Below are 57,671 nucleotides of genomic sequence, written 5' to 3'. Positions count from 1 at the left end.
GTGCGACCCCGAGGTCACCCGACCAGTTTGCTCAGTTCTTCGAGCCACGGCATCGCCACGTAGATCGTAGGAAGTACGAGGATCACCACAGCCGCCGCGTAGGCTGCCGCGGCGATGCGCACGTCGCTGCCCGGGCCGCTCAACCGTTGCACGCGGATGAGGGTGTGTGGACCTCCAGCCGCCATGGCACCCCGCGGTGCGGTGGACCCTGCGCACGCGACCAGTGCTCGAGCCAGCGGGGTAGGTCCGGTGACCTTGACCGCTGTGTCGTCGGCCAGCAGCTCGACCAACAGCTGGACGCTGCCCAGCGCGGACTTACTACGAACGATTCGGGGGAACGCTTCGTTGACCGCGGTGAATGCTTCGAGTACCAGATCGTGGCGGGACCGAAGGTGTGACCTTTCGTGGCTGAGAATTGCGGTCACTTCGGCCTCGCAGAGGCTGGCGAGCGTTCCACGGCTCAGGACGACCCTCTGACGCAGACCTGGTAGGCAATACGCGATCGGCTCGGCGGCGTCGAGTACTCGGATGTCCGCATCGCGCAGACTGCGAAAAGGATTCTCGTTCAGGTTGTTTCGGTCGAGCAGATCGACGAGCATGCGGTGCCGAGACCGTCTCCGACGAGTTCTGACCGCTACCTGGACGACGGAGAACATCAACTTGGCACCGATGCCGAGGGTGATTGCGAGTACGACGACATACAGGATCCAGAGGGGCAAACCGAGCGCGTCGATTTCGTCGGTGGGTGCGGTGGTGGGCCGACCGTCAGGGCCGGGAACGAGAAGCAGACCGCCGATGGCGAGTCCTGAGCTGAATGCCGAGAGCGCGGCAGCCAGCGCGATTGCCTGCCACAGAACAAGCGCTGCGCGCGGGGACCGATACGGCCAACTGGCGCGAGCGAGCACGGCTGGTATAGGCCCCGCCAATATCAGCGCGAGTACCGCGAATACCAACGCAGTCGTCGAGTTCATGTCCTCACTTACTACGCCGAGCGTCAGTCCGTCGGACGGCCATCTCCAGCCGAAGGGGACTCTCTCTTCGATTGTGCCACTTCCAGAGCGGCGAGCGCCTCACGGAGTGCGGCGGCTTCGTCGGCACCCACCTGTCCGACGAAATGGACGAGTGCGGCAGCGCGGCCACCGGACGCGGGGGCCTGTGACAACGCGTCGACCATCAGGCTCGCAACCAGCTCGTCTCGTCCGTGGAGGGGCGCGTACCGATGAGCGCGGTCGTCGCGCTGCTGGACGACCAACTTCTTCTTCGCCAGTCGCTGCAACACCGTCATCACCGTCGTGTACGCGAGCTCGCGATGTGTCGCGAGTGCTTCGTGCACCTGTCGAACGGTCTGGGGATCCGTCGACTCCCACAGATGGTCCATCACTGCGCGCTCTAGTTCACCAAGACCAGCCATTCCTAACACTCTACGGCTACTCCGACGCTGATGCGTACTACCCGTGGTAGTACCGGTTGTCCCGACAGTGTGGGTTCGGTCATAGTGTCGGCGTCTCGAATCGACGGGTATCGACCGAGGGCACATCGGGGCGAATATCCTTCTCACGTGATCGTGCCGCCCCGCGGCCCGACTCTTCGAGAAGTGAGCGGAGACGCAAGCGTGGAGTGGTTCGATTCGCTGTCGTTGATCGACGGCCCGGTACCGGTGATCGTGTCCGTTCTCGGCGCGCTCGGCGGCGTGTGGTTGGTTGTGTCGTCGTCGCGGCGATATTCGAGGCGTGCGCTGCCGATCGCGGTTACGGTCGCGATCGTTGCCACTGCTGTCGGTTATGTGGTGGTCGAGAAGGTGTGGCGACCGTTTCCGGATCCGATAGCCACGTCGATCTACGTCTGGATCGGCGTGGGTCTCGCCGCACTGTTCGCGGTGGTGTTCCGGTTGCTCGCAGCGCGCGGGGTGCTGGGGAAACTGACGACGGTGATCGCAGCGGTCCTCGTCGTCGCGGCTGCAGCGCTGCACGTCAACCTGGAGTTCGATGCATATCCCACCGTGGGCAATGCCCTCGGTGTCGAGTCCGCTACCCGAATTCAGTTCTCGGATGTGCCGGCCGCAGTGGCACAGACAGTCAGTGGCACGCCCTTGGATTCGGTGTGGACCGCGCCTGCTGATCTGGCGACCGCAGGACGAGTCACGTCGGCAACCGTTCCCGCTACCGCGTCCAACTTTTCGGCCCGAGATGCTCAGATCTATCTCCCGCCCGCGTACTTTGCCGATCCTCGCCCGTTGCTGCCGGTCCTGGTGTTGCTCGCCGGTCAGCCGGGTGCGCCCGAGGACTGGCTCAACGGCGGGAAGCTCGCAGAGACCATGGACAACTTCGCCCGTGACCATGCAGGTCTCGCGCCCGTCGTGGTAGTTGCGGACGGCACCGGGTCATCCATCGCCAACCCTCTCTGCGTCGATTCGCCGCTGGGGAACGTGGACACGTATCTGTCCCGGGACGTTCCCGATTGGATCGACGCCACCCTGCAGGTGGACCGAAATCGCGCACACTGGGCGATCGGTGGGTTGTCCTACGGTGGCACGTGCTCCATTCAGATGGCGACCAATCACCCGGACGCCTATCCCACCTTCCTCGACCTGTCGGGTCAACGAGAGCCCACCCTCGGGGATCGGGATCGCACTGTGCAGCAGGCCTTCGGCGGCAATGCTGCGGCATTCACCGCGATCAACCCGCTGGACCTGCTCGAATCGCGTCGGTACCCCGACTCGGCCGGTATTTTCGTCGTGGGCGCGGACGACAAGGATTACAAACCGGGTCAACAGGAGATGTACGACGCGGCGAAGGCCGCTGGAATGGATGTGCAGTACGTGGAAGTACCTGGCGGACACAGCTTCGCAGTCTGGTCGGAAGGCCTGCGTCGTGAACTCCCATGGCTGGCAACGAGAACAGGGCTGACTTCGTGAACGTGACCGAGCCGGAGCTCCCCGCGACAGCCACCTCGTCTTCTGCAGAGGCCACGGCAGGCGACGTCGCCGGACCTTCGTGGATATCGAAGCGCACCACGGCGTTGAAGTCCGGATCGTCCGCAGTGATGCGCCAGATTCGCAGATTGTGGTCGCTCATCGTGTTCGGAGCGGTCGGGGCCCCGGTCAGCTTTACGTTGCTTGCGATCGTGTGGTCGACCGGCATCGCTGCTGCCGTGTTCGACGATCGCGGCGAATACGACAAGTACTTTGCCGTGGGCATCATGCCGTTCGAGCGCTGGCACCTGTGGACGCCGCTGACCTCGGGGCTGACGGCACCGAACATCGCCGGCTGTGTGGTGGCGACTGTTGCAGTCCTGCTCGCCGCTGCGCCCATCGAGCGCCGGATCGGGTCCCGTCGCTTCGCCATCGCCGCGTTCGTCACCCAGGTGGCCGGTTCGCTGTTCGGTCTCGGTCTTGCGGCTCTGGCCAAGACCTTCGACGCCGATTGGGGTTTCCGATTGCACGTCGGCACCGCTGTCGGCCCGACGACCTGGATCTTCGGCGTGGTGCTGGTGGCCACCTCGCGCATGGATACGTTGTGGCGGAGACGGATTCGCGTGGGCGTGCTGGCCCTGCTGGTGACGCTGGCCCTGTTCGGTGGGCACCTGCAGGATGTGATTCGACTGGCCGCCGCGGTCATCGGCCTGATCGTGGGTCCGTGGATCGTCGGCCGTTCGGCGCGTGGGCCTCGATTGGCGGGAACGCAACGTGAAGGCCGCGTGCTGGTTGCGCTCATCGTCGCTGCGAGTGCGTTGGGTCCCGTGCTGGCTGCCCTGAGCCCCAACGCTGTAGGTCCGTTCGCGGTTCTTCGTGATGTTGTTCGAGGAGTTCCGTACACGGCGGCCGAGGTACGTGAGATATGCGCGGATGCGACTACCGATCCGGTGGAATGCCGTCGCGGTCTGCTCGATCTCAGGCTCGGCGGCGTCGGTCCGACGATTCTGAGCATCATGCCCTCCCTGTTCCTGCTGGTGATCAGCGACGGCCTTCGGCGTGGCAGGCGTTTCGCTTGGGCGCTGGCTATGGTCTCCCAGCTGATCCTGCTCGCACTGTCGGTGGCCAACTTCGCAATTCGGTTCCTCGAGGCCGGCGACGACCAGTCGCTGTTCTACGGGCTCGAGTCGCCGACCGCGTATCGCACCGCGGTGCCGTTCCTGCTCCCACTGATCGTGCTTGTGGTTCTCCTGGTGACCCGCAAGTTCTTCGACGTATCGGCACCCTCGGGCACCTACCGGCGGTGGGCGGCCTCGGTGATCGGAGTCGGGGTGGGACTCGGCGCGGTCTACGCGATCGGTGGGTACCTCGCGCGCGGCGGCTTTGCCGATTCGCCGTCGTTCGGCGGTTTGCTGGCAGACTTTCCGCAGCGCCTGATTCCGCCGGTCTACCTGCAATGGCTCGAACCCGCTCTGCTGCCGCAGAGCATTCCGACCACCTTGCTGTTCGAGTGGACCGGCGTGGTGTTCTGGTCGGTGGTCTGTGTTTTCGCTGCGAGCACCTTCCTGACCCCGGTGTACGGGACGGAAACAGACGCGACCGAACGTGCGCGCGGACTGCTCATGGCGAGCAGCGGTTCGGCGCTGTCGTGGATGACGACCTGGCGCGGAAACAAGTACTGGTTCGGTCCCGACGGTCGCAGTTACGTCGCCTACCGCGTCATCTCGGGTGTAGCTCTGACCACCGGCGATCCAGTAGGTCCGCGAGAGTCGTTGCGGAACCACGTCGTCGACTTCGCCGAATTCGCGTCCGAGAACGGCTGGATACCGTGTTTCTACTCCGTCACTCCCGACGTTCGTCGCATCACCGATTCCCTCGGCTGGGGCGGAATTCAAGTGGGCGAGGAGACGGTGCTGGACCTGGACGGAATTGCCTTCACCGGCAAGCGTTTCCAAGACGTCCGGACGGCGCTGAACCGGGCCAAGAAGGCGGGTGTCGTAGCCGAATGGATTCGTTTCCCGTCTGCACCACTGGCCATCACAGATCAGATCACCGCGATTTCCGAGGAATGGGTTGCAGACAAGGGTATGCCCGAGATGGGGTTCACTCTGGGCGGTCTCGAAGAAGTCGACGACGAGAATGTGCGGTGCCTGATCGCGGTCGACGAGCATCGGACCGTGCACGGCGTGACCTCGTGGATGCCGGTGTACGAAGACGGCGTCATAGTCGGATGGACGCTCGACTTCATGCGTCGTCGATCCGAAGGCTTCCGGCCGACGATGGAATTTCTCATCGCTTCGGCTGCTCTGCTGCTCGAGCAGGAGGGTGCCAGATTCCTCAGCTTGTCGGGCGCACCGCTGGCAAAGGTCGACGAGAAGCAACCCGAACATGTTTCCAGCGCCGAGCAGTCGACTCTGTCGGGACTGCTCGAACGGTTGCTCGACGTGCTCGGACGCACACTCGAACCGGTCTACGGATTCCGATCCCTACTTGCGTTCAAATCCAAGTTCCAGCCTCGCTACGAACCGATGCACATGACGTTCGCGGATCCGGCTGCTCTGCCCAGTATCGGTAACGCGATCGGTAGGGCCTACTTGCCTGACGTGTCGATCGGTCAGGGGTTCAAGCTGGTGCGCACCATGATCGAGCGGTGACGGCTGTCGAGCGGAGGTGGATCTGCCTGCGGGGAGTGGCAGTCCTAGGACCTGACGGGCCCCCCGACCGACCCGTAGACGTGCCGGGTCCCGATCGGGACGATGAGGGGTCGATCGGACATCGGGTCTTCGATCACGGCGGCCTCCAGGCCGAACACGTCGAGCAACAACTGCTCCGAGATGACGTCCTGAGGTCGGCCGGAAGTGACGATCTGCCCCTGCTTCATGACGATCAACCGATCGCTGTAGCGAAGGGCCAGATTGAGATCGTGCAGCACCATCACGATCGTCCGGCCGAGCTCTGCGTGCAGGCGATCGACGAGATCGAGGACCTCGATGGAGTGTGCGAGATCGAGGTACGTCGTCGGCTCGTCCAGCAACAGGATGTCCGTGCCCTGGGCCAACGCCATGGAGATCCATGCTCTCTGGCGCTGACCGCCCGAGAGTTCGTCGACGGGTCGGTCGGCGAGATCGCCTACTCCGGTCAACTCGAGTGCGTTCGCCACCTCGGCCTCGTCGTCGGAGCTCCACTGCCTGATCCACGATTGGTGCGGATGACGACCTCGTGAGACGAGATCTGCGACGGTCAGTCCTTCGGGGGCGGTCGGTGCCTGCGGCAACATTCCGAGAGTTCGGGCAACCTCTTTGGTCTTCATCGAGGAAATCGCCCGGCCGTCGAGCATCACGCTGCCGGCCTTGGGCTTGAGCAAGCGACCGAGCGAACGCAGGAGTGTCGACTTCCCGCAGCCGTTGGGTCCAATGACCGTGGTGATGACTCCGGTGTGAATTTCGAGGTCGAGATGCTCGACGATGGTGCGATCGCCGTAACCGAGGCTGAGGTCCTGCGCAATCAGACGCGAGGGGTGGCTGGTGGTCATACGGAAGCCTTTCGATTACTGCGCACGAGAAGGTACAGAAGGAACGGTCCGCCGAGGGCCGATGTGACGATGCCGACCGGAAGTTCGACCGGCAGAATCGTTCGAGCGATCAGATCGCTCGCTACGACGAGCAATCCACCGAGTAGTGCCGACGCAATGATGGGCGGGCCAGGCGTTCGCAGGATTCGGAGTGCGATCTGCGGCGCTGCCAGCGCAACGAATCCGATGGGTCCGGCCGCGGCGGTCGCGATGGCGGCGAGAGCGACAGCAGCCAAGAGCATCATGGCCTGGCTGTGTTGCAGGCGTACTCCGAGCGAGCGGGCGTTGTCGTCCCCCAGGCGGAGCGCCCCCAGGGTGAACGTCGCGATGACGGTGCCGCCGCCGACGAGTACGACGGCAGCCGCGACCGGCCAGACCGACGCCCAGTTGGCACCGTTGAGCGAGCCGTTGAGCCACACCTGAGCGCGCGAGACGTCGTTGATGTCGGCGCTGATCAGCAGCCATCCGATGACGGCAGTGAGCATGGCGTTGACCGCGATTCCCACCAGGATGAGCCGGAAACCGTCCACACCTTTTCGCCAGGCGAGGGTGTAGATCGCGATTGCGGTGAGCACACCGCCGATCAGAGCCGCGAGCGGCAGGCCCAGAGTAGCGAGCAGACCGCTGAAGCTGCCGCCTCCGCCGAGCACGATCAATGCGACGGCTGCGGCACTGGAACCGGCGGTGATACCGAGGATGTCGGGGCTGGCGAGCGCGTTGCGGGAAATCGACTGGGTGATGGCCCCGGAGATCCCGAGCGCGGCTCCGACGAGGAGGCCGGTGAGAGATCGAGGCAGCCGCAGATCCATGACGATGAACCGCTCGATCCGCGAGCCGCCCCCGAGGAGTACGTCGAGAACCTGCGCGATCGACAGAGGAAAGTCACCACGTCCGATGTTGATACACATGACCAGCACGAGGGCTGCCGCCAGCAGGACGGTGGCGATGACCATCAGCGGTCGTCGGACCAGAGAGATCGGGCCGAGTCGAAACGCGGGACGGGCGCGAACGAGGGCCTTGTCGGACGACGGCGGTGTGGCGTGCAGGTCGGTGATCACAGGCCGACCAACTTCCGGCGCCGAACGAGAGCGATGAAGAACGGCGCACCGATCAGGGCCAGAACGATGCCCACCTGGAGCTCACCCGGGCGTACGACGACCCGTCCGATCACGTCGGCGATCATGAGCATCACACCGCCCATGAGTCCTGCATAAGGGACGAGCCAACGGTAGTCGGGGCCGGTCACCGCACGGGCGATGTGCGGTACGACGAGGCCCACGAAGGCGATCGGCCCACATGCTGCGGTTGCTGCGCCGGTCAGCAGCGTAATGGCCAGAATCCCGACGGTACGGGTGACTGCAATATTGGTTCCCAGTGACCGTGCGACGTCCTCACCGAGGCTCATGACGTTCAGGCCTGGAGTGCTTGCAACCGCGATGAGGACGCCGATCACGAGAAACGGCAAGACCTGCCACAACACGTCGAGGCCGCGTCCGGCGACGGATCCGACCACCCAGAAGCGGTAGCCGTCCAGACTGGTCTGATCGAGCAGGACCACGGCATTGGTCATCGCCGAAAGGAAGAATGCGACGCCGGCACCGGCCAACGCGAGATTGACCGGGCTCGATCTGCCCGACCCGATCGACGACAATCCGAACACGACGACGCTTGCCACCGCCGAACCGGCGAACGCGAACCACAGGTACTGGCTCGGCGAGGTGAACCGGAACAGGTAGATGGCCATCACGACGAAGAACGCCGCTCCCGAATTGAGGCCGAGCAGGCTGGCGTCGGCCAACGGGTTGCGGGTGTGGCCTTGAATGAGAGCGCCCGCGATGCCGAGCGCAATTCCGACGACCAGTGCGAGGACAGTGCGGGGAACGCGCAGCGTGCGCACGATGATGTCGGTGTCGGTGCCCGTCGAATTCAGCAGAGCGTGAGCTATCTCGGCGAAGGTCAGGGGCCGAGCGCCGATGGCGATGCTGGCGAGAATCCCGGCCACGAGAGCGGCGACGAGTACGGCCAGACCCAGTAACCTTCGCCGCCGAATGGCAGCGACCGAACCGTCCTTGGGAATGGGTTCGAATCCTTCTGCGGCAGCGAACTTCTCGCGCACCACCTCCGAAGACGCAGAGCCGATCATGAACTGACGACGCAGCGCTCGACGGGCACCGATCGGGCCGTGCGTGGCGGTGTCTCGCAGCGTCAGCCCAAGCCATCGCCTGCCGGTGCTCTGGCCCTCGTTGCCGTCGCGGTACCCGCGGTTCCAGACGAAAAGAGCAAGCGCGACGCATGCCGCGATCGCGCCGAACACGAAGCGGTCCGCTTGGCCGCCGCCGTTGTCGTCGCGCAGTGCGTCGACTATCGACCATCCGACGAACAACGGGACCACAACGATCAGAGCGTCGATCGTGCCCGCTGCGATACATGCGCTCCGGGGCGGCGGGCCGTCGAGCACGTTCTCGGTCCCGTACTGCTCATCGGGAGACCGGCGAGTGCCGTCGGGGCCGAGTAGCGGAGCTGTGGTCACAGTGGTCGTGACTCCTCGCTGTATCGAAGGGACTTGTTTAGGTTACGGAACCCTTGCCTTTCATGCGCGGCGAGGTAAGGGTAGCGGTACCTGATTCCTCAACTAATCTGGTTAGGCTAACCTATATAACAAGTCGGGGTGCGATGCATCCACCGCCACGAACTTCAAGGAGCGATCAGGTGTCAGTTGCAACGGCGGCATTCTCGAGCTGGGCCGATGTTCGTCGATTCTCGAATCGATCCGATGGGACGGCCCAGTTGGCCGAGTCGAGTGAGACCCTTCGCGCGCTCAATCCCGACTACCCGCGGATGTATGCCGTGGCTGCCATGGCCAACGAAGGTAAGCGCCGGTGGTGGCAACTGGCTGTCGGTCTCACGGACGGACGTGTCGAACGGATGTACAATCGGTCGCTCGAGGATCTGGATGCGCCGGAGGCCGCCGCGGTGCAGGTGGCCACGGCCTTGATCCACGCTGTGATCGGGCGAGTATCTGCGCTGCTGGTGTTGGAGGCCCGGGCGTGGGATCCCGGCATCGACAACATGTGGATCCACATGGACAGCGACGGTGGAATCGACTGGGCGGGTGTCGCATCGCCGATCCTGAGACTACTGCCGGAAGATCCCTCGGCGGGCCAGCCCGGCACGGTCACCCTTCCGTGCGAAGAAGCCCTGTTCGTCTGGACGGCGCACCGGTGCACGACGTCCTTGCGTGCGGTGCTCAGCGCGATATCCGAGCGCGCCCCGCTCGATGTGCGCGTCTTCTGGGCTCTGGTCGGAGACGCGATTCTCGGCGCTTCGACACACGTTCCCATCCTGGCGGCAGCCAGCGCGTCGGAAGGGGCTCGTCGGGGACAGATGCTGCTGGACGCGATGGTCGATGCCGGCGCTCCGGTCCGGTCGCGCGTCGGGGTTCCCGGGCGGGCGAGACTCCGAGCGTTGTGACGCTCTTGCATCACAACTAAGGTTTGCCTATGCTGACTACGTACCAACGGATCGCGCCGGAGTCCTGAGGGCTGCAGTGACTCCCGGTCCTTGCCACGGTGGGCCTCTCGTTCGTCACGAACGGGAGGCCCACCGATTTTCGTGGGTCGACCGTCGTGTAATTCTGATGGAAAGTCGGCTGCACATTCGGCCGAGATGTTTCGACGCAACCGGAGGCAGTGCAATGACGGACTCGAACGGCACTACGGAAGAGACGCCTTTCGACGCCTTGACGCCGGAACAGTTGACCGAGCTGTGTCACCGCGGATTCGACGGAGTCGTCGGTCTGAAGTACCTCGAGGTGTCCGGCGACGACGTGCGCGCGGAGTGGACGGTGACACCGCAGCTCCACCAACCCGCCGGGATCATGCACGGCGGCGTCCTGTGCGCGGTGGTCGAATCGGTGGCCAGCATCGCCGGCTCGGCCTGGTTCGGCTCACGAGGACACGTGGTCGGCGTCAACAACAACACCGATTTCCTGCGCGCCACACGATCGGGAACCTTGACCGCACACGGACATCCGATTCATCGTGGACGCACCCAGCAGCTGTGGCAGGTGGACATCTCCGACGAGACCGGTCGCTTGGTAGCTCAGGGCAAAGTCCGGTTGGCAAATATCGAAAACACTGCACATCTGGGACAGTGATGCCCATGACGGGCCACAATCAGAATCCGGATTCACCGGTCACCGCGCTGACCTCCGACGCTGTCGATCGTCTCGAGTCACTCTTCGTACCCATCGACGAGGACTTGGCGCATCACTATCCCGGGGACCGAATCGGCGGGCAGCCTTCCCACACCGTGTACGTCTCGGCGGCGGATGCCTCGGCGAATGTGCCCGCCGAATGGGGCACTGCAGCGTCGACGATTCTGGACGCGCACCCCGAGGCATTTGCCGAACTCGACACTGCGAACGTTCTTCCCGTGGTTCGTGAGCGATTGAGCACGGCCCCCATCCAGGACCTGCGAATCGATTTCGAGGACGGCTACGGATGGCGTTCCGACGTCGTCGAGGACCGGCATGCAACCGCAGCGGGTGCAGCGTTGGCGGCGCTGGCGAAAGATTCCGACGGTCCTACCTGGTTGGGTATTCGCTCCAAAGGGCTTGCAGCACACGAGCGTAGGCGTGGAATTCGCACCCTCGAACTCGTTCTCGACGGGGCCGGGGGAGTGCCCGACGGTTTTGTGTTCACTGTGCCCAAGCTGCGTGCTGTCGGCCAGGTGGATGCGGTGGTCGCGTTGTGCGAGGAGGTCGAGCGTGCGCACGGCCTACCCGATCGCGCCCTGCGTTTCGAGTTGCAGATCGAGAGTCCCCAGGCGGTGATCGGGGCGGACGGTACGGCGACTCTCGCGCGGGCGATCACCCGTGCGGACGGTCGTTGCACGTCGTTGCATTACGGAACCTACGACTACAGCGCCGCATGTGGGATCACCTCTGCGCAGCAGTCGCTGGCACATCCGGTGGCGGACCACGCGAAGAACGTCATGCTGGTGGCAGCCGCGCAGACCGGAGTGTGGGTGTGTGACGGCTCGACCCAGGTTGTTCCTACCGGCAGTCCGGAACAGGTTGCGGCGTCGGCGCGTCGGCATTTCGAGCTGGTGACGAGGTCTCTCGAACGCGGCTTCTACCAGGGGTGGGACATGCATCCCGGGCATCTGGTGACGCGATGGCTGGCCACCTTCGGTTTCTTCCGCCACGCTATGCCGGTCGCGGCTGCTCGACTCGGGGGTTACCTCGATCGTCAGGGCGGTGAGGTCATGGACGAGCCCGCCACCGCGCAGGCCTTGGCCGGCGTGCTGGTGCGTGGCCTCGACGCCGGTGCGTTCGGCCTAGCCGACGTGCAGGAAATCGCTTCGGGAATCGACCGAGACGTTCTGCGGGGACTGCTCGATCGGTCGGTGACCGTGCCCCTCGGGTGAGGCGCAGTGGCGCACTCCGCTGCCGGGTCGCCGCGCGCGTGTCAGAATTGCCGAGCACCATCACCGATCGGGACGGAGAACTCCAATGCGGTTGTCTCCGCACGAGCAGGATCGACTGCTCGTCAGCTATGCGGCCGAGCTCGCTCGGCGTCGTCGGGCTCGCGGACTGAAGCTCAATCATCCCGAAGCGATCGCGATGATCACCGATCACCTTCTCGAGGGTGCCCGGGACGGCCGAACCGTTGCGGACCTGATGTCCTCGGGGCGCGAAGTCCTCAGCGCCGACGATGTGCTCGGTGGGGTTCCCGAGTTGCTTCCCGAGGTGATGGTCGAAGCTACTTTTCCCGACGGTACGAAGCTGATCACGGTGCACGAGCCGATCTCACCCAAGCGAGGTGACGGTCACCTGATTCCCGGCGAGATCATCACCGTCGCAGGGGACATCGAGATCAACGAGGGTGCCGAGGTGATCACCATGACCGTCGTGAACGGTGGAGATCGGCCGGTTCAGGTGGGCTCTCACGTGCACTTCCCACAGTCCAACGCCGCCCTGCAGTTCGATCGTGAAGGTGCACACGGCCACCGCCTCGACATTCCGGCGGGCACAGCGGTGCGTTTCGAGCCCGGCATCGAACAGACAGTTCGGCTCGTGCCTCTCGGTGGCACGCGCGAGGTCCACGGTTTGAGCATGACACCTCCCGGAAAGTTGGACAGCTGATGGCGCGTCTGAGCCGTAGTCGATACGCACAGTTGTTCGGCCCCACCACGGGTGATCGAATTCGATTGGCAGACACCGATCTGCTGATCGAGGTCACCGAGGACCGCAGCGGCGGACCGGGCAACGCGGGGGAGGAAGCGGTCTTCGGCGGGGGCAAGGTGATCCGCGAATCGATGGGTCAATCGCGTGCCACCCGCGCGGACGGAGCTCCCGACACGGTGATCACCGGGGTCGTGGTCGTCGACTACTGGGGAATCATCAAGGCCGACCTCGGTATTCGCGACGGGCGCATCGTGGCACTGGGCAAGGCCGGCAATCCCGACACCATGAACGGGGTTCATCCCGATCTCGTGATCGGCCCCTCGACCGAGATCATCGCAGGCAACGGAAAGATCGTCACTGCCGGCGGCATCGACTGTCACGTCCATCTGATCTGTCCGCAGATCAAGGAAGAAGCTCTCGGCGGAGGTATCACCACCGTGATCGCCGGTGGCACCGGACCGGCCGAGGGGAGCAAGGCCACCACGGTCACCCCGGGTGCGTGGCACCTGTCCCGGATGCTCGAGTCTCTCGACGACTGGCCGATGAACATCGTGCTCCTCGGAAAAGGCAACACCGTCAACCCTGATTCCATGTGGGAGCAATTGCGTGCCGGCGCATCAGGATTCAAGTTGCACGAGGACTGGGGTTCGACCCCCGCTGCGATCGACGCGTGTCTGCGAGTGTGTGACGACGCCGGTGTGCAGGCCGCGCTCCACTCGGACACGCTGAACGAGGCCGGCTTCGTCGAGACCACTCTCGCTGCGATCGACGGCCGCGGAATTCACGCGTATCACACCGAAGGCGCGGGCGGCGGGCATGCACCCGACATCATCACCGTGGCATCGCAAGGGCACGTGCTGCCCAGTTCGACCAACCCGACGCGTCCCCACACCGTCAACACCCTCGACGAACATCTCGACATGCTGATGGTGTGCCATCACCTCAGTCCGTCGATTCCCGAGGATCTGGCCTTCGCCGAGAGCCGTATTCGGCCGTCGACCATTGCGGCCGAGGATCTGCTGCACGACATGGGAGCGATCTCGATGATCGGCAGCGATGCGCAGGCAATGGGCCGGATCGGCGAAGTCGTTCTGCGTACCTGGCAGACAGCGCACGTGATGAAGTCTCGGCGGGGCTTCCTGTCCGGAGACAACGGGGCCGACAACAACCGCGTCATGCGGTACGTCGCCAAGTACACGATCTGCCCGGCCGTGGCCCACGGGCTGGACGATGAGATCGGTTCGATCGAGCCGGGAAAACTGGCCGATCTGGTGCTGTGGGACCCGGCGTTCTTCGGCGTCCGTCCGCACATGGTCATCAAGGGCGGAATGATCGCCTGGGCGGCAATGGGCGATGCCAACGCGTCCATTCCGACTCCGCAACCCGAGCTTCCGCGTCCGATGTTCGGGGCCTCGCCCAAAGCAGCTGCAGCCACCTCGCTGCACTTCGTCGCTCCTCAGGCAATCGAAGATGGACTCGCCGGCCGCCTGAACTGCGATCGCCGGCTCGTGCCGGTCAAGAACGTCCGCAGCATCAGGAAGTCCGACATGGCTCTCAACGACGCCATGCCCGACATCCAGGTGGATCCGGACACGTTCACGGTGCGCATCGACGGCGACGTGTGGAAAGAACAGCCGGCAACCGAACTGCCGATGGCGCAGCGATACTTTCTCTTCTGATGACGGCTGCTCGTCTGCAGGTGACAACGCTTCTCTCGCTTGCCGATTCACGTTTGCCCACCGGTGGACACGTGCATTCCGGTGGAGTGGAGGAGGCGATCGCCTCGGGTTTCGTCCGAGACATCGCGACACTCGAGGCTTTCTTGCGACGTCGTATCAGGACCTCCGGTGCCACCATGGCGTCGGTGGCCGCAGCGATCGTCCACGGCTCGCTCGGCACGGCGGGCGCCGACGCCGAGTGCGACGCTCGGACGCCGTCCCCGGCGGCCAGGTCCGCATCACGCGCACAGGGTCGCGGTCTGCTTCGATTGGCCAAATCGGCGTGGCCGCATCATGATTGGACATCGATCGGCCGTAAGCCGCACCTCCCCGTGGCTGCAGGCCATGTGGGGCTCGCGTGCGGGCTGTCGGTTGCCGACACAGCGGCCGTGCAGGTGTACATCACCATGACCGGTTCGGCGATCGCGGCGCAGCGTCTGCTGGCGCTCGATCCGGCCGAGGTTGCCGCATGCACCATCCGCCTGGGCGACTTCTGTGACGATGTGACCGCCTCGGTGTGCGAGTACCTACCCGAGCTGATGGAGTTGTCGGATCCGTTGCTGGACATGTTCGCCGAAGCCCACGCCGTCCGTGATCGGCCGTTGTTCGTATCCTGAAATTCCGATCCACTGTTTCGACCGACTGTTCTCGAACGACGAAGGAGATGTCATGCCCCCGCACCTGATCGACGGTGAGCCCCACGACCACGGACTGGATCGCCCCAAACGCGCGCGGGAGGCAGGGGAGGCGCTGCGAGTGGGAATCGGTGGACCGGTCGGTTCCGGGAAGACCGCTCTGGTGGCTGCCCTGTGTCGCCAGCTGCGCGACGAGCTGTCTCTTGCCGTTCTGACCAACGACATCTACACCACCGAGGACGCGGACTTCCTGCGTCGGCATGCGGTGCTGCCGGACGAGCGCATCACGGCCGTGCAGACAGGTGGGTGCCCGCACACCGCAATTCGTGACGACATCACCGCCAATCTCGACGCCATCGACGACCTGATCGAGAACAATCCGCCTCTGGACCTCATTCTGGTGGAGTCGGGCGGAGACAATCTCACCGCGACGTTCTCATCCGGTCTGATCGATGTACAGATCTTCGTCGTCGACGTCGCGGGCGGCGACAAGGTGCCGCGCAAGGGTGGTCCCGGTGTCACGTTCTCCGATCTGTTGGTCGTCAACAAGACAGATCTGGCCCCGTACGTCGGGGCCGATCTGAGTGTGATGGAACGCGATGCGGCACAGGTGCGCGAAGGCCGACCGACTGCGTTGATCTCGCTGACCGACGACCCGGCCGCGACAACAGTGCTCGCGTGGATTCGCGAGCAGCTGAAGATCGTGGCCGACGCCGACGCACATGCCCACACGCACTGAGCGTCGATGCACACCGAGCTCTGCATCGATGCGAGCCTGCATCGCAGCCCACGCATCACCTCGGTGGGCGGACTTGCCGGCCGGCAGACGGGGCCGGACACGGTTCACCTGATCGGAACCGCCGCAACGCCACTCGGTGGTGACACCATCACCGTCAGAATCTCCGTGGCGGCCGGTGCACACCTGGAGGTCCGCAGCGTCGCGGCGTCACTGGCGATGCCCGGTGGGCGGCAGCGTCATTCGTCGGCTCAATGGCACGTCGAGGTCGGTGCGGGTGCGTCTCTGATCTTCGATCCGGAGCCGATGGTCGTCGTGTCGGACGCATCGCATTCGGTGGTCAATACTATTGCGCTGCAGTCGGATTCGACGCTGTGGTTGCGCGAGCGGACACAGATCGGGCGTTTCGAGGAGGCGTCGGGTCGGTGGACCAGCACGATGCGCTGCGACGTCGGAGACAGTCCGTTGTTGCGCCACCGAGTGGAGCTGGGCGACGGATCGATCTCGCACGACGCGTTGTCGGCTCCGATGTCGATGTCCAGTACGTTGCAATACCCTGACGATCGGGCGTCCGAGGTCGATCTGCGCGGCGGAAGCGTTCGCCTGGCTCTGGCCGGAGGCGGCTCACTGACCACTTCGGTGGGGCACCGCCTACCGCCCAGTGATTCGAGTACGTGAGAGCGGCACGCTGAACGAGCAATCGCATCGGCCGACGGTGTCGGTCGGCCGATGCGATGTTCGATAACTGGGTCAGAGGTCGATCAGCCCGCTGCCTTCTCGCGTTCCTGCTCCGTCTCGGCGGTGTCCGTCTCGACGGCACCCGCGCGTTCGAGGGAGTTGAGTTGCTCGATGGCCAACCTCGCGAACACCTGCTGCTCGGTCGACGCCATCTGAGCGCGACCGCGGCCGAGGAAGGTCACGAACCAGGAGATGACGGTGGTGATTCGACTGCGGTAGCCCACGAGGTAGTAGAGGTGCAGCGCAAGCCACATCAGCCACGCGATAAATCCACCGAACTCGAGCTTCCCGACCTTGGCCACCGCGTTGAAGCGCGAGACCGTTGCCATCGAACCCTTGTCGAAGTACTTGAACGGGGCCCGCTGGGCGGGATCGTCCTGGCCCTTGACCGACGCCTTGATCAGTTTGGCCGCGTAAGTCGCTCCCTGAATGGCGCCCTGCGCCATGCCCGGCACATCCTTGACTGACATCAGGTCGCCGATCACGAACACGTTCGGATGGCCCTTGACGGTGAGATCCGGTTCGACCAGCACGCGTCCGGCGCGATCGGTTTCCGATCCGGATTGGTCGGCGAGCTGCTTGCCGAGGGGACTGCCCTGCACGCCTGCAGACCAGACCTTGCACTGCGACTCGATGCGACGCGTCGTGCCGTCCTTCTCCTTGACGGTCAAGCCGTCGTTGTCGACGTCGGTGACCATCGCGTTGAGCTGGATTTCGACGCCGAGCTTCTCGAGCCGTTCGGCAGCCTTGCGGCCGAGCTTCTCGCCCATCGGCGGCAGTACGGCGGGCGCGGCATCGAGCAGGATGACGCGGGCGTCGCGAGGATCGATGTTGCGGAAGGCACCGTCCAGCGTCCGGTCCGCAAGCTCTGCGATCTGCCCGGCCAACTCGACGCCGGTAGGGCCTGCCCCGACGACGACGAAGGTCATGAGGCGGTCCTTCTCCTCTTGATCGTCGGAGAGTTCCGCCTGCTCGAACGCACCGAGGATGCGTCCGCGCAGCTCGAGTGCGTCGTCGATGGTCTTCATGCCGGGCGCGAACTCGGCGAAGTGATCGTTGCCGAAGTAGGACTGCTGCGCTCCGGCCGCGACGATCAGGCTGTCGAACGGAGTGACGGTGATGCGCTCGAGCAGCTTGGACGTCACCGTCTTGGCCTCGAGGTCGATGTTCAACACGTCGCCCAGCAACACCTCGGCGTTCTTCTGCTTGCGGAGAATGACGCGGGTGGTCGGAGCGATCTCGCCGACGGACAGAATGCCCGTCGCGACCTGGTAGAGGAGCGGCTGAAAGAGGTGGTGCGTCGTCTTGGCGACGAGGGTGATGTCGACGTCGGCCTTCTTGAGCGCCTTGACGCCGAACAGACCTCCGAACCCGGAACCGATGACGACGACACGATGACGCTTCGATTCGACCGGTTGGATGCTCATTACCTGCTCCCTAGACGTTGAGATGTAGCCCCAACGGTAGCCGCCATCGTCCGCGGCGTCTCGGCGAGGTGGCTGTACCGGTACAGAGCCGGGAGCGCAGCAGAAACTAGCGGCTGCCCACCGCGCGCTTCGCCAGTTCCACGGTCGCAGCCCGCGATTCTCCGGCAGAGTCGATCGGAGTCGCGTAGCCGACTCTGGTGTAGGCGACTCCGCGCGGCGTGAGCACCTTCAGATCGAGTCCGTACCGGTCGGCGGCGGTGCATTCGGCGGAGGTGGCGTCGGGATACCCGCCCAGTTCGCGGGCCATTGCCATCAGAGACGTCGAGTGGTCGGCGTTGAGGTGCTCGATCGCGTACGCGGACGTGGGGGATACCGGATCGGGTGCGGCCTCGGCGTAGTCCTCCGCAGTTGCCGAATCCATGCGCCCGTATCCGCCGACCCACCGGACCCGATGCACCCGCATGACCCAAAGCGTGAAGTCGCTGTAGTCGAGGTAGTACTTCGCCGCGGGCACTCCCGCGAGATGCGCCTCGCGGGCCGCCGCCAGCTCGTCTCCCTCGGGCCGTTCGACCACGCCGGCGAGAGTAATTCGGCCCGACGCCAACGGATCGGTTTGCGATTGCGGCGCCACGATCGACAGGCTCGCGCGCTGATCCCCGGCGAGGTTGCGCCCGTGCTCGGCCATCCGCGAGACACACAGAACCGGAGCGCCGCCGTGCAATCCGTACGTGACGAACGATGCCCAGGGATCGCCGTCAGTGGTCAGGCTCGCAAGCGTTGCAATGTTGGTGGATGCGGCGATCGTGCGCGCCTCCTCGGCCGCCGAGGGACGACGGTCGGTGACCACGGGAGCCAGGGGAGGGGGAACGGACGGAGCGTCACCGGGGTCGCCGTGATCGAGAGCCATGCGCGAGAGTCTACGTTCGACCCCGGATCGTTCGGTGCGGTCCGTAGCTGTCAGCTCTGGACGTATGCTGCCAGGTGTTGCGCGGTGAGGGTAGAGCCGTCCGCCACCAGATCCGACGGCGTTCCCTCGAACACGACGAGTCCGCCATCGTGGCCGGCACCTGGTCCCAGATCGATGATCCAGTCGGCGTGTGCCATCACGGCCTGGTGATGCTCGATCACGATCACCGATTTGCCGGAGTCGACCAGCCTGTCGAGTAGCCCGAGCAGCTTGTCGACATCGGCGAGATGCAGTCCGGTGGTGGGTTCGTCGAGGACGTAGACCCCGCCCTTGCCTGCCATGTGCGTGGCGAGCTTGAGGCGCTGGCGTTCGCCGCCCGAGAGCGTCGTCAGCGGCTGTCCAATCTTTAGATAGCCGAGCCCGACGTCGTTCAAGCGCTGCAGAATCTTGTGCGCTGGGAGCAGTTTGGCTGCGCCGTCGGAGAAGAACTCCTCGGCCTCCGCGACCGACATGGACAACACCTCGTCGATGTTGCGACCGCCGAAGTGGTACTCGAGTACCGAAGCTTGGAACCGCTTGCCCTCGCACACCTCGCACGTCGTGGCCACCCCGGCCATCATCGCGAGGTCGCTGTAGATGACGCCTGCTCCGTTGCACGTCGGACAGGCACCCTCGGAGTTGGAGCTGAACAGCGCCGGCTTGACGGCATTCTCCTTGGCGAAGGCTTTCCGTATCGGTTCCAGCAAGCCGGTGTACGTCGCGGGGTTGCTTCGTCGTGAACCACGGATCGCACCCTGGTCCACCGACACCACATCGTCCGTGCCAGACAGAGACCCGTGAATCAGCGAGCTCTTGCCCGAGCCTGCGACGCCGGTGACGACGACCAGCACACCGAGTGGAACGTCGACGTCGACGTCACGCAGATTGTGTGAGTTCGCGCCGCGAATTTCGAGCACTTCCGAGAACTCACGCACCGATTGCTTGAGTGACGCTCGATCGTCGAAATGGTGCCCGGTGACAGTGTCGCTGTGTCGGAGTTCGTCGACGGTACCCTCGAAGCACACGTGCCCGCCTGCACTGCCGGCCCCGGGACCCAGATCTACGACGTGATCTGCGATGGAGATCGTCTCGGGCTTGTGCTCGACGACCAGCACCGTATTTCCCTTGTCTCGCAACTGCAGCAGTAGGTTGTTCATACGTTCGATGTCGTGAGGGTGCAAGCCGGTCGTGGGCTCGTCGAACACGTACGTGACGTCGGTCAGTGAGGAGCCGAGGTGGCGAATCATCTTGGTGCGCTGAGCTTCTCCGCCCGACAATGTTCCCGAGGGGCGATCCAGGCTCAGGTAGCCCAGGCCGATCTCCACGAACGAGTCAAGAGTCTCGCTCAGCGTCGTCAAGAGCGGTGCCACCGACGGTTCCTTCAGGCCTGCGACCCAGGTGGCCAGATCGCTGATCTGCATCGAACAGGCATCGGCTATGTTTATGCCCTTGATCTTCGAGGATCGAGCTCCCTCGTTGAGTCGGGTGCCGTCGCAATCGGGACACGTGGTGAACGTGATCGCGCGTTCGACGAAGGCGCGTATGTGCGGCTGCATTGCGTCGACGTCTTTGGACAGGAACGACTTCTGAATCTGAGGTACGAGTCCCGAGTACGTGAGGTTGATGCCCTCGACCTTGATCTTGGTGGGTTCGCGGTAGAGCAGATCGTCGAGTTCCTTTTTCGTGTACTTCGCGATGGGCTTGTCCGGGTCGAAGTACCCGCAGCCGCGGAAGATGCGGCCGTACCACCCTTCCATGCTGTAGCCGGGGATCGTGATCGCGCTCTCGTTGAGGGACTTACTCGCGTCGTACAGGGCAGTGAGATCGAAGTCGCTGACCGAGCCCCGTCCCTCGCAGCGTGGGCACATGCCGCCGGTGACCGAGAAGGACTTCTTCTCGGTGGTCTGACGGCCACCCTTGTCCACTTTGTAGGCACCCGCTCCGGAGACCGATGCCACGTTGAACGAAAAGGCCTGTGCCGAGCCGATATACGGCTTGCCGATGCGGCTGAACAGAATCCTGAGCATGGCATTGGCGTCGGTGGCGGTACCGACGGTGGAGTGAGGATTGGCACCCATTCGCTGCTGATCGACGATGATGGCGGTAGTGAGCCCGTCCATGACGTCGACGTCGGGTCGAGCAAGTGTCGGCATGAATCCCTGGACGAAGGCGCTGTATGTCTCGTTGATCATCCGCTGTGATTCCGCGGCGATGGTGCTGAAGACCAGTGAACTCTTGCCCGAACCCGACACACCGGTGAACACGGTGAGGCGTCGCTTGGGTAGATCGACACTGATGTCCTGGAGATTGTTCTGTCGCGCGCCCTGCACACGAATCAGATCGTGGCTGTCGGCAGCGTGCGTTTCGGAGACCTGCGTGACCTTCTTCGTCGCCATGAGCAGTCAGGCTAGTCGTACCGGGACGCCCACGCTTCTCGATTCCTGATCGATTCCGGTGCCGCACAGCGCTTCGTCCAATCGCCTCAGCTCCGTTGCAGATGACTCGAGGAGTGGACGACGGACGGCTGCGTTGGGCAGTACACCGATCCTGACCAGTGCCGCCTTGGCCATGATGGCACCCTGGGTAGTGCGCATGACGGCGTCGGTCAGCGGCAACAGAGACCGCTGTATCGCATTCGCCAGATCCAGGTCGCCGGTTCGGACGGCATCGATCATCCGCGCGTACCGGGCGGCCACGACGTTTCCGGTGACGCTCACCAAACCCGTTGCGCCACAGCAGAGATAGGGCAGGGCAAGCTCGTCGATTCCGCAGTAGTAGGCAAGATCCGTCGACGCCATGACGGTCATGGCTTCGTAGAGATCACCCTTTGCGTCTTTGACGGCTCCGATTGCGGGGTGCCGGGACAGTTCGATCAACGTCGCCTGCTCGATCGCGACACCTGTGCGCGCCGGAACGTCGTACACCATGACGGGAAGCCCACCGGCCTCCGCGATGTCGACGATGTGTGTCGCGATTCCTGCCTGGGTGGGGCGCGAATAATGGGGTGCGCTGATCAGAAGTGCGTCGGCCCCGGCCGCCGCAGCGGACCGAGCCATGTCCGTCCCTGCTGCAGTGTCGTTGGTACCGACTCCGGCGATCACCCGAAGAGCGTGGTTCGAGTGCGCCCGTGCCGACGTGATCAGCGCCGATATTTCGTGGGACGTCAGAGTCGGCGCTTCTCCGGTGGTGCCGGCGACGACGACTCCGTCGCAACCGTTGGACGCCAGATGCGTGAGCAGGTGATCGACACCGTTTCGGTCGACTTCTCCGGAGGAGTGCATCGGGGTCGCCATGGCGACGAGATTGGTACCGAAGATCGACGAGGAAGAAGGCGCGGTGGTGGTCACCAGGTGAGTGTGGCCCGTCCGACACCTACGGTCCAGCGATGGATTATCGGCACTATTGCGTAGTGTTGCTTCATGATCGATGTGAGTGCACTTCACGCTCTGCGGGCAGTAGCTGCATTCGGCACTCTTGCCAGAGCGGCCGACGAACTCGGGTACACCTCGTCGGCGATTTCCCAGCAGATAAAACGACTCGAACGGCAGATCGGGACATCGGTTCTGGCGCAGGCCGGCCGAGGCGTCGTACTCACCCCCGCCGGCCGAGCGGTGGTCGATTCCGCAGACGATGTATTCGAGGCTTTGGAGCGCTGCGTCGAATCGGCACGCTCCGCGGATGAGGGCGTCGCCCGTGGAGTCGTTCGCCTCGTCGGATTCTCGACTGCCCTTCGCGGTCTGGTGGCACCTGCGCTGAGCAACCTGTACCGGCGGTATCCCGACCTGAGCGTCCGCATCAGCGAGGAAGATCCCGATCGCGCCCTGCACAGCGTCCACGCCGGTGCCGCGGATTTGGCACTGGTGCACGACGCCGATGGTGTACCAGCGGCCGCACCGCCCTCGATTGTCCGGCGACCGATCCACACCGATCACGGCGATGTGATCATGAAGCGGAGCCACCCACTTGCAGGGCTCGGGCGTGCACCGACCCATGCCGACCTCGCCCGCTACCCGTGGGTGACCAGCCCAGCGGGAACCGTGTGTCATCAATGGTTTCGTCGGTTGTTCGCCGAGACGCCCACCGAGGTCGATGTCCGCCATCTCGTCGACGACTTCTCCACCCAGCTGGCACTGGTCGAAGGGGACGATGTTCTTGCGCTCGTTCCTCGTCTCGCCCGTCCGGTCCTCACTGCCGGTCTCGTTGCTGTTCCACCTGCACGCATTCCCACGCGTGAGGTGCACGCCGCTTGGAGGAGCAGCGCGGATGCGAGCCCGGCAATTCACGCGGTGCTCGACGTGCTGCACTCGGCCTCGGGCCATTAGGTCAGAACGACCAGCTGTCCCGTTGCCCGCGTCATTGCCACATACCGGTCGACGGCACCAGCGATTCCGGACCCGAACGACTCCGGGTCGACGAGAACCACCAGGTCGAATTCCAGTCCCTTCGTCAGTTGCGGCGACAGTGAGCGTATGCGTTCCGATCCCGAGAATGCAGGATCGCCTATGACACAGCCGATTCCGTTCGCGTTCGACTCCATCCACCTTTCCAGGATCGACAACAGATCTGCTGAGTTGCCGTACTCGACAGGCACTCCGCTGCTGCGAATCGATACCGGGACGTTGGCGTCCGGCAACACCGCTCGGATCACCGGCTCGGCCACCGCCATCACTTCGAGCGGCGTGCGATAGTTGACGCTCAGGGTGGCAATGTCGATCCGGTCGATCCCCACTCGTCCGAGCCGTTCGAGCCAGGATTCGGAGAATCCCCGACGCGACTGCGCACGGTCTCCGACAACCGTGACACTTCCCGAGGGACTGCGTCGCCTGACCATCTGCCATTGCGCGTCGGTCAGCTCTTGGGCTTCGTCGACGACGATATGCGCGAACGGACCGGCCAGTGGGTCGATGGGGACGTCCTCGAACCCGGCTCGATCGACGAGCGCATCGCGAATCCCGTCTTGGCGGAGCTGTGCAGCCATCATCTCGTCGTCGTCGGCGGCCATGAGTTCGTCGACGACGCGATCCATCCGCGTCCTCTCGAGTGCCGAGGCCGCGTCTCGGCGCTGCGTGCGACGCGCGTACTCGGGATCTCCGAGCCGCATGCGCGCGGCATCGAGCAATGGTAGATCGGCAAGTGTCCATCGTGTCGGATCGGTTCGTTGCAGCGCACGCACCTGCTCGCCACTGAGCCAGGGTGCACATCGACGGAGATATGCCGGCACGCTCCACAAGTCGGCCACCAGGTCGGCAGCATCAATTATTGTCCAGGATCTTTCGAGAGTCCGACGTAGATACTTGTTGCGCTGCAAAGACTGTCGTATTTCGTGGGTGGACTCCTCACCGCTGTATCGCTCCGCGAGAATGGTGAGGAGCAGGTCCCAGATCTGTTCACGGGCCTCGTTGTGCGGAGTATCGGCGTCGGCTGCCCCGAAGGCTTCGATCCAATCGTCCGGGGTGAGTTTCAGATCGGCCCATTCTGTTTCCACAATCATGGTCCGGGTGGGCGGTTGCTCGTAGAATGCGACGGCTGCCTCTATTGCGTCGACCATACCGAGGGTGGACTTGAGTTGCACCACAACGGGATCGGCCTCCTCTGCTGCGTTCGTTCCTTCCGTAACGAGGTCGCGGAGGGTGCAGGTGTGTACCCCGTCTTCACCGAGACTCGGCAGGACGTCGGAGACATAGGCGAGGTACGGCTCGTGCGGGCCGACGAACAACACTCCGCCCCGGTTGTGGCCGATACGGGAATCCGAGTAGAGGAGATAGGCGGTACGGTGAAGAGCAACAACCGTTTTGCCGGTTCCCGGCCCACCGTCGACGACGAGAGCTCCGTGCGCATCGGCTCGAATGATCGCGTCTTGATCTGCTTGCACGGTGCCGAGCACGTCTCGCATCCGTGCCGACCTATCGGCACCCAAGGTGGCGATGAATGCCGACTGATCGTCGAGCGCCGCATCGGTTTCGAGCTCCGTCGAGTCGAACACCTCGTCCCAGTAATCGGTGATGAGGCCGTTCGTCCATCGGTAGCGTCGGCGACTCGCGAGCCCCATGGGGTTCGCGTGGGTCGCACCGAAAAATGGCTCGGCAGCGGGGGAGCGCCAGTCCACCAGAAGTTGCTCACCCGAGTTCCCCAACAGTCCGAGGCGCCCGATGTACACCGGCTCGTCGGAGCCGGAGGGGACCACTCGTCCCAGGCACAGGTCGATGCCGTACCGACGGAGGGAACGCAGTCGTCCGTTCAATCTGTGGATCTCGAAGTCACGCTCCATCACCTCTTGTCCCATCCGGCCCGACGACTTCTGGATGGTGTTCAGGCGATCCGCCGTGTCGGTTCGAGACGTCTCGATACTCGAACGGATTGCCGAAAAGTGTTGCTGGTCATGACCGATCAATTCTGGATCGCGCTTGCGGGCAAGAGCTTTTGGCAAGTCGAAGACGGGTGGGTATTCAGGTTTCACAGGACTCCGATCGGCTGATTCGCTACTACAGCGAGCCATTCTGAGCCCTGTACGGGGTCTTGCCGCAAGACCGGGGGTGCGCTATAAATTGAAAGGGGAAGAGGTAATCGTCGCCTTCCCAATCCATCGCCTCAAGAATCGGCGAGCAGCAGATCTGCGATTGCGCCGGCGTCGACCGGTCGTCCCAACAGGAAACCTTGTGCGAAATCGCATCCCGCGGCGGCCAACGCCTCGAGTTGGTCTTCGGTCTCGACCCCTTCTCCGACGACGGTTACATCGAATGCCCGGGCGAGCGCGACGATAGCCGAGATGATGGCGCAGGCGCGGGGGGCCGGCAGTCGGGCGATGTACGACCGGTCGATCTTGAAACTCTCGAACATGGGATAGCGGTCGAGATACGACATGGAGCTGTGTCCCTTCCCCATGTCGTCGAGCAGCAGAGTGACACCCATCGAGTGCAGCGTGGAGACGGTGTCGGCGACGCGTTCGGTGTCTGCGACCCAGACGGTTTCGGTGACTTCCAAGCCGAGGGCGAAAGCGGGAAGTCCCGTGTCTGCCAGGACAGATGCAACCTCTTTCGGGAAGTTTGGATCGCGCAGTTGGAGTGCGCTGACATTGACGCGAACGACGATGTCCGAGAACGCTCGCCACCGTGCCGCAGCCGCGCATGCGGTTCGGAGTGCCCAGGTGCCCAATGGTGTTGCAAGGCCGGTTCTCTCGGCGACACCGACGAATTCGCTGGGTTCGATCGGTCCGAGGAGGTGGTGATTCCAGCGGGCGAGTGCCTCGACCGCAACGATCTTCCGAGTCGCGATCTCCACCAGCGGTTGAAAGGCCAGCGTGAGTTCGTTCGCTTTCAGGGCTGCCCTGAGATCTATCGAGAGCGATCTGATGCGATCGGCGTCGTACAGATCGGTTGGATCGAAGACGGCATGGCCGCCGGTACCGCTGTCTTTTGCGCGGTACATGGCAAGGTCCGCCCGGTGAATGAGCTCCTGTCGCGTCGAATCTCGGTCGGAGACAGCTATGCCGATACTCGCGCTGAGCGGGATCGGAACGTCGACGGCAGAAAACGGCACCGCGATCGACGTAGAGATGTGCCGCGCGAGTTCTTCCGCATGCTCGACGCTGTCCACGCCCTCACAGACGATCAGGAATTCGTCTCCGCCCAGGCGGGCGACGGTGTCGGCTTCGCGGATTGCCGAGGCCAGTCGGTCGACGAATGCGACCAGCGCGCGGTCGCCTGCGTCGTGGCCCAGGCTGTCGTTGATGATCTTGAAGTCGTCGATATCGAGCAACAACAGCGCGACGGTGCCGACCTGTCGACGGGCGCGGGCAAGCGCAGCGTCGATGACGTCGTAGGCCAGCGTGCGGTTCGGTAGACCGGTGAGGTCGTCGTGGGTACTGCGTCGTCTCAGCTGGTGTTCCAGATCGATTCTTCGAACCGCCGCGGACACGATCCCGGCGACGGAACCGAGAAACGACACTTCCTCGTCGCGGTAGAGGCGGTCCTCCACGCTGTGGATCGAGAGCACTCCCCACGCGTCGCCGGTGACGTCGAAGATCGGAACTGCCACTCCGCTGCGGAGTCCGAAAGCAGCCATCGTCTCGGTACGAAAACGAGTCTCCATTGTGCGGTCGTTGCACACAGCGGGCTCGGAGCTCGCCAGGACGTATCCCATCAACGAACCGTCTCCGGCTGGAACGTCACGCCGTTTGCCGAGTACACCGCTTGCGGCGTCCATGGTCAGATAAGGATCGTCGGGTTGTTCGAGATGGGCGATTGCCGAATTTCCGACACCGATCAGGGTTGCTGCGGTGTCGGTGGCGGCAGTGAGCAGTGTCGGTAGGTCGGCGATGACGGCGAATCTGCTGAGCTCGGCCAGAGCCTTCTGCTCGCGGGCATGCCGACCCGCGACGAGTGCATCAGCGGCCATCCGAGCGTTGCGCTGTTCGACGGTGTGACGATGGCGAATGGTGGAAGCAATCAAGTTGGGCCCGCCGTCGTCGGAATCGATCGAATAGGCGGTAACCATCACCGGAATTTCTGCACCGCTCACCTGATGGCGTAATTCGCAGTAGCCCTCCCATTTGCCGTCGGCGCGCAGACCGGCACCGATATCTGCCGCGAGATCGAGCCCACCCGGGGTGAGGAGTTCGAGCGTTCTCAATTCCATTACAGCGGAAAGGCTCGTCGATCCGATCAGTTCCAAGCCGGCAGGATTGATGTACAGGATCTTTCCCGAGAAGTCGGACAGGGAAACGAAGTCCGGAAATCGATCGAGAAACGACCGAAGGCTCACCGGATCGCCCGTGAGATCGTTCACCGGTCCTCCGATCCACCTGCTCGTCATCCAAGCGGCACAGGGCCAATGCTATTCGGCGGGCGCAGTCCGTGTGCACGATTGCCACGACGATGAGTGTCGACCGTTCCCCGACCGAGGTGTTTGATCGGCCAACCTGGTCTGTGCATCTTCGTGACGTCGTCGACGTAATGGTCGACGTTGTCTGAATTCGATGCGAGCTCGTCCAGGAGACCGTCGGGCGCAGGGGAGTAGTGGTCGAGAGGTTATTCTTGCCGCCGCGTACACGGCTCCGGAGTTTCGGCCGCGTTGCGGGGCGCGATGGGAACAGTTCAGACTGAAGCAATCATGGCGAACGACGACTTGCGCGCGAAGCCGCGCACAGCGAGGACGAGACGGATTGCACCGCTCGAGGCAGCAGTCGAACTGACGTCCAGCGGTGTGCCTGTATCCGAGCGAGACTTCTTCATCGAAGAGTTCCGCGGCGTCACCATCGTGGTCGCATTACCCGTCGTGAGCGCCGCTGGTCTGGACGCGGTCAGCCGCACAGTGGGTGAGTTCGGCTCAGGGGATACGCGATTCATATTCGTCGTTCCGTCCGAATACATGTCGGAAGCCACTACTGCGGTCGGTGGTCTGTCCATGGACGGTTCGACGGCGTGGACCGGCGAGGAAGTGGCCCGTCTGTGGCTCGCTATCGCTGACTCGGAATGCGTCGTGATTGGGACCGAGGCTTCCGATGTCGCACGCACAGCCGGGGCGGTCGCGGCAAGCGTCCGGGCATCGAAGATGGTGCTGACCGACCCGGGCGGCGGCTGGGGGACTCCGCCTCGTAGCTTCGCGGATATCGACGTGCACCGCGAGCGTCTGTCCCGTCATTTGGCTCAACGCGGCCTGGACGATTTTCCGCACGCCGCGCAGGTAGCTCTCGCAGGCGGTGCCTACAGCGTGAACCTCTGCCGTGCAGAGGATCTCGAGTTCGAGCTGTTCACCTTCGACGGCCGAGGTACCGTCCTGACCCAGGGGCGATATCTTCACTTGGCCTCGCTTCAGGTGGACGATTTTCCAGCAATCGAGGCACTGGTCGCGCAGGGAGTTAGAGAAGGGGTTCTCAAGCGCCGTAGCCGGATCGAGATTGCGAGGATGGCTGCCGGTGGGCTCGGTGCCCGGGTCCTACGCACCGGACATCTGGCCGGCATCGTCGGACTCGAGGTCGACCGATACGACGGAACGGGATTCGGCGAGGTGTCGGGCTTGATCACGGTCGCAGAGTTTTCGGGTCTCGGCGCTGGAGGCCTGCTGATCGACGGTTTGATGGATCTGTGTCGGGAGCGGGGCATCGCGAACCTGTTCGCAGTCACCGTCAGCGGCGAGGCTGCGGATTTCTTCGCCAGACGGGGATTCGACGAGGTAGGGCGCCAGGATGTGCCTGCTGCGAAGTGGAATCATTACGACGCCGATCGGCTGGAGTCCGCTCGGTGCTTCCTGCGGTCTGTCCCGGCAATTCCGGCGAGTGTTTCCCAGAACACGTGACGGCGAGCGTCCGGCATGGAGACCGGTGTTGACCTTCCCCCTGGGGGAGGCATCACCGTGGTGTCATGACCACAGAATGGGATGGACTCCCGGACAACGTGAAGAAATTCATGGCCGCACTCGACGCCCGACAAGGCGCTCCAGCGCTGTCCGTGTTCACCGCACATGCCGTGGTGACCGACGAGGGCCACGACCACTCGGGCCGGGACGAGATCGAGGCCTGGCTGACCGCCTCGGTCAGTGAGAGCGAATACACCTACACAACCGAGTTCACCGGAGCGACCACGAGGGGCACGACTGTCGTCGTCACTCAGCACTTGGAAGGCAATTTCCCCGGGGGAGTCGCCGATCTGCACTACCGCTTCACGATGGACGGTGCGCTGATCGAAAAGTTGGTAATCGAACCATGAGCCAGCGATGGTTCATCACCGGGGGAATACCGGGCGGCTTCGGCCTGAGTGACATTCGGTCGAACGAAACGCTTTCTCGTAGATCCGATTCCGCTCTCTGACCGAGCCCGCCGAAACGAAAATACCGAACTCGTAGTGCAGTCGTGCTCAGCGGATTTCGCCTCTTGACCCCGCTTGCCGAGGCACGCCGTCCTATAGTTGAACGGCCTTACTGATCCGCAATTGCGATTGGACGCTCACATCGTTCGCGAGACAGGTCGTTGTTGCGAAGACGATCGGCGTTGATCGCTGCGATAATCAGAGCAACTGCTGCGGCAGCAACGCACAACCAGCTGAGCCAGGCCAGACCGCCCATGGAGAGGGTCACGCCCGCACCCCCGAATACGACCGCGCCCGCGACAAGACGTGCGACGTGACGCGCTTCCGGCTGCCGGACGACGCTTGCGGCGAGAACGAGCGCGGTGACGGTGAGGGCGAAGCCAACGACGACGTAGACCTGCGGCCGGTCGCTTCGGGTTGTCAGAAAGATCAGTTCGTCCGGGTTCTCCATCTGGAAGAGAGTCACTGCTACGCCCGCCGCGGCAGCGATCCCACAGACCGTGCACGCGTTACGAATCGCTCGCCCGCTTCGCAGCCACGCAGCTACGACGGCGAAGGGTGTCGCCCACACGGCCAACGCGAGGTCAACTGGCCACAGCTCAGACGGTGCCATCGAGGCCGCAGGCTCGAACACACTGCGGTCCGGAAGAATCCATGCCCCGATCAGCGTCAGCCAGGCGGCAGGGAGGGTCCATGCGACAGCGGACACCCAAGACAGCGCTCTTCGTTTGCCGACCATGGCCGCAACCGCCGACACACCGACCCAGATCGCGATGTAGAACACGATCACCGTTTGTGCTGTATCCACTCGTCTTCACAACCCTCGCTACGCAATCATTCGTTCTGCAGCGGAACATATCCGAAGAGGCCGCCGGCAGAATCTACATCTACATCGAACGGGCATGAGTCGTCGTACGCAACGTCAGCGCCAGAGTGCAGCAGAACCGCGCCACCTGCACCCATCACGATGATCTCAGTTCAGTTGCCGGACGGGTTGTCCAAACATGTGTACGCATGAAGTCAGAGCGATGGGAAAGCTCGTATCGGTTCGCATTGCACAGGAGGGAGCCCCCACGGCGCATTACTTGACATAATGTTGATTATCGGCAAAACATCGACCTGCAGTTCGCTGAACTCAGGTCTCGATGTTGTCGATTCGGCTGCAGCCCTTCGTTGTCCAGCTTTCGCAGCGATGTGACGCGGCTCGGTGGTGTCGGCGTACTTGCGAAGCTTGCCCGCGGATCCGGCAAGCGGTGCTCTCGACAGACTGAGTCCGTCGGACGCGCTGAGATCGGCACAGATCGAATACCTCTGTTCGCCCCACACCCCCAGCTCCTTGCAGGTATTGGTTTCGTCACTGTGACGAAACGGGTACCTTCAACGGGTCCCGATGTAAACCGTCGCTTCGGTCGAATGCGCTGGCTACCGCACACCGACTCTGGTTAGCATTCGTCGATGGACGCCTTTGCTGAGACATCCCGTCGTCGGGGCTCGAACCGCCGAGTTGCCGCCGTGCTGATCGCCCTCTTCGCGGCTCTCGGCCTTGTCGGTTGCTCCAACGGCTCGTCCGCTGACGCCGGTTTCGAAAGTCTGACATCGGGCCAGCGTGTCTACGACCGAACGGGTTTCTCCCTGGACCCGGCGCAGATCGCGGACCTTCAACGTCAGTTGGAGAACTTGAAATTCGAAACCGGTGCGGACGTGATTGCGTACGTCCGTGAACTCGACGCGGATTCCGATGACACGTTGGATCAGGTCGAAGACCTGCAGCAGACTTGGGTGTCCGCTACAGGGGTCGATCAGGACACTGCGGGCGCGATCCTGATAAACCGGGAGCCCGGAAAGGTCGACGAGGCTCGCGCAGGCGTCTTCGTCGGCAGCACGTACGACGACGGCAACGTCCCTCGTGACGAACAAGAGGCCATCGTCGAGGACGCGCTGATTCCGCCACTGCGAGACGGAGACGTCGCGGGCAGCCTGACCGCAGGCATAGACCGCTTGAGGTCCGACATTCGCAACGGTCCGCCAGTGACCGCCATGGACAGGTTCGCCGGCGGTCCCGGCTCCACATGGCTGCCGTGGGCCGGTTCGGTGATCGCACTTCTCGGGCTGCTCCTGGTGGCCACCGTATTCCGCGGCCGCGCGAAACCGACCGATTCCCAACAACTTCCGACCACGGTTCGACCGGACCAGGCCACCGATGCCGCCTACGCGACCGCCCTTGTACACCGCAGCGCGCAGCCCAGCGGCGTACCGGGGACGGTGCTGGCGCTTGCCGCCACCGATGCGCTCACCTTCGAGCAAGACAAGAAACCGGGAAAGTTCGACAAGGGAACAGTCAAGATCAGACTTCTCGATCGAACCCGTGCCCGCGGAGACGTCCAGAACGCGGTCTGGTCGATGCTCGCCGAACGTGCCGAGAACGATGTCGTGACCGGCAACGAGTTGAAAAAGATCGCGCGGGGCCCCGGCGCGACGAAAGACATCGTGGACGTAAGACTGCGGTCCAGTGGATTCGTCGCGGACGGCACTGGTCGACGCCGGTCCGCCTTGGCCGGTCTGGGGGTAATCGGCGGAGCCGGCGCGATCGGAGGAATCGCCGTTGCGACGTCGGGTGCCCCGATCATGTGGGTCGCGGTGGTGGCATCTGCACTTCTGTTCGTTGCGGGACTGTCGGCGGCGATCGCGTACTCCCGGTTCTCGGTCGCGGGCCTCGATGCCTCTCGCCCCTGGGAGGCGTACCGCGACGGATTGAAGCAGGCCGCCAAGGACGACGACGAGTCGGTCGACTTGAACGCAGCCTTGCCCGACATCGTTGCCCTCGGCTTGGCTCCGATTTTTCGGAAACGACTCGAGGCCGCAACCGACCCGAGGAGTGACGCGCCACTGCGAGCCTTCACATCACCCGCGAGTGCCGACTACGCGGCGAGCGGCCCAGTGGTCCTCCCCTGGGCCTCGTTCTCCGGAGTGTTCGTGTCCAGCGGTAGCGGATCCGTTGCTTCGGGCGGAGGCGCAGGTGGAGGAGGCGGAGCCGCAGGCAGTACCTGATCGATCGGTCGATGTCCCAACCTCGTGGGGATCGATCACGATTCTGCAGCGCGCGAGCGAGGAAGAGAACATCGGGAAAGTCCGATCCTGCTGCTGTTTTCCGGTTACGGTGCACGGAGGCGCACAATCTCCATCAGGGGTTCTCATGATCGCGGTACGCGCACTCTTCGCTGAGGCAGTTCATCCGTCCGAATCTCGACGGGACAATCCGGTCGTGCTCGACCTCGATGCCGGGCGAGTCAAAATCGCGCAATTCTTCATCGGTACCGCCACTGTCGTCATCGGGCTGATCGGACTCCTCAGTGCGCCCAGCGAGGAATACGACGGGATCGGTGTCGTCATCGTGGTGCTCGTCAGCCTCACGACTTTTCCCGTGTCACTCCGGTGGTTCATCGGTGGGTGGCCGACGCCGAAAGCACTCGTTGCCTATGTGGTGTATGCCGACGTATCGATCGGTGCCTGCCTGTTGCTCAAGCAAGATCTGCTCACCGCCATCGGCGGCACCGTGCTGTTCGCAGTGGTGACCATGTTCGCCGTCATCGCTGTGCGGCCGCTTGTGTATTGGATGCACATGGCCGCAACCGTCCTCGTTCTCGCGATCGTGTGCGTGCGGGCCGCCCTGAACGATGCCGCCAGCGTGTGGGTCGTGGCTGCTCACTCACTCACCATGCTGCTCATGTTCGCGGCACCGATGATCCTGGTGATCTACGTCAGTGAATTGCGCTCCCGTGCACAGGAATCGTTGGTCGACCCGCTGACCGGCCTGCGTAATCGTCGTGGGCTTTTCGCCGCGGTCGAAGCGATTTTCCTGAGTTCGCAGAAGGATCGAGCTGCCGAGATGAGTGTTGTCGTGCTCGACGTGGACGGTATGAAGCACGTGAACGACACGTTCGGTCACCACACCGGCGACGCTGTTCTGGTGGATCTGGCGCAACATTTGCGTGCCGTCACCGCAAATGAATGGGTGGTCGCCAGACTCGGCGGCGACGAGTTCGCCTGTGTTTCGGTGGCGGAGCCGGGGACCATGGAGCCGCGCATCGAGGCCCTGATGGCTGCATTGTCCGGTAGGCGAGTGATTTCGGGGCTCACGGTCAGCGTGGGCTCGGCAAGCACCGAAACGCAGATCGGAGGTTCGGAACAGGCCGTACTGCATCTGCTGCAAACTGCCGACGCCGAGATGTACCGCGCGAAGAGCGCCAGAAGACAGACCGACTACCGAGGCACTGCGCCGGGCTGACGACTTCCCTGTGCCTTATCGGCATCGGCTCATCCGGTGTTGTCCGGCATGCGGGGCTCGTCGGTCTCGGAGTCGATGTGATCACCGATGAATTCGGGAGTCGCGTTCCCGACTTGATCCGCCAGTTCCAAGCCTGCACCGGCGTAGACGTTGAATGCGATGTCCACACCGTGTTCCCTGGCCCATTGCACCTCGTCGTCGTAGCGCGCCACGGCAGCAACAGTGCCGCTGAATCCGGACTCTCGCAGACATGCCAGCGCCGTGACGTTGGCACCGTGACGCGGCATCGCCAGCACGGCGATACGCACAGACTGGGATCGTCGAAGCTGATTCCAGAAATCGAGATCCGTGGCATCACCTTCGATGACTCGGTACCCACGGTTGGCGAGCCGCTCGATCCGAGGGCCGTCGTAGTCGACTCCGACGACGCGGAGCCGATAGTGGTCGGTGAGGCGTTCATATGCGGCGAATCCCACCCGTCCCATGCCGATCACCACCACCTCTGCGTCACTGGCGTCACCCGGACGTTCTTCCGGATGCAGTTCGTGTTCGTTCTGCGCCGGCAGACGCGCCGCGATCTTCTCGACCATCAGATGGCCTCGACCGTTGACCAAAGACGACACCACGAAGCTCAGGGCGACGGCAATCGACATTTCCACCAGCCAGGACGGTGCGAGCAGGTCCGAGGCAACACCGACCGAGACGACGATCAGTCCGAACTCGGAATAGTTCATCAGGCTCAGCCCGGCCAATACGGACGTGCGGTACCGCAGTTTCAACATCGTGAACAGGCCCAGATAGAGCATGCTCTTGAGCGGTAAGAGCAGCACCATCAACAGGGCGATGCCGAGGCTGGGCAGGTCCGGCAGACCGGAGAGGCCGATGGACACGAAGAACCCCACCAGCAGCAACTCCTTGACGTGGAAAAGCGATCTCGACAACTCGGAGGACGCCGGATGAGAGGCCAGCAGAATCCCGATGATCAGCGCCCCGAGATCGCCTTTGAGTCCGAGCTCGGAGAACAGAACGTACCCGGGTACCAACGCCATCACGATGCCGAACAACGACTGCATCTCGCCGTGTCCCAAACCGCTCCAGATCCTGCGAAGGATTCGGGTGAGCGGCCACAGCAGCACCAAGCCCAGCGACCAGATCGACGGTAGCTTCCCACTGGTGAGCGTCAGAAAGACGACGGCAACGATGTCTTGCATCACCAGAATGCCGATTGCCACGCGGCCGTACAGCGCGTGCGACTCCCCCCGTTCCTCCAACACCTTGACCACGAAGACGGTGCTCGAGAACGACATCGCGAAGGCGAGCAGAGCAATCGTCGTCAGAGACTGCCCCGACAACATCGACATCCCGGCGACTGTGGCCAACCACAACACACCGGTCCCGACCGCCACGCTGACCACCATGTGCGCCGAGGTGGCCAACCACACCTCACGTCGAAACAGAATCCGCACGTCGAGCTTCAGACCGATAGCGAACAGCAGCAGTGTGACGCCCAGGTCGGCCACAAGCTCCAGTTGAGGCACATCGCCGACGTCGAGGGCGTTGATGACGAAGCCCGCCGCCAGGAAGCCGACCAGTGGAGGTAGACGGACAGCCATGGCGAGTCCGCCCAGGCCGAAAGCGATGACGAGGTAGATCGCGGCAACTGTCATGCACAGTCTCTCTGCTGATGGGTCGCAACCGGATCTCCAACGGATCGACGACATCGGCATATGCAGTCGGAGTGACCCCAGTATCCCGGCATTCCGGTTGATTCACAGCGCACGCTGTTCCGACGACAACGGCGATCGACGAAGGAGCTCCTTCGCCGATCGCCGTTGCTGCGATCGAATATTCGTCTTCTCTCGGTCGGAACGCCTCAGAGCTCGAACTCTGCCGGGTCGATTCCCACCGCAAAACAAGCATTGCGGACGGCAGCCTTCTCGTGATCGTCGAAATGGCCGTCTGCGCCGCCGATGATGATGCCGATCTGAATGACGGCCCTTGCCTGGTCGGGCTTGGACTTCAGCTTGCCGATAGTGGCAGTCGCTTCGACTTTCCCGAAATCGAAGTCACCCTGCAGCTTGTCGCAGTACCAGTCGAACTTCTGTCGAAGTTCGTCGGATTCGAAGACCCGCAAGGCCTCGTTGCCGGCGATCAGGGCGGCCGTCTTCTGACGCTCGGCAGGATCGATGGTGCCGTCGGCAGCTGCGATGAGCGCGCACATGGCCATGCTGCCGTTCGCGAATTCCTTGTTCTTGAACTGGCTCGTCTTGGTTTGCAGCTGCCCGTTCAGTTCCTGTGCCTTGGACTTGAGTTGATCCCAGAACGCCATGGAGCTCCTCTTCGTGTTCTTTCATCCGCGCAGATGCACGAACCCCGTCCATTGTCCACGGCGTCGGCAAACGAGTATGGAACCCCAGCTCGACAGGGTTGTCCTCCTCAGCGCAGCCGCTCAGCATCGCGCGCCTTGGTCAACAATTCGACGCACAAGCGGTGCAACTCCGCGGTGTTTGCACCTTCCGTCACCGCGGTGCTGACGTCCTCGGCGGCGCAGCGGACCTCGAACGCTCGATCGGCCGCCGCCGACGCCTCGTCGGCCGTCAAGATGATGGCATCGTCGGGAATCGAGGTTTCCTTCATCGCAGTGCGCTGCTCGTAGGCCCGCTGGCGACACGACTGACGGCAGTACCGTCGCTTGCGTCCTGTTCCTGAGTCGGCGACAGGGCGTCCGCACCACGTGCACGTCTGGTCACGGCGAGTTCTGACGGACATGGTCGCTCAGCCTACTGGGGCCGGAAGGTAAGATGCATTCACCAGCTGCGCCGATGGCATCGCACCGGGGCTCATGGGCCCGGGGAACGAACCGACGCGCGGCGACGTTGTAGATCAGTGGGTAGACGGTTGTAGCGCTGTGTCGACGGATGACACGGACTCGCGTACCTACTATCGATGGAGAGGACTTCACCATGGCAGATCGTGTACTTCGAGGTAGCCGACTCGGAGCCGTGAGCTACGAGACCGATCGTGATCACGACCTGGCACCTCGCCGCGTTGCACGCTACCGATGCGACAACGGTGAGGAGTTCGACGTCCCCTTCGCCGACGACGCAGAGATCCCCGGTACGTGGGCCTGCCGCAACGGCCTCGAAGGGTCGCTGATCGAGGGAACCGCGCCGGAGGCCAAGAAGGTCAAGCCGCCGCGTACGCATTGGGACATGCTGCTCGAGCGTCGCTCGGTGGACGAGCTGGAAGAACTCCTCAAAGAGCGTTTGGATTTGCTGAAGGTCAAGCGCCGCGGCGCATGAGGTTCGCCGCATGCACCGCCTGATTGGAAACAATCCGGCGGTGCAGTTTTTTTTATGCTATTCCGACTCGACGTACGTTTCGGTCGAGGAAAGTGTGTTTATCGTCGCGCTCTCGCGTGTTCCAATACTGTTGAGTGGCGGTGAAACCGCGCGAGGTGTCATGATCGAGCATCGATTGCCGCGCAGGTCGTCGATAGCCGATGTCTTCCGTAACAATGGTCGGTGCATTCCGATATGCACCACCACAGGAGTCGAAAAAAGCAGGGGGCAGTAACTCGTGAGCCAGGATTTTGATCAACGCTCCAACGATGCTCTGAGCGCAGCAGTCTCCGAGGCGACATTCGAAGGTCATCGCGCAACAGGCGAACAGAAGCTTGCCGAGCTGAGGCGTGAGTTGGACGGAATAGACGAAGTCCTGCGCGCCGCAATTCGAGACCGCATCGATGTGTGTGTCCGAGTTGCACACGTGAAGCGAGAACATGACATTCCCATGATGCAACCCGGCCGTGTCGGGTTGGTGACCGAACGTGCTCGAGACTTCGCATCCGCAAACGGCCTGTCCCCCGACTTCCTCGAAGAGCTGTACCGATCGATGATTGCCGAAGCATGTCGCGTCGAGGACTTGATCATCGATTCTCCGGTGGCCGGTTCAGGCCTCGAGAGTGAACGGTAGAGCAGTTCGATGACCATCAACACTCTTATCGTGGACAATTACGATTCGTTCACCTACAACCTGTACAGCCTTCTGGCCGAGGTCAACGGACGCCCTCCGACAGTGGTCAAGAACGACGTCGAGTGGTCGTCTCTGGACTTCGGTGCCTACGACAACGTGGTCATCTCCCCCGGCCCCGGACGCCCGGATCTCGAGCAGGACTTCGGTATCAGCAGTCGGGTGATCCGTGAATCGGGCCTTCCGATTCTCGGTGTGTGCCTCGGGCACCAGGGGTTGTGCCATCTGTTCGGTGGCAGAGTCGACCTCGCACCGACGCCGATGCACGGCAGAATCACCGATATCAGTCACACCGGTGTCGACCTGTTCGCCGGAATCCCGTCTCCCTACTCGGTGGTTCGCTACCACTCGCTGGTCGTGACACAGACGCCTGCGGACTTCGAGGAAGTCGCGTGGACACCCGACGGTCTGGTGATGGCAGTTCGGCATCGCAGCAAGCCGATGTGGGGTGTGCAATTCCATCCCGAATCCATCAGCACCGAGTACGGACGCGAGCTGCTCGCCAACTTCAGAGACCTGACGTTGGCGCAGTCCAGCGCATCGAGTGCCGAAGGTACCCAGCATTCGATGTTCACTATCGAAACCCGATCTCTCGACGAAGTTTTCGATCCCGAGCAGGTTTTCGCGACGCTCTACGCCAACGGTAAGAAAAGTTTCTGGCTGGACGGCAGCGCTGCGCTCGAGCCCGAATGCAGGTTCACCGTCATGGGCGACTGCTCGGGTCCACACGCGGAGTACATCACCTACTCTGTCGCCGAGACCACGGTGACCGTGCAGGGTGCCGACGGTACGACGGAGCTCGTTCACTCCACATTCTTCGACTACATCGACGATCGATTGCGTGAACGTGCCACTCCCCCTCGCCATGACCTTCCGTTTGCTTTCGGACTCGGCTACGTCGGATATCTCGGCTACGAGCTGAAGGCCGACACCGGCGGACAGTTGGTACACACGTCCGCCACCCCGGACGCCTCGATGGTCTTCGCCGATCGCGCGTTGGTCTTCGACCACGAGGCCGGCACCCTCTATCTGATGGGTCTGGCCACCACCCCCGGTGACCCCGTGTTGGCGCAGTGGTTCGACTCGGTGACAGCCACACTGCGTGGATTGTCCGGGCAATCCGCCGAGGCGGCCCGTTCCCACACGGGCTCGTCCGGCACACCTCTGCTCGGTGCAGAGCACTCACTCGAACCGCGACTGCGTCACGATCGCGCCCGTTACCTCGATTTGATTTCCCAGTGCCTCGCCGAAATCCGCTCCGGTGAAACCTACGAGGTCTGCCTGACGAATACCGCTACGGTGGCCGGCACCATCGACCCCGCGGCAACCTATTCGTACATGCGGGAAATCAACCCGACCCCGTACAGTGCCTTCTTGAATTTCCCCGAGGTCTCGGTCTTGAGCGCGTCCCCCGAACGTTTCCTACGTATCGACGCAGACCGCATCGTGGAATCCAAGCCGATCAAGGGAACTCGTCCGCGCGGAGCGACTTCCGAAGAGGACAACGCGCTCAAAGCCGACCTTGTCGCAAACGAGAAGGACAAGGCCGAGAACCTCATGATCGTCGATCTGGTCCGCAACGACCTGGCTCAGGTCTGCATCCCGGGTTCGGTGCACGTTCCGAAGTTGTTCGACGTCGAAACCTACGCTCCCGTACACCAATTGGTGTCGACGGTCCGTGGTCGCCTGCGCGACGATGCGTCGGCTGCCGACTGTATCCGCGCAGCGTTTCCGGGTGGATCCATGACCGGCGCCCCGAAAATCCGCACCATGGCGATCATCGACAAGCTCGAAGACGGTCCGCGCGGTGTGTATTCGGGTGCTATCGGCTACTTCTCGATCACCGGTACTGCGGACTTCTCGATCGTCATCCGCACGATTGTCGCCACCGAACACGAAGTAACCTACGGGGTAGGCGGTGCGATCGTCGCACTCTCCGATCCCGATGAGGAGTTCGAGGAAACGATGGTCAAGGCCGTGTCCATGCGCCGAGCGCTGACCGGCCGAACGTAAAACGGTGGGTAGGGCGCACGCGCCCTACCCACCGTTTCGTTCGCGTCTGTCGACGCTTGTCGCGCCTTACGGAGTGGTGAAGTACTCGAATACCGCGGGCTGGGCCTGCGGGTTGGCGTTGTTGATTCCGATTACCGTTCCGGCTACGGTTCCGATCACAGTTCCGATGATGCAACCGGAAATGAAGTTCGGGAAGATGGATACGCAGCCGATGGCGAAGCCGAGGCCCGCACCGATAGCTGTGCCGACGCCGCCGCCGTTGTTCCAGCCGATGGCCAGCTGGTTGACCATGTTGTCGAATGCCTGCTGCTTGGTCCGAGGACCCGCGACGTCGGCGACGGGGACAGTCTGCGGAGTCAAGGACAATTCGCGACCCTCGGCACCGATCAGGGGTGCGATCGAGTAGACCGTGCCGTTGATGGTGTATTCCAGCGGAACCGTTGCGAGTGTGGCACCGGACTGATCGATGATCGACACTGTCTCGCTCGTCGCATCGACCCGGAACAGGCCGGCGTCGAGGATGGTCTTGACGGTTCCATCCGGGTTGACCGACGTCTGGTAGTTCACCGTGTCCGACGACGGGTCTGCTACGGCCTGGCCCGCTCCGGTGGCTACTGCGGCGGTCAACGCCACCGCGACCGTAGCTGTTCTGATCAGTTTCACTTCTGTCCCCTGGTTGTAGTGACGAGCATTCGACCGCATTCGTATCGAACGCCGATGGTATTCGTACAGGTGCTCTCGATGTGAAGAACACGCCAAAACGTTATTCAGGTGTATTACCCAGATGAGAATCGACGATCGGCCCGATTACATCGGCCGCATCGGCATTTGTCATCTCGTTGTGGAAAACCTCGACATCGTGGATGACGATATCTCCTGTGACGTACGGTCGCCATTCCTGCGGTGACCGAACAATTCCGTCACTCGCACCCTTCGTTGCGGAAAAGAACAGAACATCTCCGTCGAAGACATCCGGAACGAACTCGGCCATGATTTTCGTCGAATTCTCGAACCCAGCGTTGATCCTTCGCAGATGATCGGCGGTCACGCCGGTCGTCTGACCCAAGGACTCGTCGAGCAGTTCTACACCCCGCTCGTAGGTCAACGGCTCGGCCGACGGCTGCGCCGACAGGTCGAGACCCAGTCCACCGAGCAGATTCTCGACGCTCAACGCGCCGTCGACGTTGTCCTCGTCGTGGCCGTCGACATAGCTGTCCAGCAGAGCGAGAGTGCGTACTTCGCTACCGGTGCTGCGCAATTCCACAGCGATCGCGTGAGCGAGCGAGCCGCCGAGCGACCAACCGAGCAGGTGGTACGGCCCGACCGGCTGGACAGTGCGGATCTCGTCGGCGTACCGGTGCGCGAGGTCGCGAATGGAACCGAACGTCGTACCTTCCACAATGCTCGGCAGCTGCAAGCCGTACACGGGGCGGTCGTCGGTCAGCTTTGCGACGATACCGGCATATCCCCACGAGAGCCCGATTCCCGGATGGACGCAGAACAGCGGTGCCTTCGACCCGGCTCCACGCAGCGGAATCATCACACCGAACACCGAATCCAGATCGGCACCCGCGGCATCGGCGTCGGACGCAACCCGTGCGGCCAGCCCGGCCGGTGTCGGGTCGACGAACAACGCTTGCAGCGGCACTCGTACTCCGATGGCATCTTCGATGGCAGGAACGATCTTCGTGGCCACCAGCGAGGTTCCGCCGAGCTCGAAGAAGTTGTCGTCCATACCGACTCGCTCGACTCCGAGAACCTGAGCAAAGGCATCGGCGATGGCCGCCTCCACGTCGGTACTCGGTGCCCTGTACGGCGTTGTCGAGACCGTCAGCTCCGGTATCGGCAGTGCGCGACGGTCGAGCTTGCCCACCGGGGTGAGCGGAATGTCGTCGAGTTCGATGATTGCCGACGGAACCATGTGACGCGGAAGCACTTTCGCGACTCGATCCCGAAGCGCTTCGGTGTCGACCGCCTCTCCGTCTGCCGCCAGGACATAGGACACGAGCACCGTGTCCCCGGACGCAGCGGTGTGTCCGATCGTGGCGGCAAATCCGACCTGTTCGTTCTCGGTGAGGGCGGAGTCGATCTCGCCGAGCTCGATACGGAAGCCGCGCACCTTGACCTGGAAGTCACTGCGTCCGACGAATTCGACCGCACCTGTGCTCCCCCAGCGTACGACGTCACCGGTCCGGTACATCCGTTCGCCCGGGGTGCCGAACGGGTCGGCTACGAACCGCTCGGCCGTGAGGCCGAACCGTCGCAAGTACCCACGTGCGGTGCCGGGGCCGGCGATGTACAGCTCTCCCGACACTCCCACCGGGACCGGGCGCAGGCGTGCGTCGAGCACCATGAACCGGAATCCGGTGCCCGGGCTGCCGACGTCCACCGTGCCGCCGGGGACCAACGGCCCACCGACGCTCGCCTGAATCGTGGTCTCGGTCGGACCGTAGCCGTTGAACATCGTGCGGCCGGGTGCCCACCTCGCCACCAGTTCCGGAGTGCAGGCCTCGCCGCCGACGGCAAGGACACGTACGGTGCCGAGCCGAGACTCGTCGATCGAGGACAACGCCGCCGGCGTCAGGAATGCGTGCGTGACGTGTTCGGACTCCAGCAGGTCGGCAAGTTCGCTGCCGCCGAACGTGCCGGGCGGCACGATCACGACCGTGGCACCGACGCCGAACGCCATCGTCAGCTCGTACACCGACGCGTCGAAACTCGGTGAGGCGATGTGAGATACCCGCGAGTCACGCGTGGGGCGGAATCGATCGATCACCTCGGCCTGCAGGTTGGTCAGGCCTCGATGCCGCACCGCGACGCCCTTGGGGCGACCCGTCGAACCCGAGGTGTAGATCAGGTACGCCGGATGGTCGAGGTGCAACGTCGCCGTGCGCTCCGAGTCGGTGACGGCGTCCACGGGATAACGAGACAGCTCCGAGGACGTTTCGGGATCGTCCAAGACGAGCCACGGCACGGTGTCGGGTAGCGAATCCCTGCTGTCGACATCGGTCAATCCCATTGCAGCGCGGGAATCTTCGAGCATGTGCGCGATGCGATCGGACGGGTAGCTCGGGTCGACCGGCAAGAACGCTGCGCCGGTCTTGGCAACCGCCCATACCGACAGAACCGATTCGATCGACCGAGGCAGTGCCAGGGCGACGAACGTCTCGGGCCCGACGCCGTAGTCGATGAGCATCCGAGCAATTCGGTTCGACCAGCTGTCGAGGTCGGCGTAGGACAGGCTCACACCCCGGTACGTGACCGCGACGGCATACGGGTCGAGGGCCACCGACGCGGCGAGCATCTCCGGCCATGTCCGCAGCGCGACGTCGGCGGGCCCGCGTGCCGGTGCCAGGGCCTGCTTCTCGTCGGCACCGAGAATGTCGATGTCACCCACCGCTGTGAGTAGGTTGCTTCCGACGGCGTCGAGTACGCGAACCAGTCGCGCTGCGATGGCGTCGACGGTGGCCGCATCGAACAACGAGGTGGCGTAATCGAACGCTGCCTCGAAGCCGGCCGGTCGCCCGTCGTCCCCGAAATTCTCGGACACCAGGAGTTGCAGGTCCTGTTTGGCCACGGGTACGTCGAAGTCGAAGCCTTCCACCCGCAGCTCGGGGAGCTCGAGTGACGCCTTCTCGTTGTTCTGGAACGACAATGCCACCTGTGACAGCGGTGCGTACGCCGTCGACCGCGTGGGGTTGAGTACCTCCACGATGCGCTCGAAGGGCATCTCGGTGTGATCGAAGGCATCGAGATCCTGTGTCTTCACCTGCATGAGCAGGTCGACGAACGGGGTGGCGTCGACAACCCGGCTGCGCAACACCAACGTGTTGACGAACATACCGACGAGGTCGTCCAGTCCTGCGTCACCGCGTCCTGCCACCGGAGTGGTGATCGCGATGTCATCGGTGCCGCTCAGTCGTGCCAGCACCACGGCGAACGCGGCGTGCAACACCATGAACATACTGACGTTCTGTTCGCGGGTCATCTCGACGAGTGCCCGATGTATCTCGGCGTCGATGGTGAATCGCACCCGGCCACCCCGGAAATCCTGAGTGGTGGGCCGAGGGCGATCGGTGGGCAGAGGCAGCAGATCCGGCAGGCCTGCGAGCGCTGTGGTCCAGTACTTCAGCTGGGCCGCGGCCACGCTCGACTCGTCCTTCTCGTCGCCGAGCAGCGAACGCTGCCAGAGCGTGTAATCGGCGTACTGCACCGGTAGCGGCCGCCAATCCGGTGCGCGTCCCGCACTGCGAGCCGAGTACGCGAGTACGACGTCCCGTGCCAGCGGTGCCATCGATGCGCCGTCGGCTGCAATGTGGTGCACCACCATGGCGAGAACGAAGACCTGATCTTCCGCCGCCGCGCCGGTCGTGTCGAGCACCTGGAACAGCTCGACATGCACCGGGATCTCGGTGGTGACGTCGAACCCGCGACCCGCCAACAGAGCCACGCGATCGGTCAGTACCCCGGCATCGATTCGTTCGGGTTCGACCGTCGGTGCGACATCGCCGGCCGGATGCACCAGCTGCACCGGGAACTGCGGACCCTCGGGGAAGGTCGTACGCAGCGACTCGTGGCGTTCGAGAACGTCGACGACCGCGGCTGCCAGTGCTGCGGTGTCCAGCTGTCCGGTGAGCTTGACGACCAACGGCACGTTGTATGCCGCCGAGGAGGTGTCGAACCGGTTGATGAACCACATACGTTGCTGAGCGAGCGAGAGCGGGATGTGCTCGGGCCGCGGAGCCGCAACGAGGGCCGGCCGCTGTGTCCGGGTGTCTGCGGTACCGACCGCTTTCGCCAGACCCGACACCGTCGGCGTTTCGAAGATCGTGCGAACGCCGATGGCAGTACCGAATTCTGCGTTGACGCGCGCGATCACACGAGTAGCGCTGAGCGAGTCGCCCCCCAGCTCGAAGAAGCTGTCATCGGCACCGACTCGGTCGACGTCGAGGATCTCGGAGAACACCGCCGAGACGGTGAGCTCGGCAGGGGTGGTCGGCTCGCGGTACGACGTGGCTGCGCCGAACTCCGGGATCGGCAGTGCAGCGCGATCGAGCTTGCCCACGGGGGTGAGCGGAATGGTCTCGAGCACGACGATGGCGCTCGGAACCATATGGGACGGCAGCGCAGCGGCCAGATGGTCGCGCAAGACAACGGTATCGAAGGTGTCGACATCCACCCCTGTCAGACGGACGTAGGCAACGAGAACCGTCGCCCCCGACGGTCCCGGAATGCCGAAGGTCGCCGCGAAATCCACCGCGGGATGCGCAGAGAGCGCAGCGTCGATTTCGCCTAGTTCGATGCGGAATCCACGAACCTTGACCTGGGAGTCGCTCCGACCGACGTACTCGACGGTCAGATGGGGTGTCCACCGCACCACGTCACCGGTGCGATACATCCTGGAACCGGGCGCACCGAACGGATCGGCGACGAATCGCTCGGCCGTGAGGCCCATTCGATCGTGGTAGCCGCGGGCCAGACCGACACCGGCGAGGTACAGCTCCCCTGCGACGCCGACGGGTACGGGCTGTAGACGTGAATCCAGGACGACCTCGTGCACACCGCGCACCGGCCCGCCGATCGACACCGGTTCGCCGGCGACCATCGGTGTACTGATGTTGGACATGATCGTGGCTTCGGTGGGTCCGTAACCGTTGTACAGGTTGCGCCCCGGCGCCCACTTGCCGACCAACTCGGCCGGGACGGCTTCGCCGCCTACGACGACGTCGGCGAACGTGTCGAGACCGGTCGGGTCGACCGATGCGAGCGCAGACGGAGTGATGAATCCGTGAGTCACTGCCTCCGATGCCAACAACGACGCGAGCTCCTCGCCGCCGTACACCGTCGGCGGCACGATCACCATCGTTGCTCCGACGCCGAATGCAAGCAGGTATTCGAGCACGGAGGCATCGAAGCTCGGAGACGAAACATGCAGTGTGCGTGATTCTTTCGAGACGTCGTAGCGCTCGCGCTGCTCGGTCGCGAAGTTGTCGAGGCCGGAGTGGGTGACCACGACGCCCTTCGGAACGCCCGTCGAGCCCGAGGTGTAGATCGTGTACGCGGCACTGTCGAGAGTGACACGACCGTGCCGTTCGCTGTCGGCTATCGGCTCGTCGCTCATGCCGTTCGGGCCGTCCGTGGCGAGATCGTCCAAGATGATCCACGGCACGGTCGAGGGCAGGTCGTCGAGATGGGCGCGGGTGGTGACACCGAAACTCGCGCCGGAATCCGCCAGCATGTGCTCGATGCGATCGGCCGGGTAGTTCGGGTCGACCGGAACGAATGCGGCACCGGACTTGGCGACCGCCCACACAGTCAGAACGGACTCGATGGACCGTCCGATACCGAGCGCGACGAACGTCTCGGTCTGCACGCCGTGGCTCAGCAGAATTCGAGCTAGTCTGTTCGACCGTCGGTCCAGTTCCCGATACGTCAGCTCACCGTCCACGCTGCGCAACGCGACGGCGTCCGGGTCGATGGCTGCGGCGTCGGAGAAGATCTCCGGCAACAAACGCTCGGAGCGGCCTTCGATTCCGAATACCGGTGCAAGGGAGGCGAATTCGGCCTGATCGAGCAGGCCGAGTCGGGCCAGAGGCTGCTGTTCGTCTGCCAGCACCGCGTCGAGTACCCGCTCGACTCGATCGACGATCGCGTCGACGTCCTCGACGTCGAACAGTTCGGGCAGGTACTTCGCCTTCAGATTCAGGCGCTCGTCGACGGACGAGACCAGAGTCAGTGGGTAGTGCGCGGCGTCGGTTCCCAGAATGTCGGTTACCTGCATACCCGCGAAATCCGTTGCGGCAGAGGCTCCTGCGCGATCGACCGGGTACGACTCGAACACCGTCAGCGTGTCGAACGCTACCCCGGCACCCGCGGCACGCTGGATGTCGGTCAGCCCGAGGTAGTGGTGGTCCAGCAACGACGCCTGCTCCGACTGAACACGATCGACCAGTGCGCCCAGCGGCTCTTTCGGATCGAGCGTGACGCGAACAGGCAGCGTGTTGATGAACAGCCCGATCATGCCTTCGATGCCTGGGACCTCAGGTGGACGTCCCGACACGGTGGCACCGAACACGACGTCGTCTCGACCGGTCAGTGTCGCGAGCACGATGCCCCACGCGGTCTGCACCAGCGTGTTGAGAGTCGAGCCGCGGCGTGCTGCGAAATCGCGTAGCGCAGCGGTGGTCTCGATCGACAACGAGCGCTCGGATTCACGTGAGACCGTCGACAGTTGCCGACCTCGATCGCCGGTGACCAGAAGAGTCGGTTCCTCGACGCCTGCCATCGCACTGACCCACTGCGCGGTGGAGATCGAAACGTCGCGTTGCCGCATCCAGGTCAGGTAATCCCGGTACGCGGGCACCCTCGGCAGCATCGAGTCGTCGGACTCGGTGACGTACAGCGTGATGAGCTCCTTGACGACCAGCGGCGTCGACCACCCGTCCAGCAGAATGTGGTGGTTGGTCAGCAGCAGTCGCCAGTGATCGTCGGCGAGGGTGATGAGCGTGAAACGAAGGAGCGGCGCAGAGTCCATCTCGAACCGAACGCCGCGATCGGCTTCGAGAACTGCCTCCAGCGCAGCCTCGACATCGGCTTCGCCGCGCAGATCGATCTCGGCCCACGGAACCGTGACCGAACTCTGCACGATCTGCAGCGATTCGCCCGAGCTGTTGTGGACGAACGCTGCCCGCAGGTTCGGATGGCGCGAGACGAGCTTGTCGACTGCGGCATGCATCCGGACGGAATCGACGGTGCCACGCAGCTCGAGACCGAGTTGCACCATGTAGGCGTCGACACCGGCAGTGTCGCTGCCGACCTCGCCCGCGAGGCGCGCGTGGAAGAGCAAACCGGCTTGTAGCGGCGACATCGACCACACGTCGTCCAGGTCCGGGAATCTGTTCTCCAGTACCTCGATGGATTTCTGATCTATGTCGACCAGCTCGAGATCGGACGGAGTGAGACCGCCCGCACCGTCGGCCGAGGCGTGCTCGGTGATCGAGGTGAGTGCCTGCGTCCAGAGCTCGATCAAACGATCGACCTCGTCGGCATCGAGGATTCCGGCCGGGAACGCGAACGTGGCGTCCAGCTGCGGGCCGTCGGGTGTCGACGTGGTGACGGCATTGATGTCCAGCGCAGCAGGTACGGGCATGTCCGGGTTCTGTGCGTCACCCAGTTCTGCGTCGGCGACGGGAATCCAGCCCACGTCTTCCATGCCTTCGGATGAACCGGTCGAGAAGCGTCCGAGGTAGTTGAAGCTGACCTGCGGAGCGGCGTAACCGGACAGAGCTTCGGCTCCCGCGGAATCGAGGTAGCGCAGCATGCCGTAGCCGATGCCGTGATCGGGGATCTCCAGCAGCTGCTCCTTGACAGCCTTGATCAGTGCACCGGCGGAGTCTCCACCGGCCAACGCGTCGGTGATGTCGACGGAGCCGAGGTCGAGGCGCACCGGGAAGATCGTGGTGAACCAGCCGACGGTCCTGCCGAGATCCGCGCCGGGCACCACGGCATCCTCACGTCCGTGGCCCTCGAGTGTGATCAAGGCGCTACGAACGGCGTCTCCGCGTTCACGGCGCCATGCGGTCAGCGCCAGAGCCAATCCCGCCAACAGACCGTCGTTGACGCTGCCCCGGAAGACATTCGGCACAGTGGTGAGCAGTCGCTCAGTGACCTCGACGGGTAGCGAGGTACGGATACGCTGCACGGTCGCGTCGACGTCCACTCGCTTGTCCAGCGATCGCGAGCCGATGGTCGGGTCTTCGCCGTCGAGGATGCGTTGCCACAGCCCGAGTTCCCCGGCGCGGCTCGCAGTGACCTCGGCCAAACCGGTCGACCAGCGGCGCATCGATGTGCCGACAGCGGCCAGTTCGGGCTCGTTGCCTGCGACGATTTGGCTCCATGCGGTCGCCAGGTCCGGAACGATGATTCGCCACGACACGCCGTCGATGACGAGGTGATGTGCGACGACGAGAAGGCGACCGGATCCGCCTGGACCCTGGAACCACACCATCTGCACCATGACGCCGTCGGCTGGGACGAGTCGATCTGCTGCGGCATCGAGTTCCGCCGCAGCGCGGGTGGAGAACTCGGAGCCGTCGATCGAGTTCACCGGCACTGCGTGCACGACCGATGCGGCCGACACCGAGCCGATCGGAGATACTTCCTCGCGCCAGGTGCCGTCGGAGTCCTGGAACAGACGCGACCGCAACATGTCGTGACGATCGAGCACGGCTTGAACGGTGCGTTCGAGAGTGTCGCTGTCGATACCGACCGGGAGCTGGAGCAGCGCCGTTTGGGTGTACCGACCGAAGTCGGTGCTACGGTCCAACATCCACCGGACGACCGGAGTCAGCGGTAGCGGACCGACTCCCCCGCCGTCGAGTTCCTCGAGTACGACGGCATCGCCTCCGAGAACGACCACCTCGGCCAGTGCGGCCACGGTCTTGCGCTCGAAGATGTCACGGGGAGCCAGTACCAGGCCGGCCGCCTTGGCGCGCGAGACCAGCTGGATGGACATGATGCTGTCGCCGCCGAGTGCGAAGAACGAATCGTCGACGCCAACGGCGTCGAGACCGAGCACATCCGCGAACAAGCCGGCGAGAATGGACTCGACTTCTGTTGCCGGCAAACGACTTTCGGTGACATTGGCCGAGAAGTCCGGAGCCGGCAAGGCGCGGCGATCGAGCTTGCCGTTGGCGGTGAGGGGCAACTCGTCCAGCACGATCAGTGCGGCAGGCACCATGTAGGACGTCAATGTGGTGCCCACGAAATCGAGGACCGCGGCGTGGTCGAGGGTTCGACCCGACTCGGCAACGACGTAGCCGATCAGACGATCACCGAAGCCGTCGTCGCGTACCGAGACCACCGAAGCCGCGACGCCGTCGAACGCGAGCAGCGCGCTCTCGATCTCGCCGAGCTCGATGCGGAACCCGTGCAACTGGACCTGCATGTCGCTGCGGCCCATGTATTCGAGCGCCCCGTCGCGGTTCCACCTCGCCGTGTCACCGGTGCGGTACATCCTCGAGCCGGCGATGCCCGACGGGTGTGCAACGAAACGAGTGGCCGACAGGTCCGCCCGTCCGAGGTAGCCACGTGAGAGCTGTGCCCCGGAGACGTACATTTCGCCGGTCACGCCAGGTGGCACGGGGTTCAGGCGCGCGTCGAGAACGGCAACGTTCAGTGCCGGGATCGCCTGACCGATGACGCTGGCGGAGGCCGACGCGGCGAACTCCTCGGTCAGGGCCAGGTGGCTCACGTGGACCGTCGTCTCGGTGATGCCGTACATGTTCACCAGGGTCGGCGCGGACTCGTCGTGCCGGGTATACCAACGGCCCAGCTGTCCGAGATCGAGTGCTTCACCGCCGAAGATCACGTAACGCAGTGACAGTTCTGCGGAGTCGTCGGCGGTTCCCACCGCCGCGGTGGCAACCCTGTCGGCTTCCGCGAACTGGTAGAACGCCGTCGGTGTCTGGTTGAGCACCGTGACCTTCTCGCGCACCAGCAACTCGCGGAACAGTTCCGGCGAGCGTGCCGTGTAGTAATCGACGACGACGAGGGTTCCGCCGTGCAGCAACGGGCCCCACAGTTCCCACACCGAGAAGTCGAACGCGTACGAGTGGAACATCGTCCAGACATCGCGGCTGTCGAAATCGAACAGGTCCGCAGTGTTCGCGAACAGTGTTGCCACGTTGCGGTGCGCGATCTGGACGCCCTTGGGACGGCCGGTACTGCCCGAGGTGTAGATGACGTAAGCGATCGAATCTGCACTGGTCGTGCCCGAGCGGTCCGCATCCGTCAGCGGAGTGCCGGAGACACCGTTCAGCTCGTCGATCAGTTCGGGCGAATCGACCAGGAGAACCTCGAGATCGGAGGCCGGAACCGAGGCACTGTCGGCAACGGTGGAGATGACGCAGACGGGCGAGGCGTCCTCGAGCATGAACGCGAGTCGGTCCGCGGGGTAGGAGACGTCGATCGGCAGATATCCGCCGCCGGACTTGATGACAGCGAGCAGCGCCACGATCAGCTGCTCGTCACGTGGCATGGCGACCGCAACGAGTGATTCGGACGTCACGCCGCGACTGACGAGAACCCGGGCCAAGCGACTCGAACGTTCGTCCAGTTCGGCGTAGGTCATCGATCGATCACCGAAGACGACGGCACGCGAATCCGGGAATCGTGCTGCAGCAGCGGCGAATCGGTCGGACAAGGTCGAGTCGTCTGCCTCGAGACCCGCATGGTTCCACTCGTGCGTCATCGCACCGAGCTCGCCGGGAAGCAGCAGATCGATGTCGCCGACAGCACTGTCGGGATCGGCAGTGACTGCGTCGAGGACAGCGCCGAAGCGTGCCGAGAACTCCTGGACGGACGATTCCTCGAACACGTCGACCGCGTACGTGATCGCCGCAGTCATGCCGGACGGTGCACCGGTCTCGTCGAACTTCTCCGCAACGGTCAGCTGTAGATCGAACTTCGCCACGTGTGCGTCGATGTCCACGGCCTGGACGGTCAGGTCCGGCAACTCGAGCGCCGCCGAGGTGTTGTTCTGGAATTCGAGCAGTACCTGGAACAGTGGCGAATGGTCGGTCGAACGGGTCGGGTCGAGTACGTCGACCAACCGCTCGAACGGGACGTCGGTGTTGTCGAACGCCGCCAGATCGGCTGTGCGCGTAGCACGGAGCAGATCGACGAACGAGAGCTGCGGTGCCACCTCGGTACGGAGAACGAGCGTACCCACGAACATGCCGACCAGATCGTCGAGCGCGGCGTCGCCGCGGCCGGCGATGGGGGTACCGACCGCGATGTCCTCGGTGCCGCTCAGTCGTGCCATCAGGACCGACCATGCAGCGTGCACGGCCATGAAGACGGTTGCCTCGTTGGCGCGCGCGATGTCGACCAGCTTGGCGTGGGTGTCGGGCTCGATCTCGAATCGAACACTGTTGCCACGCAACGACTGACGAGCCGGGCGCGGGCGATCCAACGGCAGCGGGAGGACCTCGGGCAGATCCGCCAGGGCGGTCTTCCAGAAGTCGAGCTGCTGTGCGGCCAAGGACGACGGATCGGACTCGTCACCGAGAACATCACGCTGCCAGATCGCGAAGTCGGCGTACTGAACCTCGAGCGGTGTCCACATCGGAGCCGTCTCGGCGACACGGGATCCGTAGGCCACCATCACGTCTCGCGCCAGCGGTGCCATGGACGCTCCGTCCGCGGCAATGTGATGCACGACGATCGAGAGTACGAACTCATCGGGTGCCACACGGTACAGAACCGCGCGGAACGGCAGCTCGGTCGAGACGTCGAACCCCTGTGCCGCGGCAGCCGACACGGCCGCCACGATCGCATCGGCTTCGAGATCGACGACGTCGAGCTCCCTCGACGCAGTCTGTGCATCGAGAATCTTCTGCTCGGGTCGCTCTCCCTGGGTGGGGAACACCGTTCGCAGCGACTCGTGTCGTTCCAGAACATCGTTGACGGCTGCACTCATCGCGGCAATGTCGAGGCGACCGGTCAGGCGTACCGCGAGCGGGATGTTGTACGCCGCCGACGTCACGTCGAACTGGTTGATGAACCACATTCGCTGCTGAGCGAGGGACAACGGAATCGAACTCGGCCGCGGCTTCGCCACCAGTGCTGGGCGGCGAACCGTCCCTTGCGGATTGCTGTCCACACGCTCTGCGAGCGATTCGACCGTGGGGGCCTCGAACAGGGCGCGCACACTGATCGCAGCGTCGAGGGCAGTGTTGACCCGTGCAGTGAGTCGGGTAGCGCTGAGGGAGTCGCCGCCCAGATCGAAGAAGCTCGAGTCGATGCCGACAGCGTCGATTCCGAGCACCTCACCGAAGATCTCGGCGATGATCCGTTCCGTCTCGGTACGCGGGGCACGTGAATCACTTCCGAGATGGAGGTCGGGCGCAGGCAGTGCCTTTCGATCCAGCTTGCCGGCCGGGGTCAACGGAATCGACTCCAGCTCGACGAAAGCCGTCGGGATCATGTGTGTGGGAAGTGAACTCGACACATGGGTGCGCAAGGATGCGGTGTCGATCTGTCGACCCGGCCGCGGGAGAACGTAGGCGACCAGAATCGTGTTTCCCGCGGGACCGTCGACTCCCACCGTGGTGGCGAATTCGACCGTCGGATCGTCGGTGAGTACTGCGTCGATCTCGCCCAGTTCGATGCGGAAGCCGCGCACCTTCACCTGGAAATCGCTGCGCCCGACGTATTCGAGCGTTCCGGATTCGGTCCACCGCACGACATCTCCGGTGCGGTACATTCGCGCGCCCGGCTCGGCGAAGGGGTTTGCGACGAATCGGTCTGCGGTCAAACCGAATCGGGAATGGTAGCCCCGAGCCAGCGCGGGTCCGGCAAGATACAGCTCTCCCGCAACTCCGACCGGAACTGGGTGCAACCGTGCGTCGAGAACGACCTCGCTGAAACCGATTGTCGGCGAACCGATGTCGATCGGGGAATCTACGTTCAGCGAATCGCTGATCGACGAGAAGATCGTCGCTTCGGTGGGTCCGTACGCATTGAACATCAGACGACCCGGTGCCCAGCGAGCCACCAGCTCGGGCGGACAGACGTCTCCACCGGTGGCGACGACGCGCAGCTCGGTGAGGCCTTCGGGGTCCACCGACGCCAGTGCGGCAGGCGTGACGAACGCGTGAGTCACGTTCTGCTCGGCGAGCAGTGCTGCCAGCTCGGTGCCACCGTAGACCGAGGTCGGTGCGATGACCATCGTCGCGGCACCGGAGAACACCATGACCAGTTCGAGGATGGAGGCATCGAAGCTCGGCGAAGCGAAAGCCAGAACTCGGGCATCGGGAGATACCTCGAAACGGCTTCGCTCTTCCTCTGCCAGGTTTGCAAGACCGCGATGGGTGACCGTGACGCCCTTGGGGACACCGGTCGAGCCCGACGTGTAGATCAGATAGGCAACCTGATCGACATGCATCGGACGCGTTCGATCGTCGTCGCGAACGGGGGTGGTCGGGAGATGTTCTAGCTCGGCGCGTGTCTCGTCCTGATCGAGGACGGTCCACCGGGCCGACCCGAGACCGTCGACCGCAGACACGTGGGTGGCGAGTGTGAGACCGATCGAGGCCTCCGAGTCGACCAACATGTGCTCTACGCGATCGCGGGGGTAGCTCGGATCGATCGGCAGGAATGCCGCGCCCGTCTTGGCGACAGCCCAGATGGCGAGGACCGAATCGACGGAGCGAGGTAGAGCAAGTGCGACAACGGTTTCCGGTCCGGCACCGCGGGCGATGAGCGCACGGGCAAGAGCGGACGACCGTGAGTCGAGCTCGTCGTAGCCGAGGCTGCCGCTCTCACTCCACAGTGCGAGGCCGTCGGTGTTCGTCGCCGCAGCATCGGTGAGGATCTCGGGGAGCAGACGAACACTCGACGACGCCGGGCCGTGAACCGGGGCCAATCGGCCCAGCTCGTCCTCGGACAACAGTGACAGCGATCCGATCCGCCGATCGGTATCGGCAGCAATGGCCTCCAATACCCGGACGATCCTGTCGATCGTTGCTCGAACGACGCTGTCCTCGAAGAGCTCGGGCAGATATTTGGCTTCGATGTGCAGGCGGTCGTCGACCATGGCGACCAGGGTCAGTGGATACTGCGCCGTGTCGCTGCCGTCGTGAACGTCGTGAACGTGCATGCCGGCGAGGTCGGTCTCGGCCGACAGTCCTGCGCGGTCCATCGGGTAGGACTCGAACACCGTCAGGGTGTCGAAGGCGACGGCCGGCCCCACGGCCCGCTGGATGTCGGTGAGTCCGAGGTAGTGGTGATCGAGCAGAGCAGCCTGCTCGGCCTGCACCCGATCGAGGTATTCACCGAGTGTCTCGGACGGATCGAGCACGATTCTGACCGGCAGGGTGTTGATGAACAAGCCGACCATCGACTCGATGTCGGAGACCTCGGGCGGTCGTCCGGACACGGTCGCGCCGAACACCACATCGGACCGTCCGGTCAAGGTGCCGAGGACCATGGCCCACGACGCCTGCACCATGGAGTTCATCGTCACGCCGCGTGCTCGGGCGACGGCCCGCAGACGGTCGGTCTGCGCCGTGTCCAGCGAGATCAGTGCGCGGCCGGCCAGAGTCGATTCCTGGCGACGACTTTCGACCGGCGTCAGCAGTGTGGGTTCGGACAGCCCTGCGAGCGCATCGGTCCACGCCGCAGTTGCTGCCGAACGGTCACGTCTGGCGAGCCACGACAGGTAGTCGCGGTAGGCAGGCACGCGAGGCAGAACGGTCTCGTCGCCGTCCACCACGTACAGAGTCAAGAGGTCTTTGAGCAGCAGCGGAGTCGACCAGCCGTCGAGCAGAATGTGATGGTTGGTCATCACCAGACGCCACTCGCCCGGAGCCATCGTGATCAGCATGAAGCGCAGTAACGGAGCTTGAGCCATGTTGAAACGGGTGGCTCGGTCCTCGTGTTCGATGCGCTCGAGCTCGGCTGCCCGGTCGTCGACGTCCAGACCGGTGAGGTCGATCGACGACCACGGTACGTCGACATCGTGATGCACGATCTGGATGGACTCGCCGTCCGTGTTGTGTACGAAGGCGGTTCGCAGGTTGGCGTGTCGACGCAGCAGCGCCTGAGCGGACCGTCGGAAGCGCGCCTCGTCGACGTCCCCGCGCAGTTCCAGCACGAGTTGGACGATGTAGGCATCGACGGACTGATCCGACAGCTCGGCGTGGAACAGCAGACCGGCCTGCAGCGGCGTCATCGACCAGATGTCGTCCAGCGTCGGGTAGACGCGTTCGAGGTCGTCGATGGAGCTCTGGTCGAGCCGAACGAGATCGAGATCCGACGGCGTGAAACCGCCTGCACCGGGACGCTGCGCCAGCTTGGTCAGCGCGGTGAGCGCCTGACGCCACAGTTCGACCAGCTCTGCGACCTCGGCCGCGTCGAGCACGCCGATGGGGAACGCGAACGACGCTTCCAGTCGCGGGCCGGTCGGTGTCGCCGTGGTGACGGCGTTGATGTCGAGCACAGCGGCGACGGGGAGATCCTCGTCCTGCGAATCGCCGACACCGGAATCGTCGACCGGCAACCAACCGTGCCCGCGAAGCTCGTCCGGAATGTCGGTGCTGTAACGCCCGAGGTAATTGAAACTGATCTGTGGAGCCGGGAAGTCGCGAAGAGCAGCGGCACCCGTCTCGTCCAGGTAACGCAGCATGCCGTAGCCGATACCGTGATCCGGGACGGCCAGCAACTGCTCCTTGACCGACTTGATCAGGCGCGCTGCATCGGCACCGCCGGCGAGAGCGTCGTCCAGATCGATACCGTCGAGGGTCAATCTGAGTGGGTAGATGGTGGTGAACCAGCCGATGGTGCGGCCGAGATCAGCGCCGGGTACGACGTGGTCCTCACGGCCGTGACCCTCGAGGGAGATGAGAGCGTCGTCGACGACCACGCCGCGACCTCGTCGCCACACGGCGGTGGCGAGGGCGAGAGCGGCGAGTAGACCGTCGTTGACACTGCCGTGGAACGCATCGGGCAGAGCAGTCAGCAGACCCTCGGTGACGTCGGTCGGCAGGGTCAGCTCGATCTTGTCCACGGTCCGGTACACGTCGATCTCGCGATCGAGCGCGCGAGATCCGATGAGCGGATCAGGTTGCGCCACAACAGATCGCCAGATCTCGAGCTCGTCGGCGCGGGTTGCGGTGACCTCACGCAATCCGTGAGACCAACGGCGCATCGAGGTGCCGACCGGTGCTAGTTCCGGAGTGCTTCCGCCGATGATCTGCGCCCATGCCGACGCGAGATCCGGTACCAGAATTCGCCAGGAGACACCGTCGATCACCAGGTGATGAGCGACGACGAGCAGACGGCTTCCCTCGGTTCCTGCGTCGAACCACACCATCTGGATCATGACGCCGGAATCAGGTGCCAAGCGGGCCACAGCAGCCGCTGCCTCCGTCTTGGCCTGCTCCGAGAACTGCGGTCCGTGAACTGTGGACGACGAGACTCGGTGGACTACCGACTGCGCCGACACCGATCCGACGGGCAGAACCTCCATCGCGGGGTGTTCACCGCGATGCAGCACGCCTCGAAGCATGTCGTGGTGATCGAGAACCGTCTGAACCGTGGCTCGAAGGACGTCGAGTTCGATGTCCGCCGGAAGCGTCAGCACAGCGGTCTGAGTGTGCTTGTCGAGCACTGCCGTGCGATCGAGCATCCATGCCACGATCGGGGTCAGCGGTACGTCTCCGACGCCGCCTCCCGGCAATTCCTCCAGCACCAGTGGAGCAGTCCCGTCACCGGCTGCGACTACCTCCGCCAATGCGGCAACTGTCTTGTGCTCGAACACATCTCGTGGCGAGAGGGCGAGCCCGGCAGCCTTGGCGCGCGAGACCAACTGAATGGACATGATGCTGTCGCCGCCGAGCGCGAAGAACGAATCGTCGACGCCTACATGGTCCAACCGCAGGACCTCGGCGAACAATCCGGACAGTGTTTTCTCGACCGCATTGTCGGCATCGCGGCCGCCTGTGGTGACCTGAGCGGACCAGTCGGGTTCGGGTAGTGCGTTTCGGTCGAGTTTGCCTGCCGGAGTCAACGGAATCGACTCGAGCATCACCAACGCCGACGGCACCATATGCGCCGGCAACACCGACCCCACATGCTCGCGACATCGAACTCATCGTCCTCGAC

At 63.7% G+C, this 57,671-nt stretch carries 35 protein-coding genes; 18 read left to right on the top strand and 17 right to left on the bottom strand.

Annotated features, from left to right (window positions below; all coding sequences use genetic code 11):
* Nucleotides 1-14: 14 nt before the first annotated feature.
* Both ASG84_RS23420 and ASG84_RS23415 read right to left on the bottom strand, forming a co-directional pair.
* A complete protein-coding gene (locus ASG84_RS23420; protein ID WP_057479383.1) occupies nt 15-971 on the bottom strand; it encodes a M56 family metallopeptidase in 957 nt (318 codons plus the stop codon).
* A gap of 23 nt (nt 972-994) precedes the next feature.
* On the bottom strand, nt 995-1,411 hold the full coding sequence (locus ASG84_RS23415; protein WP_057479381.1) for a BlaI/MecI/CopY family transcriptional regulator: 417 nt from the start codon (nt 1,409-1,411) through the stop codon (nt 995-997).
* Between the two features lie 201 nt (nt 1,412-1,612).
* Between ASG84_RS23415 and ASG84_RS23410 the strand changes: the two genes are divergently transcribed.
* Together ASG84_RS23410 and ASG84_RS23405 are read left to right on the top strand one after the other, a co-directional pair.
* Nucleotides 1,613-2,914, top strand: coding sequence for an alpha/beta hydrolase (locus ASG84_RS23410; protein WP_057479537.1), 1,302 nt, complete (start codon nt 1,613-1,615; stop codon nt 2,912-2,914).
* Between the two features lie 128 nt (nt 2,915-3,042).
* Nucleotides 3,043-5,565 carry a bifunctional lysylphosphatidylglycerol flippase/synthetase MprF gene (locus ASG84_RS23405; RefSeq protein ID WP_156399694.1) on the top strand — a complete coding sequence of 841 codons (2,523 nt, stop codon included), beginning with the start codon at nt 3,043-3,045 and terminating at the stop codon, nt 5,563-5,565.
* Between the two features lie 44 nt (nt 5,566-5,609).
* On the opposite strand, the gene ASG84_RS23400 is transcribed toward ASG84_RS23405, so the two are convergent.
* The 3 genes from ASG84_RS23400 to ASG84_RS23390 are packed head-to-tail and all read right to left on the bottom strand — an operon-like array spanning nt 5,610 to nt 9,012.
* Complete coding sequence (locus tag ASG84_RS23400; protein ID WP_057479380.1) at nt 5,610-6,443, bottom strand: ABC transporter ATP-binding protein; 834 nt, start codon at nt 6,441-6,443, stop codon at nt 5,610-5,612.
* Nucleotides 6,440-7,540 carry a FecCD family ABC transporter permease gene (locus ASG84_RS23395; RefSeq protein ID WP_442971026.1) on the bottom strand — a complete coding sequence of 367 codons (1,101 nt, stop codon included), beginning with the start codon at nt 7,538-7,540 and terminating at the stop codon, nt 6,440-6,442. Before ASG84_RS23395 ends, ASG84_RS23400 begins: the two co-directional genes overlap by 4 nt.
* Nucleotides 7,537-9,012 carry a FecCD family ABC transporter permease gene (locus ASG84_RS23390; RefSeq protein WP_082521171.1) on the bottom strand — a complete coding sequence of 492 codons (1,476 nt, stop codon included), beginning with the start codon at nt 9,010-9,012 and terminating at the stop codon, nt 7,537-7,539. The genes ASG84_RS23395 and ASG84_RS23390 overlap by 4 nt, the downstream gene beginning before the upstream one ends.
* 179 nt (nt 9,013-9,191) lie before the next feature.
* Here ASG84_RS23390 and ASG84_RS23385 point away from each other — a divergent pair, with 179 nt between their 5' ends.
* The 8 genes from ASG84_RS23385 (at nt 9,192) to ASG84_RS23350 (ending at nt 16,439) form a co-directional block, all read left to right on the top strand.
* Entirely contained in the window at nt 9,192-9,953 is a 762-nt protein-coding gene (locus tag ASG84_RS23385; RefSeq protein ID WP_057479378.1) for a hypothetical protein, read from the top strand.
* Between the two features lie 223 nt (nt 9,954-10,176).
* On the top strand, nt 10,177-10,638 hold the full coding sequence (locus ASG84_RS23380; RefSeq protein ID WP_057479377.1) for a PaaI family thioesterase: 462 nt from the start codon (nt 10,177-10,179) through the stop codon (nt 10,636-10,638).
* A 5-nt stretch (nt 10,639-10,643) separates the two neighbouring features.
* Nucleotides 10,644-11,912, top strand: coding sequence for a DUF6986 family protein (locus tag ASG84_RS23375; protein ID WP_057479533.1), 1,269 nt, complete (start codon nt 10,644-10,646; stop codon nt 11,910-11,912).
* Between the two features lie 85 nt (nt 11,913-11,997).
* Nucleotides 11,998-12,630, top strand: coding sequence for an urease subunit gamma (locus ASG84_RS23370; RefSeq protein WP_057479375.1), 633 nt, complete (start codon nt 11,998-12,000; stop codon nt 12,628-12,630).
* Nucleotides 12,630-14,351 (top strand): urease subunit alpha, encoded by a 1,722-nt coding sequence (locus ASG84_RS23365; RefSeq protein ID WP_057479373.1) that lies wholly within the window; start codon nt 12,630-12,632, stop codon nt 14,349-14,351. The genes ASG84_RS23370 and ASG84_RS23365 overlap by 1 nt, the downstream gene beginning before the upstream one ends.
* Nucleotides 14,351-15,007, top strand: coding sequence for an urease accessory protein UreF (locus ASG84_RS23360; protein WP_057479372.1), 657 nt, complete (start codon nt 14,351-14,353; stop codon nt 15,005-15,007). The genes ASG84_RS23365 and ASG84_RS23360 overlap by 1 nt, the downstream gene beginning before the upstream one ends.
* Nucleotides 15,008-15,059: 52 nt before the next feature.
* A complete protein-coding gene (gene ureG / locus ASG84_RS23355) occupies nt 15,060-15,764 on the top strand; it encodes an urease accessory protein UreG (protein WP_057479532.1) in 705 nt (234 codons plus the stop codon).
* Between the two features lie 6 nt (nt 15,765-15,770).
* Nucleotides 15,771-16,439, top strand: a complete 669-nt coding sequence (locus ASG84_RS23350; RefSeq protein ID WP_057479371.1) for an urease accessory protein UreD — start codon at nt 15,771-15,773, stop codon at nt 16,437-16,439.
* Nucleotides 16,440-16,522: 83 nt separating this feature from the next.
* Here the strand turns inward: ASG84_RS23350 and ASG84_RS23345 are convergent, their stop codons facing one another.
* From ASG84_RS23345 to dapA, 4 genes are all read right to left on the bottom strand, one after another.
* Nucleotides 16,523-17,926, bottom strand: coding sequence for an NAD(P)/FAD-dependent oxidoreductase (locus tag ASG84_RS23345; RefSeq protein ID WP_057479369.1), 1,404 nt, complete (start codon nt 17,924-17,926; stop codon nt 16,523-16,525).
* Nucleotides 17,927-18,032: 106 nt separating this feature from the next.
* Nucleotides 18,033-18,833, bottom strand: a complete 801-nt coding sequence (locus tag ASG84_RS23340) for a HugZ family pyridoxamine 5'-phosphate oxidase (protein WP_057479368.1) — start codon at nt 18,831-18,833, stop codon at nt 18,033-18,035.
* A 50-nt stretch (nt 18,834-18,883) separates the two neighbouring features.
* Entirely contained in the window at nt 18,884-21,268 is a 2,385-nt protein-coding gene (locus ASG84_RS23335) for an ATP-binding cassette domain-containing protein (protein WP_057479367.1), read from the bottom strand.
* A gap of 6 nt (nt 21,269-21,274) precedes the next feature.
* Complete coding sequence (gene dapA, locus ASG84_RS23330; protein ID WP_235581806.1) at nt 21,275-22,219, bottom strand: 4-hydroxy-tetrahydrodipicolinate synthase; 945 nt, start codon at nt 22,217-22,219, stop codon at nt 21,275-21,277.
* Between the two features lie 72 nt (nt 22,220-22,291).
* On the opposite strand from dapA, the gene ASG84_RS23325 reads away from it, so the two are divergent.
* Nucleotides 22,292-23,194, top strand: a complete 903-nt coding sequence (locus ASG84_RS23325; RefSeq protein WP_057479366.1) for a LysR family transcriptional regulator — start codon at nt 22,292-22,294, stop codon at nt 23,192-23,194.
* Here the strand turns inward: ASG84_RS23325 and helR are convergent.
* Nucleotides 23,191-25,368: an RNA polymerase recycling motor ATPase HelR gene (gene helR / locus ASG84_RS23320; RefSeq protein WP_268793504.1), complete on the bottom strand. Its 2,178-nt coding sequence runs from the start codon at nt 25,366-25,368 to the stop codon at nt 23,191-23,193. The genes ASG84_RS23325 and helR overlap by 4 nt on opposite strands.
* Before the next feature lie 92 nt (nt 25,369-25,460).
* Nucleotides 25,461-27,656, bottom strand: coding sequence for a sensor domain-containing protein (locus ASG84_RS23315; protein ID WP_057479530.1), 2,196 nt, complete (start codon nt 27,654-27,656; stop codon nt 25,461-25,463).
* 324 nt (nt 27,657-27,980) lie between these two features.
* Here ASG84_RS23315 and ASG84_RS23310 point away from each other — a divergent pair, with 324 nt between their 5' ends.
* Both ASG84_RS23310 and ASG84_RS23305 read left to right on the top strand, forming a co-directional pair.
* Nucleotides 27,981-29,165 (top strand): GNAT family N-acetyltransferase, encoded by a 1,185-nt coding sequence (locus ASG84_RS23310; protein WP_057479529.1) that lies wholly within the window; start codon nt 27,981-27,983, stop codon nt 29,163-29,165.
* Between the two features lie 65 nt (nt 29,166-29,230).
* Complete coding sequence (locus tag ASG84_RS23305; protein WP_057479364.1) at nt 29,231-29,575, top strand: nuclear transport factor 2 family protein; 345 nt, start codon at nt 29,231-29,233, stop codon at nt 29,573-29,575.
* A 208-nt stretch (nt 29,576-29,783) separates the two neighbouring features.
* On the opposite strand, the gene ASG84_RS23300 is transcribed toward ASG84_RS23305, so the two are convergent.
* Entirely contained in the window at nt 29,784-30,482 is a 699-nt protein-coding gene (locus ASG84_RS23300; protein WP_057479363.1) for a hypothetical protein, read from the bottom strand.
* A gap of 647 nt (nt 30,483-31,129) precedes the next feature.
* On the opposite strand from ASG84_RS23300, the gene ASG84_RS23295 reads away from it, so the two are divergent.
* Both ASG84_RS23295 and ASG84_RS23290 read left to right on the top strand, forming a co-directional pair.
* Complete coding sequence (locus ASG84_RS23295) at nt 31,130-32,722, top strand: TPM domain-containing protein (RefSeq protein WP_082521170.1); 1,593 nt, start codon at nt 31,130-31,132, stop codon at nt 32,720-32,722.
* 145 nt (nt 32,723-32,867) lie between these two features.
* Complete coding sequence (locus tag ASG84_RS23290) at nt 32,868-33,959, top strand: GGDEF domain-containing protein (protein ID WP_156399682.1); 1,092 nt, start codon at nt 32,868-32,870, stop codon at nt 33,957-33,959.
* Between the two features lie 29 nt (nt 33,960-33,988).
* On the opposite strand, the gene ASG84_RS23285 is transcribed toward ASG84_RS23290, so the two are convergent.
* The 3 genes from ASG84_RS23285 to ASG84_RS23275 all read right to left on the bottom strand — a co-directional run bounded on the left by ASG84_RS23285 (nt 33,989) and on the right by ASG84_RS23275 (nt 36,728).
* Nucleotides 33,989-35,626, bottom strand: a complete 1,638-nt coding sequence (locus ASG84_RS23285; RefSeq protein ID WP_057479360.1) for a cation:proton antiporter family protein — start codon at nt 35,624-35,626, stop codon at nt 33,989-33,991.
* A 206-nt stretch (nt 35,627-35,832) separates the two neighbouring features.
* Nucleotides 35,833-36,288 (bottom strand): tellurite resistance TerB family protein, encoded by a 456-nt coding sequence (locus ASG84_RS23280; protein WP_027497122.1) that lies wholly within the window; start codon nt 36,286-36,288, stop codon nt 35,833-35,835.
* Between the two features lie 107 nt (nt 36,289-36,395).
* Entirely contained in the window at nt 36,396-36,728 is a 333-nt protein-coding gene (locus ASG84_RS23275; RefSeq protein WP_057479359.1) for a hypothetical protein, read from the bottom strand.
* 194 nt (nt 36,729-36,922) lie between these two features.
* On the opposite strand from ASG84_RS23275, the gene ASG84_RS23270 reads away from it, so the two are divergent.
* The 3 genes from ASG84_RS23270 (at nt 36,923) to pabB (ending at nt 40,004) form a co-directional block, all read left to right on the top strand.
* Complete coding sequence (locus tag ASG84_RS23270) at nt 36,923-37,261, top strand: RNA polymerase-binding protein RbpA (RefSeq protein WP_027497120.1); 339 nt, start codon at nt 36,923-36,925, stop codon at nt 37,259-37,261.
* A gap of 277 nt (nt 37,262-37,538) precedes the next feature.
* Nucleotides 37,539-37,934: a chorismate mutase family protein gene (locus tag ASG84_RS23265; RefSeq protein ID WP_235581804.1), complete on the top strand. Its 396-nt coding sequence runs from the start codon at nt 37,539-37,541 to the stop codon at nt 37,932-37,934.
* Between the two features lie 9 nt (nt 37,935-37,943).
* Nucleotides 37,944-40,004 (top strand): aminodeoxychorismate synthase component I, encoded by a 2,061-nt coding sequence (gene pabB / locus ASG84_RS23260; RefSeq protein ID WP_057479358.1) that lies wholly within the window; start codon nt 37,944-37,946, stop codon nt 40,002-40,004.
* 66 nt (nt 40,005-40,070) lie between these two features.
* On the opposite strand, the gene ASG84_RS23255 is transcribed toward pabB, so the two are convergent.
* The gene (locus tag ASG84_RS23255; protein ID WP_156399681.1) at nt 40,071-40,667 is read right to left on the bottom strand and encodes a hypothetical protein; all 597 of its coding nucleotides are present in this window, start codon (nt 40,665-40,667) and stop codon (nt 40,071-40,073) included.
* A 100-nt stretch (nt 40,668-40,767) separates the two neighbouring features.
* A complete protein-coding gene (locus ASG84_RS23250; protein WP_156399680.1) occupies nt 40,768-57,630 on the bottom strand; it encodes a non-ribosomal peptide synthetase in 16,863 nt (5,620 codons plus the stop codon).
* Between the last annotated feature and the right edge of the window lie 41 nt (nt 57,631-57,671).

Source organism: Rhodococcus sp. Leaf278, from assembly GCF_001426085.1.
In the GTDB taxonomy this organism is placed as follows: Bacteria; Actinomycetota; Actinomycetes; order Mycobacteriales; family Mycobacteriaceae; genus Rhodococcoides.
Note: the sequence above shows the minus strand (reverse complement) of the source record. Positions and strands in the feature narration are given on the sequence as shown.

Bases quoted from the DNA above. Each gene is read 5' to 3' on its own strand.
- ASG84_RS23420 (WP_057479383.1), bottom strand. From the start codon at position 971: ATGAACTCGACGACTGCGTTGGTATTCGCGGTACTCGCGCTGATATTG.
- ASG84_RS23415 (WP_057479381.1), bottom strand. From the start codon at position 1,411: ATGGCTGGTCTTGGTGAACTAGAGCGCGCAGTGATGGACCATCTGTGG.
- ASG84_RS23405 (WP_156399694.1), top strand. From the start codon at position 3,043: ATGCGCCAGATTCGCAGATTGTGGTCGCTCATCGTGTTCGGAGCGGTC.
- ASG84_RS23400 (WP_057479380.1), bottom strand. From the start codon at position 6,443: ATGACCACCAGCCACCCCTCGCGTCTGATTGCGCAGGACCTCAGCCTC.
- ASG84_RS23380 (WP_057479377.1), top strand. From the start codon at position 10,177: ATGACGGACTCGAACGGCACTACGGAAGAGACGCCTTTCGACGCCTTG.
- ASG84_RS23375 (WP_057479533.1), top strand. From the start codon at position 10,644: ATGACGGGCCACAATCAGAATCCGGATTCACCGGTCACCGCGCTGACC.
- ASG84_RS23370 (WP_057479375.1), top strand. From the start codon at position 11,998: ATGCGGTTGTCTCCGCACGAGCAGGATCGACTGCTCGTCAGCTATGCG.
- ASG84_RS23365 (WP_057479373.1), top strand. From the start codon at position 12,630: ATGGCGCGTCTGAGCCGTAGTCGATACGCACAGTTGTTCGGCCCCACC.
- ASG84_RS23360 (WP_057479372.1), top strand. From the start codon at position 14,351: ATGACGGCTGCTCGTCTGCAGGTGACAACGCTTCTCTCGCTTGCCGAT.
- ureG (WP_057479532.1), top strand. From the start codon at position 15,060: ATGCCCCCGCACCTGATCGACGGTGAGCCCCACGACCACGGACTGGAT.
- ASG84_RS23350 (WP_057479371.1), top strand. From the start codon at position 15,771: ATGCACACCGAGCTCTGCATCGATGCGAGCCTGCATCGCAGCCCACGC.
- ASG84_RS23345 (WP_057479369.1), bottom strand. From the start codon at position 17,926: ATGAGCATCCAACCGGTCGAATCGAAGCGTCATCGTGTCGTCGTCATC.
- ASG84_RS23340 (WP_057479368.1), bottom strand. From the start codon at position 18,833: ATGGCTCTCGATCACGGCGACCCCGGTGACGCTCCGTCCGTTCCCCCT.
- ASG84_RS23335 (WP_057479367.1), bottom strand. From the start codon at position 21,268: ATGGCGACGAAGAAGGTCACGCAGGTCTCCGAAACGCACGCTGCCGAC.
- ASG84_RS23325 (WP_057479366.1), top strand. From the start codon at position 22,292: ATGATCGATGTGAGTGCACTTCACGCTCTGCGGGCAGTAGCTGCATTC.
- helR (WP_268793504.1), bottom strand. From the start codon at position 25,368: ATGGCTCGCTGTAGTAGCGAATCAGCCGATCGGAGTCCTGTGAAACCT.
- ASG84_RS23310 (WP_057479529.1), top strand. From the start codon at position 27,981: ATGGCGAACGACGACTTGCGCGCGAAGCCGCGCACAGCGAGGACGAGA.
- ASG84_RS23305 (WP_057479364.1), top strand. From the start codon at position 29,231: ATGACCACAGAATGGGATGGACTCCCGGACAACGTGAAGAAATTCATG.
- ASG84_RS23295 (WP_082521170.1), top strand. From the start codon at position 31,130: ATGGACGCCTTTGCTGAGACATCCCGTCGTCGGGGCTCGAACCGCCGA.
- ASG84_RS23290 (WP_156399682.1), top strand. From the start codon at position 32,868: ATGATCGCGGTACGCGCACTCTTCGCTGAGGCAGTTCATCCGTCCGAA.
- ASG84_RS23285 (WP_057479360.1), bottom strand. From the start codon at position 35,626: ATGACAGTTGCCGCGATCTACCTCGTCATCGCTTTCGGCCTGGGCGGA.
- ASG84_RS23280 (WP_027497122.1), bottom strand. From the start codon at position 36,288: ATGGCGTTCTGGGATCAACTCAAGTCCAAGGCACAGGAACTGAACGGG.
- ASG84_RS23275 (WP_057479359.1), bottom strand. From the start codon at position 36,728: ATGTCCGTCAGAACTCGCCGTGACCAGACGTGCACGTGGTGCGGACGC.
- ASG84_RS23270 (WP_027497120.1), top strand. From the start codon at position 36,923: ATGGCAGATCGTGTACTTCGAGGTAGCCGACTCGGAGCCGTGAGCTAC.
- pabB (WP_057479358.1), top strand. From the start codon at position 37,944: ATGACCATCAACACTCTTATCGTGGACAATTACGATTCGTTCACCTAC.